Source organism: Aromatoleum toluolicum (genome assembly GCF_012911005.2).
Lineage (GTDB): Bacteria > Pseudomonadota > Gammaproteobacteria > Burkholderiales > Rhodocyclaceae > Aromatoleum > Aromatoleum toluolicum.
In genome coordinates this window covers 1-55,996 of sequence record NZ_WTVS01000025.1, presented here as the reverse complement: position 1 = coordinate 55,996, position 55,996 = coordinate 1, and the positions used below count along the sequence as shown (strand labels likewise).

Here is a 55,996-nt window from a genome sequence, read left to right as displayed (position 1 = left end):
AGCGCGGCGAGGCGTTCGCGCTGCGCGGGCGGCGCGGCGAACAGGAGTTCGTAGTCGTCGCCGCCCGACAGCAGGCAGCGCCGTGCGAGGGCCGCGTCGGCTCCGCAGGCGTGCAGGGCGGCGAGGGGCAGTGCGCCGACGTCGATGCGCGCGCCGCAGCCGGAACATTCGAGGATGTGGCCGAGGTCGCCGAGCAGCCCGTCGGAGACGTCGAGCATCGCGCTGGCGATGCCGCGCAGGGCCTGCCCGAACGCGACGCGCGGCTGCGGGCGGTGCAGGGCGGCAAGGCATGCGCGCGCAGCCTCCGCGCCGAGCGCGACCTCGCCGCGCAGGTGCGCGAGACCGAGGGCCGCGTGACCGGGCGTGCCGGTGATCCACAGGTCGTCGCCGGTGCGCGCGCCGCCGCGCGTGATGGCGGCCCCGGCCGGGACTTCGCCGAAGACCGTCACGCACAGGTTCAAGGGGCCGCGCGTGGTGTCGCCGCCCGCAAGATCGACGCCAAACGCGTCGGCACAGGCGAAGAAGCCGCGCGCGAAGGCCGCGATCCACGCGTCGTCGGCTGCCGGCAGCGACAGCGCGAGCACGGCCCAGCGCGGTTCGGCGCCCATCGCCGCGAGATCGGAGACGTTTACCGCGAGGGTCTTCCAGCCGAGCGCCTCGGGGTCGGCGTCGGCGAAGAAATGGGTGCCGGCGACGAGCATGTCGGTCGATACGGCGAGCTGCATGCCCGCCCGCGGCGTGAGCAATGCCGCATCGTCGCCGACCGACAGCGTCGTGTGGTGCGCGGGGCGGGTGAAATGGCGGCGGATGAGGTCGAACTCGGAGGGCATGGGCGGGGTGGCGCGGTTGGTCGCGCGCAAGCTTACCGCAGTCGTGGCGGCTGCGACCAATGCGCCTGAACGCGGAACGCCCATGCCGTGCGCGGACGGGTAAGATGAAAACAAATGTTTCATACAGGGAGGCGGGATGGTCGCCGTAGTGGCCGAATCTCGGCGGGAAGGGGACGAGCCGTTGCCGGACTTCATCGTCCGTGACGACGAGGGGCTGTGGGTGGACCTGTCGCGGCTGGACGGGTCGGCGGAATTCCGCGCGTGGGTGGAGCAGGCGTTCATTCGCGGCATCTGTTTCCGCGAGCTCGACTACTCCGCCTTCGTGCGCCTGGCATTCGATTGCGAGGCGGGGCGAGCAGCCGACGAAGCCCGTGCATGTACGGCCGCCGGGCGGCAGCCGCGCGTGCGCTTCGCTGCCGGCATGACCCACATCCTGCCGGTGCGCATCCCCCTTTATCGCGGCCTGAAGATCTCGGGCGCCCGCGCCGAGTACCTGTTCGAGCTGGTGAGCATCGACTGCACGGTCCCGCGCACGGCCGCGGGTGGATCGGCGGATGGCCCGGAGTTCGAGACGGTCACGCAGAAGACCCGTCTCGATTTCGACGAATTCATTGCCCAGATGTGGCTGAAGGGCCTGCGTTGCGGCATCGACGAATCCGCCGTGCGTGAGGCCATCGATAGCGAACGCACGGGCAGGGTCGTGATCGCCCGCGCCGTGCCGCCGGGTGCCGGCCGCGATGCGGGCGTCGAGGAGCTCTCGGCGGGCTTGCACCGCGACGACGCGCCCGGGATGCTCCCGGACGGACGCGTCAATCTCGCCCGCTTCCGCAACCGCTTTCCGCAGATCCGCGCGGGCGAGAAGCTGCTGCGTAAACTGCCGCTGGCGCTCGGCGAACCGGGCCGCGAACTCGACGGCCGGGCGGTGGCCCCAGCGCTGCCGAAGGATATCGACTTTGCCGCCCTCGCCGGGGCCGGTACCCGTGTCGAGAGCGGTCCCGACGGCGAGTTCATGGTCGCGACCATCGACGGTTTCCTCGATATCGACGAGGCGTCGAGCAAGGTCTCGGTCACGGACAAGATCGTCAACCGTGCCGGCGTGAGCCTGCGGACGACCGGCGACCTCGTCCTGATGGGCGACGATTACGAGGAGCACGGCGAGATCCAGGAAGGCCGCGTGGTCGAAGGGCTCAACGTGACAACCTTCGCGGACGTGTTCGGCAAGATCGTGTCGCGCGGTGGCGCGGTCGTGCTGAAGAGGAACCTGAGCGGCGGTGTAATAGTGAATCCCGGCGGGCAGGTCGCGGTGGAGGGGCGCGTCAGCGGGGCGACGATCCTTGCGCCGGATGGGGAAGTGACGCTTCAGTACGCCGAGAACAGCCTGATCGTCGGTCGCCGTGTCGTGGTGCGGGAACGGGCCGTCGGCTGCGACATCCTCGCCGACGAACTGGAGATCGCGCTCGCAGAGGCGTCGGTGCTGGCCGGGCGCAGGATCGCCGTCGCGCAGGTGCGTCCGCACGGACCGACCGAGACCGTCGTGTCCGTCCTGCTGCCGCCCGAAGACGCGCAGGGCGGGCTGATCAAGGCTGCGCGCGCGCAGCTCGACGAGCTGCAGGCGGCCGACGAGCAGGCCAGACAGATCATGGACACCCTGCGCATGCGCCCCGGGGTGGCCAACTACCTGACCGTTGCCGCCAGGGTGCAACGCCAGGAGATCGCATTGAACGCGGAGCAGCAGGCCGCCTTCCACAAGCTGCGCGAAAATGTCACGCCGGTGCTCAAGGCCATGGCCCAGTTGTCGGAGCAGGGCAAGGCGCGCGCAGCGCATCGCGAGAAGCTGCTTGCGGCGATCGCCGGAGTCGAAGCGGCACGGCAGGCGGCGGCCGAATCGATCAACTGTCGCATCGCCGACATCGCGGGCGAACTGATCGTGCGTGCGCGGCATCTGAACGCCGATGCGAAGCCGCCGCAAGGCCTCGCCCCAGGCGAGTTGAGGACGTTCCTGCGCGCAGCGCCGGGTGGGAGTCGTCCGCTGTTCGCCGGCAGCAGCGGCAGCTTCGAATGGAGTCCGGCCGGAAGCGCAGGCGAGACGGGCTGAGCGTCCGGCGCCTGTGTCAGGGCCGGATGCCCGAGCGTTTGATCAGCAGCGCGACTTCGCCGACGACGCCGCGGCGGAAGGCGAGCACGCAGACGACGAAGATCACGCCGGTCAGCACGGTGACCCACTGCCCCAGTTCCGCGCCGTAGTTCTGCAGGCTGACGACGATGGTCGCGCCGACGATGGGGCCGAACACTGTGCCCACGCCGCCCAGCAGTGTCATCAGCACGACCTCGCCGGACATGTGCCAATGCACGTCGGTCAGCGACGCGAGCTGGAACACGAGCGTCTTGGTCGCGCCGGCGAGGCCCGCGAGCGCGGCCGAGAGCACGAAGGCGAGCAGCTTGTAGCGATCGACATCGTAGCCGAGCGAGATCGCGCGCGGCTCGTTCTCGCGGATTGCCTTCAGCACCTGGCCGAAGGGCGAGTCGATTGCGCGTTCGATGATCCAGAAGCCGAACAGGAACACCGCGAGCACGAAGAAATACATGTTCATCGTGTCGGAGAGGTCGATGAGGCCGAACAGGTGGCCGCGCGGGATGCCCTGCATGCCGTCCTCGCCGCCGGTGAAGGGGAACTGCAGCGCGAGGAAATACACGAGCTGGGCGAGCGCGAGCGTGATCATCGCGAAATAGATGCCGGCGCGGCGGATCGCGAGGCTGCCGAACATGAAACCCAACGCCGCGGCGCCGACCGTGCCGGCGAGAAGGCCCAGTTCGGGCGACAGGCCGAGCCCCTGCACCGTGTAGCCGCAGAGATAGCCGGCGGAGCCGAGGAAGGCGGCGTGGCCGAAGGACAACAGGCCGGTGTAGCCCAGCAGCAGGTTGAACGCGCAGGCGAACAGCGCGAAGCACAGGATCTTCATCACCAGCACGGGATAGACAAGGAAGGGTGCGACCAGCCCGAGCAGGAGCAGGACGATCCAGCCGATGTGTTTGCCATTCATGGTGCGATTCCCGGTGCGGAGGCGCCGTTCGGCGGCAGGGTCGGGGCGCCTTTCGGCGCCGGGGGCAGGGCGATGGGGGGACGTGGCATGGCGCTCAGCGCTCCCGCCCGAAGAGTCCGGCCGGCCGCAGCAACAGCACGATGCCCATGATGACGAAGATCACGACCGCCGACGCCTCCGGGTAGAACACGCGCGTGAGGCCCTCGATCAGGCCGAGGCCGAGGCCGGTGACGATGGAGCCCATGATCGAGCCCATGCCGCCGATCACCACAACCGCGAACACGACGATGATGAGGTTGGAGCCCATCACCGGGTTCACCTGGAACACCGGCGCGGCGAGCACGCCGGCCAAGGCCGCGAGCGCGACGCCGAAGCCGTAGGTGAGCGTGATCATCAGCGGCACGTTGATGCCGAACGCCTGCAGCAGTTGCGGGTTCTCGGTGCCCGCGCGCAGGTAGGAGCCGAGCTTGGTGCGCTCGATGATGAACCAGCTGCCGAAGCACACGACCAGTGACACCGCGACGACCCAGGCGCGGTATTTCGGCAGGAACATGAAGCCGAGGTTGAAGCCGCCCGACAGCAGTTCGGGGACCGGGTAGCTTTCGCCGGAGATGCCGAAGCGGTAGCGGAACAGCCCTTCGATGATCAGCGCGAGGCCGAAGGTGAGCAGCAGTCCGTACAGGTGGTCGAGCTGGTACAGGTGCTTGAGCATCGTGCGCTCGATCAGCATGCCGAACGCGCCAACGACGACGGGGACAGCGATCAGCGCAACCCAATAGTTGAGCCCGAGCCAGGTCAGGCCGATCCACGCGCAGAAGGCGCCCATCATGTACAGCGCGCCGTGCGCGAAGTTGATGATGTTGAGCAGGCCGAAGATGATCGCCAGCCCGAGGCTGAGGATCGCGTAGAACGAGCCGTTGATGAGCCCGATCAGCAGCTGTCCCATCAGGGCCTGGATCGGAATGCCGAAGATGTCCATGGTCTCGCGCTCGGATGTCGGTGCCGGCCGCGGGGCGGTGCGCGTTCGCGCTGCTCACCACCCCGCGGTCATGGCCGGTCTGGCGTGCCTGCTGCTACTTCTTGACCAGCGGGCACTTGCTCTCGGCCAGCGGGATATAGGCCTCGTCGCCGGGGATCACCTGGCGGATGTGGTAGTAGTCCCACGGATACTTCGACTCGGACGGTTTCTTCACCTGCGCGAGGTACATGTCATGCACCATTCGCCCGTCAATGCGCACCTTGCCGTTCTTTGCGAAGAAGTCGTTCACCGGCGTGTCGCGCATTTTCGCCATTACCGCCTTCGCTTCGTCCGTGCCGGCGGCCTTGATCGCCTTCAGGTAGTGGTAGGTCGCCGAGTAGTCGCCGGCCTGCACCATTGTCGGCATGCGCTTCATGCGTTCGAAGAAGCGCTTTGACCAGGCGCGCGTCTCGTCGTTGTAGTCCCAGTAGAAGCCCGTCGTCAGGTACATGCCGGCCGTCGCCTCGAGGCCCAGGCTATGCACGTCCGAGATGAACATCAGCAGTCCGGCGAGCGACTGTTTCGGCGTAATGCCGAACTCCTTCGCCTGCTTGATCGAGTTCATCGTGTCGTTGCCGGCGTTCGCGAGGCCGATCACCTGCGCGCCGGAGGCCTGCGCGCTCAGCAGGAAGGACGAGAAGTCGCTGCCCGGGAAGGGGTGGCGCACATTGCCGAGCACCTTGCCGCCGCTCTTCGTGACCACGTCCGCGGTGTTCTTCTCGAGCGAGTGCCCGAAGGCATAGTCCGCGGTGATGAAGTACCAGTTCTTGCCGCCCTGCTTGACAACCGCCTTCGCGGTGCCGACCGGCAGCGCGTAGGTGTCGTAGGTCCAGTGCACGGTGGTGTCGTTGCACTGCTCGTTGGTGATCGGGGTCGAGGCCGCGCCGGAAATCAGCGAAATGCGGCTCTTCTCATTGGCGACCTTCATCACCGCGAGCGCGGTCGAGGTCGTCACGAGGTCCACGATCGCGTCGACCTTCTGCGTGTCGAACCACTCGCGCGCCTTGTTAGCGGAGATATCGGCCTTGTTCTGGTGGTCGGCGGAGATCACCTCGATCTTGAAGTCGGGCTTCTCCTTCGCGACGAAGTCCTCGACCGCCATCTTCGTTGCTTCGAGCGCGCCCGGACCCGAGAGGTCGGAATACGTGCCCGACATGTCGGTGAGCACGCCCAGCTTCACGATGCCGTCGCTGACGGTCGTCGCCGCGGGCGACAACGCGGGTGCCATCGCGACGGCCGCCGCGATCGCCGAACCCAGAATCTTGCGCTTCATCCTCTCTCTCCTCCTTGTTTGCCGGGGCTCAAACGCCCAGCAGTTTTTGCAGCACGGGCATCTTCGACTCGAGCTCGTCCTTGCTCACCATCTCGACGATGCGACCATGTTCGATGACGTAGTGGCGGTCCGCGAGCGGCGCCGCAAAGCGGAAGTTCTGTTCGACCAGGATGATGGTCAGGCCCTTCTCCTTGAGCTGCGCGATGACGCGGCCCAGGGCCTGCACGATCACGGGCGCGAGGCCCTCGGTGATCTCGTCGAGCAGCAGCAGGCGCGCGCCGGTGCGCAGGATGCGCGCCATCGCCAGCATCTGCTGTTCGCCGCCCGACAGCCGGCTGCCCGGGCTGTTGCGCCGCTCCTTGAGGTTCGGGAACATTTCATAGATCTCGTCGAGCGACATCCCGGTACTGTTCACCGCGGGCGGCAGCAGCAGGTTCTCCTCGGTCGTCAGGCTCGCGTAGATGCCGCGCTCCTCGGGGCAGTAGCCGATGCCCAGGTGCGCGATGCGATGCGTCGGCAGGTCGATGACCTGGCGACCGTTGATCATGATCGAGCCGCTGCGCTTGCCGACCAGCCCCAGAATGGCCTTCAGCGTGGTCGTGCGGCCAGCGCCGTTGCGCCCCAAGAGCGTCACCAGCTCGCCGCGGTTCACCTGGAAGTCGATGCCGTGCAGGATGTGCGATTCGCCATAGAATGCGTGCAGGTCGTGCACGCGCAGCATCTCCGAGTCGGGCGTGAATGCGCTCGCCTTAGCCATGTGCGGTACCCATGTAGGCCTCCAGCACGCGCGGATCGGCCGAGACGACTTCATAAGGCCCTTCGGCGAGCACGGCGCCGCGCTGCAGGACGGTGATCGTGTCGCAGATGTGCGAGACCACGCCGAGGTTGTGTTCGACCATCAGCACCGTGCGGTTCGCCGCGACACGCTTGATGAGGTCGGCCACGCGCCCGACGTCCTCGTGGCCCATGCCCTGCGTCGGCTCGTCGAGCAGCATCAGTTCGGGTTCGAGCGCGAGCGTCGTCGCGATCTCCAGTGCGCGCTTGCGCCCGTAGGGCAGCTCCACCGTCACCGAGTCGGCGAAGGACTGCAGGTCGACGGCTTCGAGCAGTTCCATCGCGCGCCCGTTGAGCAGGTCGAGGCTCCTTGCGGAACGCCAGAAGTGGAAGCTCGTGCCGAGCTTGCGCTGCAGCGCGACGCGCACGTTCTCGAGCACCGACAGATGCGGAAACACCGCCGAGATCTGGAACGAGCGCACGATGCCGCGGCGCGCGATCTGCGCGGACTTCTCGGGCGTGATGTCGATGCCGTTGAAGCGGATCGTGCCGCGCGTGGGCGTGAGGAACTTCGTCAGCAGGTTGAAGACGGTCGTCTTGCCCGCGCCGTTGGGGCCGATCAGGGCATGGATGGTGCCCCGCTGGACCTGCAGGTTGACCTTGTCGACCGCGACGAACCCCTTGAACTCCTTCGTGAGCTCGGTGGTTTGAAGGATGTAATCCGTGCTCATCGCGTCTGCCAATCCTGCCTCTCTCTGTGGGTCGAAGCTGAACTGCGCCGGCAGCGGGGTGCCGGTTGAAACACGTGCCCGGGGTTCACCTGCCGCGGGCGACCAGCTGATTATAAGAATCAGTGTTTCATCGATATGTATCTTTGATCACGGTCGGGACAAGTTAACACCCGAGCATTCGGTGCGTCAATGCATTCGGCCTAGGGGTGAACCCGCATGGTTGCTCGATCTGCCGGCGTCGCAGGAACAAAAAAGCCGCCGTCGCTTGCGCAACGGCGGCCTTCCCGGACGCGGTCCGGCAGTCGCGCGTTACTCGATCGCGGAGGCGGACTTCGCCTGCTCGCGCAGCACGAACTTCTGGATCTTGCCGGTCGAAGTCTTGGGCAGCACGCAGAACTCGACGAACTTCGGCACCTTGTAGCGCGCGAGATGTTCGCGGCAGTGCGCGATGATGTCCTCGGCCGTCACCGCGACGCCTTCCTTGACCTCGATGTAGGCCGCCGGCACCTCGCCCCACTTCGGATCGGGCTTCGCCACCACCGCCGCCGTCATCACCGCCGGGTGGCGATACAGCACGTCCTCGACCTCCAGCGACGAGATGTTCTCGCCGCCCGAGATGATCACGTCCTTGGAGCGGTCCTTGATCTTGACGTAGCCGTCCGGCTGCATCACGCCCAGGTCGCCGGTGTGGAACCAGCCGCCTGCGAAGGCTTCGTCGCTTGCCTTCTCGTTCTTCAGGTAGCCCTTCATGACGAGGTTGCCGCGGAACATGAGTTCGCCCATCGTCTCGCCGTCGGCCGGCACCGGTTCCATTGTCTCCGGATTGAGTACCGTGATCGCTTCCTGCATGTGGTAGCACACACCCTGGCGGCCGTTGCGCTCGGCGCGGCTGGCGATCGGCAGGTCGTCCCACTCGGGGTGCTTCGCGCACACCGACGCCGGGCCGTAGGTCTCGGTCAGGCCGTAAACGTGCGTGATGTCGAAACCGATGCGCTCCATGCCTTCGATGATCGCGGCCGGGGGCGCGGCGCCGGCGATCAGCGCCGACACCTTGTGCTCGATGCCCGCGCGCATGCCCTCGGGCGCGTTGATCAGCATGCCATGCACGATCGGCGCGCCGCAGAAGTGGCTGACCTTGTGCTTGCGGATCAGCTCGCAGATCAGCGCGACGTCGACCTTGCGCAGGCACACGTTGACGCCGGCATTGGCCGCCATCGTCCACGGGAAGCACCAGCCGTTGCAGTGGAACATCGGCAGGGTCCACAGATAGACCGCATGCTGCGGCATGCCCCAGCTGATGATGTTCGAGGCCGCGTTCAGGTAGGCGCCGCGGTGGTGGTAGACGACGCCCTTGGGGTTGCCGGTCGTGCCCGACGTGTAGTTCAGCGCGATCGCGTCCCACTCGTCCTGCGGCAACTTCCATGCGTATTCCGGGTCGCCGCCGGCAATGAAGTCCTCATACTCGATCTCGCCGCAGCGGTCGGTGCTGGGGTACTCCGCATCCAGCGAGTCGATGACCAGCGGCTTGGGTCCCTCGAGCAACTCCAGCGCGCGGCGGATCGTGGCCGCGAACTCGGGGTCGGTGATCAGCACCTTGGCTTCGCCGTGCGCGAGCATGAACGCGATCGCTTCCGGATCGAGGCGCGTGTTCAGCGTGTTCAGGACCGCGCCGGTCATCGGTACGCCGAAATGCGCTTCGTACATGGACGGCACGTTGGGCAGCATCACGGCGACCGTATCGCCCCGTCCGACGCCCTTCTGCACCAGCGCGCTGGCGAGGCGGCGGCAGCGTTCGTAGGTCTGTGCCCAGGTGAAGCTGCGGTCGCCGTGCACCACGGACGTCCGCTGCGGGTACACATAGGCTGAGCGCGCGAGGTAACTCAGGGGCGAGAGCGGCACGTAGTTCGCGGCGTTCTTGCCCAAACCTTGATCATATGGACTGTTCGACACGATTTTCCTCTTTATTGGAGTAGTTGATCGATGACGCCGTCGCCGGCGCCTGTCGGGATAGGCGGCCGTTGCCGGCCGTGGGAGTCCTGAAGCGGATGGGCGCAAATGTACCCAAATCCGCTAACCGCACCAAACGCTTCCGGCCCGGAATGGGCGATTCCGGCACGGACGCGGCGCCAAAGTCCTCAGGTTCGCGGTCGCGCGAAACGGCGTACGAAGTCTTCCCCGCACACCGCCTGCCCGTAGAGGTGCCCCTGGAACTCGTCGCATCCCTCATTGCGCAGGAATACGGCCTGGTCCTCTGTCTCCACCCCTTCGGCGATCACGCGCAGCCCCAGCGTGCGCGCGACGCCCAGCACGGTGCGCACGATGGTGTCGTTGCCCTGGTTGCTGCCGATGCCGCTCACGAAGCTGCGGTCGATGTTGAGCTTCGAGATCGGCAGTGTCTTGAGGTTGCCGAGCGGCGAGAACCCCGTGCCGAAACCGTCGATCGACAAGCGGATTCCCATCCGGTCGAGGGCCTCGAGGGCGGGGACGACATAGGCGACGTCCGACAGCACCGACTCGCGGAACTCGAACTCCAGCGAGCGCGGCGAAATGCCCGTCTCGGCGACGAGTGCTGCGACGCTGTCGACGAAGTCGATGCGTTCGAGCTGGCGTGCCGAAATGTTCAGCGACAGCGCCGGCGGGGCGATTCCTGCCGCCTGCCACGAGACGAACTGCGTGAAGGCCTTGCGCATCACCCATTCGCCGAGCGGATGGATGAGGCCGTTATCCTCGGCGATCGGCACGAAGCGGTCCGGGTCGACCACGCCGATTTGCGGATCGGTCCACCGTACCAGCGCCTCGACGCCCACCACCGCGTTGCCCGAGACGTCGAACTGCGGCTGGAAGTGAAGTTCCAGCGCGCCGTCGGCGATGGCGCTGCGCAACTGGCGTTCGATCGCCGCGCGTTCGGTGGCGAAGGCCGTCATTTCTGCGGAGTAGAAGCGGAAGCCGTGACGGTCGCGGCTGCGCGCCTGCAGCATCGCCGCATCGGCCGCGGTTGCGAGGTCGTCCAAGGTGTAGCCGTCCATCGGATACAGGCTGATGCCGATGTTCGCGGTGGCGTAAACGTCGAGGCCGTCCACTGACAGCGGTTTCTCGAGCGCCTTGAGCAACTGGTCGGCGGTCACGCTCGCATCGCGCGGGCCGTTGATGCCTTCGATCAACACCAGGAATTCGTTCTCGCCGTAGCGCGCGAACGTGTCTGTTTCACGCAGGTGCGTCGCCAGCCGCTCCGACGCGGCGACGAGGAACGGGTCGTGCGGCACCTTGCCCTGCGGTGCCACCTCGACCATCAGTACCGCCAGCTGATGCGCGTCACGCAGGCTGCGCCGCGCGGCCTGCTCGAAGCGGTCGCGCAGCAGCATGCGGTTCGGCAGGCGGGTAAGCGGGTCGTGGTAAGCAAGGTCGCGCAGCTTTACCTGCTCCGCCATGATGTGGGAGATGTCGGTGAATACGCCGACGTAGTGGAGGACCTCGCCCGCCTCATTCCGCACGGTACTGATCGACAGCCACTCCGGGTAGATCTCGCCGCCTTTGCGGCGGTTCCAGATCTCGCCCTGCCAGCGTCCTTCGTCGCGCAGGGCGAGCCACATGCGCGCGTAGAACTCCCGCCCGTGGCGCCCGGAGCGCAGGAGCGCCGGGGTCTTGCCGACGACGTCGCCGGCGGGGTACCCGGTCAGCGCGGTGAATGCGGCATTGACCGCCAGGATGCGCCCCTGGGGATCGGTGATCGCGATGCCTTCCGCCGCGTTCTGGAAGACGATGTGGGCAAGTTGCCCGGAGTCCTGAATGGCCGTCATGATCCGCCTCTCGTGCACATCCGGACATTATGCCGAAGGCGACGGAGAGTGGAGTTGCTTAACGTCATATGCCTGCATCGCAGGGGGCGTCGACGTTGCAGAAAGCAAAAAGGCCAGCTGCGGGAGCTGGCCTTTTCAGTATCTGGTGGGGGCACTAGGACTCGAACCTAGGACCAATTGATTAAGAGTCTTTGGGTCGAGATTCGTGCAGTGATTACGCAATCTTATCTATCCTATACACAGCAACGTTGTTGGGCCATACTGACCTTAACGGGCTAGCACCGAATTTCCCCAAATTTGCTAGTCCGTGCTAGCCCGGTGATAGCCCGAGCGATGAAAGGTGCGTATATGGACAGCCTGAAATTCACGAAGACGGTTCTGCAAGGGTTGGAGTTGCCCGAAGCAGGTAAGCGCAAGACGCTGTACGACACCGAAGTGAAGAAGCTGGCAGTGCGGGTTACCGCTACCGGCGCTCGCACTTTCTACGTCGTGAAGCGGGCAGGCGGCTCAATGGCCTGGGTGAAGCTGGGCGCTTTCCCTGACATGACGGTGGAGCAGGCGCGGAATGCGGCGCTCGACGTGCTGGCGGAGTTTGCGAGCGGCGCGAACCCTGCCGAGGCGCGACGCGCCTACCGGGGCGAGCCGACGCTACTGGAAGTCTTCGACGACTACCTGAAGCACAAGCGGAAGAAGGACGGCACCCCGCTGGCGGAGAGCACGAAGAAGGGCTATCGCCTGATCGCACAAGGTCCGCTGTCGAAGATCATGCCCCTGAAGCTATCTGCGGTTGGACATGAGCGCATTGCGAACCTACATCGCAAGGTCGGCGCGGAAACTCCCTTCATGGCGAATAGGGCGCGGGCGCTGGTCTCTTCCCTGTACGCCTATGCGCTCGATCGGCGGATGTACTCGGGCGAGAACCCGGCGGCAGGTGTGCGAGGTTATGCCGAACCGTCCCGCGACCGCTTTGCCGGTGCTGACGAGCTCCCAAGGCTGTTCGAGGCGATTGCCGAGAGTTCGCAACGTGACTTTTTCCTGCTGGCGCTGCTGACAGGTGCACGCCGTGCGAACCTCTGCGCGATGCGCTGGGCCGATGTGGATGTGGAGCGCGCTATCTGGCGCATTGCCATGACAAAGAACGGCACGCCGCAGAATGTCGCGCTCAGTCCCGAGGCAGTTGCGGTTCTGCAAGCACGCAAGGAAGCCGCCAGCGGCTCGCCTTTCGTGTTCCCGGGAGATGGAAGGACCGGGCACTTGGTGGAGCCGAAAAAGGCATGGCAAGGCATCTTGAAGCGTGCAGGGCTGGCAAATCTCCGCATCCATGACTTGCGGCGGACTCTGGGGAGCTGGCAGGCGATGACCGGGGCGAGCATGGCAATCATCGGCAAGAGCCTGAACCACAAGAGCCAGCAAGCGACCGCGATCTATGCCCGGCTGGAACTGGACCCGGTGCGCCAGAGCATCAACACGGCAACATCGGCCATGCTGGAGGCCGCAGGGCTGAAACACGGTGCGGACGTACTGCCGCTGCCGACGAAGAAGAACACCGCTGCTTGACCTGAAAGAACCTGAGTTTTGCCGCGCCTACTCCGACGGGAGGAAAACCGGGTTCCCTTGCCCGGCTGGCGCGGCACCCTTTCAAGGGCTAGCGCAAAGGGGCGCGGGATGGACACCTTCACCATATTCTTCGGCAGATTGCTCGAAACGTTCAAGATCAACGCCCATCAAGCGCAAGGAGTGCTTACGTGCGACGAATATGATGCACGTGCACTAGTGAAAGAGCTCTACGATTATCGTAATGCGACAGTAAAGGGCTATGATCATCCGATTCGCCGCGCGTGGGACCCTATCAATCGGGTACTCGATTTTTCCGAACTGCGACCACTTGAAGTTGGCGAATATTATGCAATTATTATTTTCCTAGGAGGCATCTACGCCGAAGCTGCCCTCCGATCGCATCGGCGCAAACAGTTTGAAAAGGCTGCGGATTACGCTGAGTGGTTTTATTCCCTGATGGACGACCTGCGCAGCGGGCTTGTAGTTTACGAGTCCGACAACTACACAAGAGGTCTTGTCATCAAGGTCGAGGCAACGAGACGGGGACAAACTGGTGGCGAGAAGCGGCACGCAGCCATGCGCGAACTTGAACAGTGGGCTGTAGCGAAGTTTCGTGCCCGCACTTGGTCGTCACCAAATGCAGCGGCGCATGAACTCAGAGATGAAGTGGTCGCGCACGGAAAGACTATCGGGGCGAACCTTTCCCCATTCAACGCACAACGAACTATTTACGACTGGCTGCGCAACGCCTCGAAAGATAATGCGGGCTAGCGGCTAGACCGATACGTCAAGCCGCTATGCCGCTACGGCTCGCGGCCTGATGGCATATTCAGCGCCGCACCCGTTCCCTAGATTTGCCCACAGCGCCGCACCCAAGCGGCATTCGACGAGGGCAAATCATGACAATCCACAATCTGCAAGACCTGATCGCGGCAGGCGCTGAACTGCTCGACGACCACGCAGCGGCGGCGCTGCTCGACGTTGCTCCGGGCACCCTGTCCGTGTGGCGCTCAACCGGGCGTTACAACCTGCCGTTCCTGAAGATCGGGCGCAAAGTCCGATACCGCCGTGCGGATCTGCTCGCATGGCTGGACAAGCGCACCCGCGACACTGGCGCAACGGCTTAAGGGTGCGCGCCACGACGGACAACAAGAAAACGGCCCGCGACCGTGGCGACGGTGCGAGCCGCAAGGCTTTGCTGCAACAGATTTCCGATGATTATCCTGGCAACGGAACCGAGTCGCAACGCCAGCGCATTCTAGCGGCTTTGCTGTCGGGGCCGCTTTCGACCCTGGAGGCACGGCGCTTTCTCGACGTGATGCATCCCGCGCAACGTGTGCTGGAGCTGCGCGACTCGGGCGCAGACATCGCAACGCACTGGACGCGCGAACCGACAGAGGCAGGCACGCTTCATCGGGTGGCGCGCTACATCCTCAGGGCGTTCGCACCGCGGCGCATGAACGGGTGCATCCGGCCCGAACTGCTCGCGCTGCTGGTGCTGCTCGCAGTCGCGGGCCTGCTGCTGGCCGGGGTGCTGCGATGATGACGAGCGACACCATCGAAGCCTTCCGCGACGCCATGCGCGGGGCGGGCATCATTCCGCCAGCGGTGATCCATGCCGACGGGCAACTGCATCGCTTCCACATGGAGGGCGACAAGCGCGGGCGCAAGAACGGATATTACATCCTGCACCAGGACGGGCGCGCGGCGGGCGCATTCGGGCACTGGAAGATGAGCCTACGTTCGACATGGGCCGCGACGAGCTCACGCCTGAGTTATGCGGAGCGCGAAGCCTTTGCCGAACTGGTGAGAGCGGCGCGCGCCAAGGCTGACGCGGAACGGCGGGCCGAACACGAGGCGCGGGCGAACGATGCGCGGGCGGAATGGGTGCGCGCACATCCTGCCAATCCAGCGCACCCGTATCTAGTCGCCAAGGCGGTGAAACCGCACAACCTGCGACAGATCAGACACGCGCTGATCGTGCCCTTATATGACGCATACGGGCTCTTGTGGAACGTGCAGCGCATCCAGGCGAATGGCAGCAAGCGGTTCCGCACCGGAAGGGCTGGCGGCCTGTTTTCGCCCATTGGCGAGCTGGCGAACGTGGCGCGGCTCCTGATCTGCGAGGGCTGGGCGACGGGCGCAACCCTGCACGAGGAGTCCGGGCATCCGGTCCTATGCGCGATGAACGCGGGCAACCTGCCGCCGGTGGCGATGGCTGCGCGCACCGCATGGCCGGGAGCAGAACTGGTGATCTGCGCAGACAACGACCGCCACACACCGGGCAATCCAGGGGTGACGAAGGCAACCGAGGCAGCGAAGGCGACGGGCGCACGGCTGATTGTGCCCGAGTTCCCCGAAGGTGCAGACGGTTCCGACTACAACGACCTGGCGGCGCTTCGCAGGAAGGGGGCGGCGCAATGATGGGAAATGTGCTGGACCTGAACCAGTTGATCGACCGGGCAACCGTTCCGGCTGACGAATGGCCGGAACCGCAACCATTGGCCGCGACGATCGAGCGCGAGCCCTACCCGTTCGACGTGCTGCCGAAAACGATCCGCGCGGCAGTCGAAGAGGTCGCGGGATTCGTGCAGGCCCCCTTGCCTTTGGTGGCATCGTCCGCACTGGCGGCGCTGTCGCTGGCGCTGCAGGCGCATATCGACGTGAAGCGCAGTGAAAAGCTGCAAGGGCCTGTCGGGCTCTTCCTGCTGACCATTGCCGACAGCGGCGAGCGTAAATCGACCTGTGACGGCTTTTTTGGCGCAGCGATACGCGAGTATGAGGCGCAGCAGGCCGAAGCCGCCAAAGGGCCGCTGAAGGACTACGCGGCGGCGCTGGCGGCATGGGAAACGAAGCGGGCGGGTATCAAGGACAACATGCGGCAGTTGGCGAAGGCGAAGAAATCGACCGCCGACGACGAAATGCGCTTGCGTGACCTTGAGCACGAGAAACCCGAGCCGCCACGTGTCCCGAGGCTGATCTATGGCGACGTGACACCCGAGGCGCTGGGCTATCAGGTGGCGAGGATCTGGCCGTCGGCGGGCATCGTATCGAGCGAGGCGGGGGCGGTACTCGGGGCGCACGGCATGGGCAAGGATTCGGCCATGCGGAACATGGCGCTGCTGAATCAGCTATGGGACGGCGCAACCGTATCGAGCGAGCGTCGCACCGTCGAATCATGGACCGCACGCGGCGCACGGCTGACGATCGCGTTACAGGTGCAGGAGGCGACCCTGCGCGAGTTCTTCGCCAAGTCGGGCACCCTCGCGCGCGGGACGGGCTTTCTGGCGCGGTTCCTGATCGCGTGGCCGGAATCGACCCAAGGCTTTCGACTGTTCAGAGAAGCGCCTGCGACATGGCCTCACCTTGCGGCATTCAATCGGCGCATCGCTTCGATTCTGGCGCAACCCTCACCGCTACAGGAATGGGGCGGGCTGGAACCGCCTGTATTGGCACTGGCACCGGACGCCAAGGCGGCATGGGTCGAGTTTCACAACGCGATCGAGCGCGAACTCGCACGCGGCGGCGAACTCCACGAGGTGCGCGACGTGGCCTCGAAAATTGCCGACAACGCTGCACGGCTGGCGGCGCTCTTCCATGTCTTCGAGCAGGGCGCGGGTGGCGCGATCGGGCTGGATTCGCTGGATTCGGCAACGTGCATCGTAGCGTGGCACCTGTCGGAGTCGCGGCGCTTTTTTGGCGAACTCGCGCTGCCCGCCGAAATGGCGAGCGCGGCACGGCTCGATGCGTGGCTGATCGAACATTGCAGGCGCAACCATACGGCCATGATCCCGACCAGGGAGGCGCAGCGCTTGGGGCCCGTGCGTGAGAAGGCGGCGATGAGCGAGGCGCTAGCGGCGCTCGAAGAGCTCGATCGTGCGCGGCTGGTACTGGAAGGCAAGCGCAAGCTGATTGCGATCAATCCGGCGCTGGCGATCCCGCGATGACGCTATCCGGCCTGATCCACAAGAGCCGGCGCAGCGCTGTTGCGACAGCGACACTTGCGACAGTTGCGACACATCACGAGCAAGAGGCGCGGACTGTCGCAGGAGTCGCAACTGTCGCTGTCGCAGAGGCTTCCAAGGAAACGACCGCGAGGGCATGGCTGCTGCACTTTGCCGACCGCGACCCGCTTACGGTCCTATTCGCACCACCAGCGACACACGGCGAGGCATTGGCGGCGCATCCCGAGGCTATCGCGGCGCAACCTCACGCGCCGATCGAGAGTATCAAGCCGATTGCGACGCGGTGCTGCCGATTCTGTCGGCACCTGAAAAAACCTGGGATGGCGGAAGGGTACTGCGGAGAGCCCGCCCACCTTCCGCCAGCCTACGGCGAACACCATCCCCTGCACCGCCTACCTCATGACGACGGCGCGGGGTGCAAACACTTCGAGGCAAGGACATGACGAAAAAGCGATCGACAGCACTCGATGCGGAGGCGGAGAAGCGAAAGCTGGCGGACGTGGCAACGCGGGCCGATGCGATGGGGGCGCTTGCCGGGTTTAGGTTCACCGACGTTCTGGGAGACGTCGACCCGTCGAGCCTTATCGCCGTGATGGGCGAGAAAATCGACGCGACTGCGGACGGAGATATGCGCGAGCCCGAACGAATGCTGATGGGACAGGCCGTTGCGCTGCAGGCCATGTTCACCGGCTTGGCGAACCGGGCCGCACTTAACATGGGCAAGCACTTGTCAGCGACCGAAGCGTATTTGAAGCTGGCACTGAGGGCGCAAAGCCAGTGCCGGGCAACGCTCGAAACCCTGGCGACGATGAAGAACCCGCCGCTGGTAATCGCCAAGCAGGCGAACGTGACGACCGGACCGCAGCAGATCAACAACGGCATGACTGCACCGCCCCGCGCGGGAGAAATCGAAAGTGAGCCGAACAAACTATTGAACGACTCACCTGTTCTCGCGGAAGCGGTCCTCCCGAAGTGAGGCAACTGACAAGGTTAGAAGGTCGCTGATCCGGCCTTCTTCGGCGCGCCTAAGGTCTTTTCCCCATATTCCAAAGCCCTTGTGCTGCCTGTCAGACTGAAGCGAATCGCGCTGAATGCGCCGGACTCCATCGGTACAGCTATTCCTATGACTCCAGTACCGTTAATGGCGGTGCGTACCTTGTCGAAAGGGGTCAGCAATAACTCATGCCTGCCACCGTTTAGGCTACAGACGCCTTCGATTGATGCCGCGCCTGTTGAGCCGTTGAGTAGGAGCGGGTACGAATTTTCGTTCACGCACCGCGAACCCGTCACCAGAACGTGCAGGCATTGACTTGTTGCGGCAAAACAGCGGACACCGAGGTATTTGCTGTTTCCGTCGGCGAACGTTCCTGCGATGGTGTCCCCGCTCCCGTCAGTCGCAGGAACTACTACCCAGTCGCCGAACCGCCCTGTGTCTGCACTAACTGCTCCAGCGCAAAACCCCAAGGCTGCAACTGAGACAAGCATTGAAAAGAGCTGCTTATGCATGTTTCGCTCCCTATCTTGGCAAAGCCATATGGACCGCGTGCGACCTACTGCGGGTTATGATGAACTCAAGCGGCATATATAGGTCTGATCTGCGTCAATGCCGGAAGAGGCGACGAGGATGGCGAGTAGTTGGACTTCGGAACGGCGGGCGCGACAAGCGGTAATGATCCGTCAATGGAGACCGTGGGAACACTCGACGGGGCCGCGAACAGCGGACGGCAAGGCGACTGTATCGCTCAACGCCTATAAGGGCGGTCAGCGTGAGATGCTACGGGAGGTGGCACGGGCGCTGCGCGAGCAAGACCTACAGCGGCGCGAGATCGAGTAGCAGCCGGGGGCGGGCCAAAAGTCTCGAAGGCGCGGACGTGGAAACCGCGCGGTATCGCACGCGCAGAAAATTTTCCCGTCTACGACGGAATCAAACGAGGAAGGTTGGAAGCCGATCACCGCTAGTTTCCAAAGTGGTTACCACGGAAAGCGGGGGAGTCTTCTGAGGGAGCAGGTACGCACTCGGGTACGCGCCAAACCGAGGGGCTTGTTTTCCTCTTCGTGCTAGCCCGGTGATAGCCCGAGCCAAAAGACAAAGGGCTTGCATCGCTGCAAGCCCTTGTTTTATTTGGTGGGGGCACTAGGACTCGAACCTAGGACCAATTGATTAAGAGTCAACTGCTCTACCAACTGAGCTATACCCCCGGGTGCTGCTGATCTTCTGCCGGAAACGCCACCGGTGAGGTGGTAGGCCGTGCGGGATTCGAACCTGCGACCAACGGATTAAAAGTCCGCTGCTCTACCAGCTGAGCTAACGACCCCCGTGCAGAAGGACCCGAATATTATGCAACGGTTCGAGGTCCGTCAAGCAATTGTGACAGAAACTGCGTCATCCGGCACCGAAGAGGCGGCGGAAACCGGCGCCGAGGGAGGCCATGAAGCCGCCGCTCTTGGCTGCTGCGGCCGTTTCGGCATGCGGTGCGGCCTGCTGGACGTCTGCAATCAGGGCCTCCATGGCGCCCGCCGACGTGGCCTCGACGGTGTGGCGGAAGGTCAGGGCCGGGTCGCTCGTCAGCGCATTGTGCTTGCGCAGCGCGGACTGCAGCACGAGCTTCAGGTAGCCGGTGCGGATGGGCTTGGGGACGAAGCGGTAGATCTGGCCCTGGTTGATCAGCGTCGTGATGGTGTCGGCGTCGCTCTCGGCGGTGAGCATGACGGTGACGATCTCGGGGTGCCGGCTCTTCATGAGTCGCACGAGCCGTGTCGCGTCGATGGTGCCGACGCGGGTTTCAGAGACGATCACCGATACCTGCTCGCTGTTGAGGATGCCCACTGCGTCGGCGAGGTTGCGCGTGTAGGACACTTTCGCGTTGTTGCCGACGAGGTCGGAGACGGCGCGTCCCATCTCGGGGTCGTCGTCGATGACGAGGATGCGTTCGCCGTTCGCGATGATCGGTGCGTCCTCGGAAATCTCCGGCGCGGCAGCTTCGACGGGCTGGGTCTTGGCGATCGTGATGGCCTGCGCGACGACCTTGGGAAGTTCGGCGATGTTCCACGGCTTGTTGATGAAGCGGAACACCTCGCTTTCATTCACCGAACGCACGATCGCCTGCATGTCCGAGTAGCCGGTGAGCAGGATGCGCATCGTGCGCGGGGAGAGCTTCCTCACTTCGCGCAGGACCTCGACGCCGGTCATCGTCGGCATGCGCTGGTCGCTGATGACGACGTCGAAGTCGTGCTGCTTGACGAGTTCGAGCGCTTCGGCGCCGCTGGTTGCGGTGAACACCTCGAACTGCTTCTGCAACAGCCATTGCAGGGAGCGGACGATGCCCGGTTCGTCGTCGACGCAGAGGACCTTGCCGGCCAATCGTGTCATGTGTCTTTCTCCTGCCTGTGTCAGGCGGCCTTGGCCAGCGGGGGCTGCTGGCGTACCGGCAGTGTGACCGTGAAGGTCGTTCCGACGCCGATGCGCGTGCTGACGGTGATGTCGCCACCGTGTTCGGTGACGATGTTACGCGCTATCGCGAGGCCGAGGCCGGTGCCTTCGCCGGCGGGTTTGGTCGTGTAATAGAGGTCGAAGATGTGCGGCAGCACGTCGTCGGGGATGCCGCGGCCGTTGTCCTGCACTTCGACGCGGACCTGGTCGCCCTCGGCCACGCTGCGGATGCGGATGCGGCCGGGGCCGTCGATCGCCTGCGCGGCGTTGTTGATGAGGTTGAGGAACACCTGGTTGAGTTGCGACGGGTTGCACTCGACGTCGGGCAGGTCGCCGTAGTCCTCGACGAGCTCGATGTTCTTGGGAATCACCGTCTGCGCGATGTAGGCGACCGTATGCAGTGACTTGTTGAGATCCGCGTTGGTGGTCGCGGCACGGTCGAGGCGGGTGAAGTCGCGCAGGTTTACGACGAGCTCCGACATCTGGTCGATGCCGCCGAGGACGTCCTTGAGCATCTCCTGCAGCATGGTGACGTCGACATTGCCTTCCTGCAGCTTGTCGAGGTTCGCCTTGAGCTGCGACACCTTGATCGTGACCTTGTCGCCCTCGACGTCCTCGAGGATGGTCGAGAGCTTGCCGGCGACCTTCATCGGCAGTTCCATGCTCTGCAGCGCGTCCTTGACCATCAGGATGTTGTTCTGCGAGAAGGCGAGCGGGGTGTTGAGCTGGTGCGCGACCCCGGCGACCATCTGGCCGAGCGAGGCCATCTTCTCGGACTGCGCGAGCTGCTGGTGTGCGTGGGCGCGGTCGGCTTCCTGCTGCTGGATGATCTTGTCGGCGCGGCGCACGATCGCCAGCAGGGCGGCGAAGAGCAGCACGAGCAGCAGGCCGATCGTCGCGAACTGGCGGTAGGAGGTCGCGTCGACGGCGGCCTGGTTCTCAATTGCGGCAGCTTCGAGCTTCTGCTGGTTGCTGGCCGCGGTCGCACGGATCTGTTCCGAGGTCTGCTGGATTTGCTTCAGGAAGGGCGTCACGTCCGAATACACCTCGAACACGCCGACGATGCGCGAGGTGCCGGGGTCGAGGACGGGGAGGTAGCTGCTGATCAGGTCGCGGTTCTCGACGACGCCCTCGAAGGCGCTGAACTTGCCACGGTGGGTGAGTTCGCTCTTGGGCACGCCGTCGAAGGCCGCGCTGCGCCAGCCCTCGTTGGTGCTCTTGTCTTCGCCCATCTGTGCGTGTTCGGACGAGTAGACGGTGATCCCGCGCAGGTCGAACACCTTGATCTTGAACACGGTGCTCTTCTTCATCGATGCGAACACCTTCGCGTCGATCGACTTGAAGTCGGGCAGGGCCGCGATGCGCTTGCCGATCTCGGCGAAGCAGGCCTTCTTCTCGGGCGGCGCCGCTTTCTTGCCCTTGTCGTCGGTGACGTCGGCCATGGCCTGGCAGGCCTTGGCGTCGATGGTTTGCGCCTGGGCGACGAAGGGAGCAAAGTCCTTTTCCCACAGGGCGTTCGCGAACAGGCGGGTGAGGTTGACGTTGCCCGCCTCGTGAATCGTCAGCAGGTCACGGCGCGCGGATCCTTCCTGCTGCTTGGCGAAGGATTGCTGCACTTCGCCGAAGAAGGTCCTCTGATCGTCACCGGTCTGGCGGAAGAAATCGCCCTGCTGGCGTTCGAAGTAGATGAGGCTTAGCGCGACCAAGGCGAACATGCCAAGGCTGGCGAGCGTGAAATACCGGACTAGACGGAACTGCATCGGAAAGGCCTCCCGCGAGGACGCAAGGTCACATCTGAAGATGTTACGAAATCTTTCAGCAAACAGGCCTGACCTATGTCAAAGGGCTTCGACTGAGAGTCTATTACGAATTGCGTGTCCCGACGGGCCTGGCGGATCGGCCGCCCGTCATCGCGGAGTGGTGCGGGCGGCGCGTGCTCTGCCCTTAAGCGTACGGCGTGGGGTCCGGGATCGCGGCCGCCTCGAAGCCGGCACGGCGCAGGCGGCAGGCGTCGCACACGCCGCACGCATGTCCCGCGTCGTCGGCCTGGTAGCAGGAAACGGTCTGGCCGTAATCGACGCCGAGGGCGCTGCCGCGGCGGATGATGTCGGCCTTCGACAGGGCGATCAGCGGTGCGTGGATGCTGAGGCGCGTTCCCTCGACACCGGCCTTGGTGGCGAGGTTCGCCATCGTCTCGAAGGCTGCGATGAATTCGGGGCGGCAGTCCGGGTAGCCGGAATAGTCGACCGCATTCACGCCGACGAAGATGTGGTTCGCGCCGAGGACCTCGGCCCAGGCCAGCGCAATCGACAGCATCACGGTGTTGCGCGCCGGGACGTAGGTCACGGGGATGCCGGCGGTGCTGCCTTCGACGGGAACGGGGATCTTGTCGTCGGTCAGGGCGGAGCCGCCGAACTGGCCCAGCTGCACGCTCGCGACGCGGTGCTCGCGCGCGCCGAGCGCGGCGGCGATGCGCCGCGCGGCGTCGAGCTCCGCTGCATGGCGCTGGCCATAGGCGACCGACAGTGCGTAGGTCTCGAAGTCCATGTCGCGCGCGATCGCGAGGCAGGTGGCGGAATCCAGTCCGCCGGACAGAAGGATGACGGCGCGCTCGGGATGGTTGGTCATGGCAGGGGGCTCCGGGGGGAGGCGAAAACAGCAGGGCGCGGCACGCGGGCGCTCAGCGTCCCCGGGCGTCGTTCCACAGGATCTTGTGCAGTTGCAGCTGGAAGCGTACCGGCAGGCGGTCGCGCACGATCCACTCGGCGAGCGGCGTGGGGTCAAGGCTGCCCTGCACCGGCGACAGCAGGACGGTGCAGCGCCCGGCGAGGCCGTGCAGTGCGATCTGGGCCTTCGCCCAAGCGTAATCGGCCTCGTCGGCGAGGACGATCTTGATCTCGTCGTGTGCGGTGAGGTGGGCGAGGTTTTCCCAGCGGTTGCGCGAGACCTCGCCCGAGCCGGGAGCCTTGAGGTCCATGATGCGCGACACGCGCGGATCGACCGCAGCGATGTCGAGCGCGCCGCTGGTCTCCAGCGATACCGAGAAGCCGGCGTCGCACAGGGCCGCGAGCAGCGCGAGGCAGGATTTCTGCGCCAGCGGCTCGCCGCCGGTGACGCACACGTTCCGGATGCCGTGGCTGGCGACCGCGTCGCACACCTCGGCGATGCTGCGGCTTTCGCCGCCCTGGAAGGCGTATTCGGTGTCGCACCAGCTGCAGCGCAGGGGGCAGCCGGTCAGGCGCACGAATACCGTAGGCAGGCCGACACGCGTCGACTCGCCCTGGATCGACGCGAATATCTCGGTGATCCGCAGCCTGGGGCCGGCGGTTGCGGAAACGCTCATGCGGACTTCAGGACTTGCGTGCGAGGCGCTGCTTGGCCGCCTTGCCTGCGGAACTGTCGGGGAAGCGCTCGACGAGCTTCTTCAGCGTTTCCTGCGACGACTTGGTGTCGCCCAGCGCTTGCTGGCAGTTGGCGATGCCGAGCATGGCGTCGGGCGCGACGGGGTCGTTCGGCCAGTTCTGCAGCACGCTCTTGAAGTAGTTGTTGGCGACAGCGACTTCCTTTGCCTGCAGGGCGGCATTGCCGGCCCAGAAATGCGCACCGGGCTGCACGCCGCTGCGCGGGTAGCGCCTGATGAACTGGTCGAAGGCGGCCTGGGCTTCCTTGTACTTGCCTTCCTTGAGCAGGTTCAGCGCGGCTTCGTAGTCGCGCGACTCGGCTGCCGGATCGGGTGCAGGGGCTTCGGGTGCGGCCGCAACGGGAGCGGTTTCGAGCTTGCGCACGCGGTTGTCGAGATCGACGTAGAAATCGCGCTGGCGTTGCTTGAGCGATTCGATTTCGTGCAGGAGGACTTCGAGTTGTCCCTGGAGCTTCGATACTTCGGTGCGAAGCAGCTCGTTCTGGTTCGCCAGTTCGAGCTGCCCGCGGCTGCTGGCCTCCAGCCGTTCGATGCGGGGGGTGATGTCCGTGCGCAAGTTGGTGATTGCGCGCCGTGCCTCGTCGTCGTCGAACAGCGCCGCCTGGGACGGCGCGACGTGCGACAAAGCGGCAACGACCGCGAGCGGCAGGAGGCGCTTCATCAGAATTCGCCCGAGTAGAGCATGTCACCGCGGCGGTTCTGCGCGAAGCAGGCTTCCGTCGCTTCGGTGCAGCGCGGCTTTTCCTCGCCGAGGCTGACGGATTCGATCTGCGATTCCTTGGCGCCGAGCAGGGTCAGTGCCTTGCGCACGGCGTCGGCACGCTTCTGGCCGAGGGCGAGGTTGTATTCGCGGCTGCCGCGCTCGTCGGCGTTGCCCTGGATCAGCATCTTCATCGTCGGGTTCTGCACGAGGAACTTGGCGTGCGCTTCGACCAGCGGACGGAACTCGTCGTTGATGACATAGCTGTCGAAGTCGAACATCACGCTGCGCTTGGACAGGATGTTCTTCGGGTCGGTCAGCGCGGCGATGCCGGAGCCCGCTGCGCTCGGGGCGGTCACGGTGGCGACGCCGGCGCCGGCGCCGGCGCCCTGGCTGCGTTCATCGACAGCGGCGCCGCCGGCGGGCTGGTCGAAGGTGCCGGTGCTGCTGCAAGCGGCGAGAAGGGTGGAAAGGAGGACGGGGACGAGCACTTTTTTCATGGGGGTTTCCTGATCTAGTCGAACAGTGTTGTTGCGTGCGGGAGGGAGTTACCGGCTCTGCGGGCCCCAGGAGGGCTCGCGAACATCGGCGGCCTGCACCGACAGGCGCTGCTTCACCCGGCCGTCGGACGAAACTGCTGCAAGCACTCCGCGGCCGCCGCTGTCGGTGGCGTAGAGGATCATGCGGCCGTTGGGCGCGAAGCTGGGCGACTCGTCACGCGCCGAGTCGGTGAGGATCGTGGTCTGGCGGGTGGCGAGGTCCATGATGGCCACCTGGAAGCGCCCGTTGTTGCGCGTGATGAAGGCGAGGCTCGTGCCGTCGGCCGAAGGGCGCGGGGTCACGTTGTAGCTGCCTTCGAAGCTGACGCGCTGGGCGCTGCCGCCGCTCGAGGATGTGCGGTAAATCTGCGGACTGCCGCCGCGGTCGGAAGTGAAGTAGATCCACTCGCCGTCGGGCGACCATGCGGGTTCGGTGTCGATGCCGGGGGAAGTGGCGAGGCGGCGCACGCCGGAGCCGTCGGCATTGAGGACGTAGAGCTGCGACTGGCCGTCCTTCGTGAGCACGACGGCGAGGCGCTGGCCGTCGGGCGCCCAGGCCGGGGCGGAGTTGGAGCCCTTGAAGTTGGCGACCACCTGGCGCTGGCCGGTGGCAAGGGTGTGCACGTAGACGACGGGCTTCTTCGCCTCGAAGGATACATAGGCGAGACGCTGGCCGTCCGGCGCCCACGCGGGCGAGATGATCGGTTCGCGCGAGGCCAGCGCGGCCGCGGCGTTCATGCCGTCAGCGTCGGCGATCTGCAGTTCGTAGCGTGGCGTAGCGGTCGGGCCGCTCTTGACCACGTAGGCGATGCGGGTCGAGAAGTAGCCGGGCTGGCCGGTGAGCTTCTCGTAAACGAAATCGGCGATTTTGTGGCCGATCGCGCGGTTCTGCGCCGGGGCCATGCGCATCGACAGTCCGCCCAGTTCGGTCTGCTTCTGCGTGTCGAAGAGGCGGAAGCGCACTTCGTAGCGGCCGTCGCCCTGCTGGAAGACGCTGCCGGTGAGCACGGCATCCGCGCCGCGGCCGCGGATCGAGGCCATGTCGGGAACGGCCGTGACCGGGAAGGCGGCGAGACCCATGTCGACGAGGCTGAAGAGTCCGCTGCGCTCGAGGTCGGCGCGCACGACGTCGGTGACGCCGCGCGGCAGGCTGCCTTCGTTTTCGAATACGGGGATCGCTACGGGGAAGCGGCTCGCGCCGGCGCCCGTGATCTCGATCGAGAGCTGCGCGTGCGCGACGGCGCTGACGACGGTCAGCGCGACAGCGATGAGCAGGCGGTATGCGGAGAGGAGTTTTCTCATGGCTGGGGCTTGCCTAAAGGCGAATTATAACGAATGGAGTCGAACGCGATGCTTAAAGATCGAAACTGATTCGAATTGGTTCCCTTATTCATCGAGCGGCCGGAAGCGCAGTTCGAGGGTACGCTCGAACAGCTCCGGCTCCTTGGGGAGCGGCAACGGGCTCGAACGCCGGATCGCGCGCTCGATCGCATCGTCGAGCGCCGCGACGCCCGAGGAGCGCTTGAGGCGGATCGCGAGCACTTCGCCGCTGGGGAGCTGATCGACCTCGAACACCGCCTCGGGGTTGCCGCTCAGGCCGGGCGGGCGCAGCAGGTTGCCGCGCACCTTGGTGCTGATCGCATTCCGGTAGGCGTCGACGGCGCCCTTTGTGCGCGCGGCCGACGAACGCGCCGCGTCCTCGCGCATCGTGCGTTCGAGGTCGGCGCGGGCGCGGGTTTGTGCCGTTTCCTGGGCGAGCTTCTGCGCCAGGTAATCGTCCTTGGGCGGCGTCACCTGCTTGGGCTCGGGTTTCTTCGGTTCCGGCTTCGGCTCGGGCTTTTTCGGCTCGGGTTTGGGTTCCGGTTTGGGTTCCGGTTTGGGTTCCGGCTTCGGTTCCGGCTTGGGCGGCTTCTTGACCTCGGGCGCCTTGGTCGCGATGTCCGGCTTCGGTGCCGGTTTTGGCTCGGGCTTCGGTTCCGGCTTGGGCTGGGGTTTGGGCGGCTCCGGTTTCGGTTCCGGTTTCGGTTCGGGCTTCGGCTCCGGCTTGGGGTCGGGCGCCGGCGGCGGCAGCACCGCTTGGGCCGCGGGCGGGGCGACGAGTTCGACCTCGAGCGCCGCGGGCGGACTGCTCTGCCAGCGGATGCCGAAGATCAGGAAGGCGACGAGGCCGAGGTGAACGACGACCGTCAGCGCCAGCGAGGCCCACTTGCCGGGCTCGTCGCGCCGCAGGTCAAGGTGCGTGTCTTTCATCGGGTGCTGCTGGTGCTCGTCTGGAGGCCGACCTTCTGGAAGCCGGCCTTGCGGATGCTGTCCAGCGTGTCCATCACTCGTTCATACGACACCTGCTTGTCCGCGGCGACCAGGATCGGTTGCTGCGGGTTGCGCTGCAGCGCGTTGTGCAGTTCGCGCAGCAGTTCGGTGTTGCTCATCTTCTGCTCGGTCGAGTTGCTCGTGACCTTGAAGGTCAGCGAGCCGTCCTTCTTCACGGACACCACCATCGCTTCGGCCGGCGGTTGCGGCACTCCGCCCACGGTGGGGAGATCGACGCTGCCGGTCTGGATCATCGGCGCGGTGACCATGAAGATCACGAGCAGCACCAGCATCACGTCGATGTAGGGCACGACGTTGATCTGGTTCATCAGGCGGCGCTGGCGCATCGGTGTTTCCTCCCGCTCAGCGCAACTGGCGCTGCAGGATGTTCGAGAATTCTTCCATGAAGCTCTCGAAGCGGATGCTGATGCGGTCGATGTCGTGCGCGAAGCGGTTGTAGGCGACCACCGCGGGGATCGCGGCGAAGAGGCCGATCGCCGTGGCGACCAGCGCCTCGGCGATGCCCGGGGCGACGTTCGCGAGGGTCGCGGAACTGACGTTGGACAGGCCGCGGAAGGCGTTCATGATGCCCCACACGGTGCCGAACAGGCCGATGTACGGGGATACCGAGCCGACCGAGGCGAGGAAGGCGAGATGTGCCTCGAGGTCGTCCACCTCGCGCTGGTAGGTCGCGCGCATCGCGCGCCGCGCACCGTCGATGACCGCCGCGTGATCATGGCTCTTGCTGCGCAGCTTGGTGAATTCGCGGTAGCCGGACTCGAAGATGCGCTCCATGCCGCCGGTTTCGTGGCGCGCGGCGGCGGCCGACTGGAACAGCGAGTTGAGGTCGCCGCCGCTCCAGAAGTCGCGTTCGAAGCCGTTGGTCTTGCTGCGGGCGGAGCGGATCTGGAAGGACTTGCGGAAGATCCAGTACCAGGAGAGGAGCGACAGGCCTGCGAGCAGGGCCATGACGAGCTGGACCAGGACGCTGGCCTGGCCGATGAGGCTGATGATCGAGAGATCGTGGGAGACGGTCATGCTTTTACGAGTTCTTCCAGTTTTTGGCGCATGTCTGCGGGGAGCGGGGTCGGGCGTTTCCTGTCGAGGTCGACGCAGGCGATGACGAAGCGGCCGCGGAACAGGACTTCGTCGCCGCGCATCACCTTCTGCACGAACACCATGCTCGCGCCGCGGAGCGTCTCGACGCCCGTCGTGACATGTAACGCATCATCGAGCATTCCGGCTGACAGATAATCGCCGGCGACGGAGCGGACGACGAAACCGAGGCGCTGTTCGGTCAGCAGGGCCTGCTGTTCGAAGCCCGCGGCGCGCAGCCATTCGGTGCGCGCGCGCTCGCAGTAGCGCAGGTAGTTGGCGTAGTAGATGACTCCGGCGGCGTCGGTGTCCTCGTAGTAGACGCGGACCGGCAGCGAAGATACGCAATTTTCGCCGGAGATCGACGACGGGCGAGGTGTGTGCATCGCAGCATTCTAGCTGACGGCGCGCCTTCTTTTACACCCGCGGCGTCCGGACTGTTTTGCAAAAGGTAAGGTGCGCTCGGCCTTGCGTCCGATTGCGCCGCAGCAGGAGGCGCAAGAGGCGGGTCCGAGATGCTATCCTTCCACATCCCCGACTAGTTCATCTTCCGTTTGCACAGGTCGTAACGTGGTTCTTCCATTCTTCGGCAAGAAGCCCGCTCCCGGTACGCAGCCCTCAGGTACCGCGCCTTCGTCGGCGACGCCGGCGGAGCCGCCCGAGCTGTCCAAGCTGGATTTTTCGGTCGGCGACCCGACGCACGCCCTGGCGCATTGCGCAGGCCAGGTCGAGGTGCAGGAGATGGGTGCGGGCATCGGTGCCGCCTACGAGGAAGCCGCCGTGCTGTACGCCAACGGCAACACGGTGGAGGCGGAAGCGGCGCTCAATGCGGTGCTCGACGGGCAGGGGAGCCATACAGGCGAGGGCCTGTGGATGATGCTGCTCGACCTGTACCGGCTGACCGGGCAGCGCCAGCGTTTCGAGGCGCGGGTGCTCGACTACGCGACGCGCTTTGAGCGGTCGCCTCCGCCGTGGACGGATTTGTCGAGTGCGCCGGAGCATGCGCGCTCGAAGGTGGCGCCGATGGTGAGCATGTCGGGCAGCCTTTCCGGCCAGGCCGCGGCGCAGTTCCAGCAGATCGCCATCATCGGCAAGAAGAGCGGCGCGATCCGCATCGATCTCGGGCGCCTGCGCTCGGTTGATGAGAACGGCTGCACGCTGTTCCGCGACGTGTTGCGCGAACTCGCGGCGGAGCGCGTGAAGGTGTCGCTGCTGAACTGCGGCCAGCTCGCGGAGATGCTGGCCGGACAGGTGCGTGCGGGCGAGCCTAACGGGCGGGACATCTGGCTGCTGCTGCTGGAAATGCTGCAGCACACCGGCGAGCAGGAGCGTTTCGAGAACCTCGCGGTGGATTACGCGATCACCTTCGAGGAGTCGCCGCCGTCCTGGGAGGCGCGGGTCGCCCAGGCAGCCTCGACGACGGCAGTCCATGAGGTTGCGCTCGATCTGGACGCACCCGCGAGCGACGATTTCGTGCTCGACGGCGAGCTGACCAGCGCGGCGGTCGAGAAGATCCGCAAGCTCGCCGCGCACGCGACCGGCCTGCAGAGCGTCGAGGTCGACTGCGGCCAGTTGCGCCGCATCGATTTTGTCAGCGCGGGCACGCTTTTCAATATTCTTGCAACCCTGCAGGCGCAGGGTAAGACGGTCGTGCTGCGCGATGTGAACGCGATGGTCGCGGCATTGCTGCGGGTGATGGGGGTCGATCAGGTCGCGGTGGTGCTGCTGCGCAGCTGACCGGATTCGCCGTCCTTTCGGACTCGAGGAAAATCGAATGGAACAGTATCACGGCACCACGATCCTATCGGTGCGCCGCGGCAATCGTGTCGCGCTGGGGGGTGACGGTCAGGTCACCCTGGGCAATATCGTCATCAAGGCGACGGCGCGCAAGGTGCGGCCGATCTATCAGGGCAAGATCCTCGCGGGCTTCGCGGGCGGGACGGCGGACGCCTTCACGCTGATCGAGCGCTTCGAGGCGAAGCTGGAGAAGCATCAGGGCAACCTGCTGCGCAGCGCGGTGGAGCTCGCCAAGGATTGGCGCTCGGACCGCGTGCTGCGGCGGCTGGAGGCGATGCTGGCGGTCGCGGATCGCGACAATTCGCTGGTGATCACCGGCAATGGTGACGTGCTGGAGCCGGAGCTGGGTATCGTCGCGATCGGCAGCGGTGGCGCCTATGCGCAGTCGGCGGCGCGCGCGTTGCTGGAAAACACCGAGCTTCCACCCGAGGAAATCGTCCGCAAGTCACTGCAGATCGCGGGCGATCTGTGCATTTATACCAATCAGAGCCACGTGATCGAGGTGATCGAGGGATGGCGCAGATGACCCCGCCGGAGATCGTCTCCGAACTCGACAAGCACATCGTCGGACAGGGCAAGGCGAAGAAGGCCGTTGCGATTGCGCTGCGCAACCGCTGGCGGCGCGCGCAGGTCGAGGAGCCGCTGCGCAGCGAGATCACGCCCAAGAATATCCTCATGATCGGACCGACCGGCGTCGGCAAGACAGAGATCGCGCGCCGCCTGGCGCGCCTGGCGAACGCGCCCTTCATCAAGATCGAGGCGACGAAGTTCACCGAAGTGGGCTATGTCGGCAGGGATGTCGAGACGATCATCCGCGATCTGGTCGAGATCGCGATCAAGGACGGGCGCGAGCGGGAGATGAAGACGGTGCGCGACCGTGCGATGGATGCGGCCGAGGACCGCGTGCTGGACGCGCTGCTGCCGCCGGCGCGCCCGGTCGGCTTCGCCGCCGACCCGGAGCCGCAGGACACGGCGACGCGGCAGAAATTCCGCAAGAAGCTGCGCGAGGGCGAACTCGACGACAAGGAGATCGAGATCGAGGTCGCCGCGCAGGCGATGACGGCGGAGATCTTCGCGCCGCCGGGCATGGAGGAGCTCACGCAGCAGATCCAGGGCATGTTCCAGAACCTCGGCGGCGGCAAGAAGAAGCTGCGCAAGATGAAGATCGGTGAGGCGCTGAAGGCGCTTGCCGACGAGGAAGCCGTGCGCCTGATCAACGACGAGGAGGTGAAGGCGGACGCGATCCGTGCCGTGGAGCAGAACGGCATCGTGTTCCTCGACGAGATCGACAAGATCGCCGCGCGTTCGGACGTGCATGGTGCCGATGTGTCGCGCCAGGGCGTGCAGCGCGACCTGCTGCCGCTGGTCGAGGGCACGACGGTGTCGACCAAGTACGGCATGATCAAGACCGATCATGTGCTGTTCATCGCCAGCGGCGCGTTCCATCTGTCGAAACCGAGCGATCTGATCCCCGAGCTGCAGGGGCGCTTCCCGATCCGGGTCGAGCTCGAGAGCCTGTCGGTGGAGGATTTCGTGTGCATCCTCACACAGACGGATGCCTGCCTCGTGCGGCAGTATCAGGCCTTGCTCGCGACCGAGGGGGTGACGCTGGAGTTCGCCGACGCGGGCATCCGCCGCCTCGCCGAGATTGCCTTTCAGGTAAATGAGAAGACCGAGAACATCGGTGCGCGGCGCCTCTATACGGTGATGGAGAAGTTGCTCGAGGAGATTTCCTTCGAGGCCGGCAAGAGCGGCGTGGACAAGCTGGTGATCGACGCGGCATACGTCGATGGGCGGCTCGAGGTGTTCGCCCAGCGCGAGGATCTCGCGCGCTACGTTCTATGAGGTGCTGAATGAAGTTCCTGATGTGCGTCGCGGCTTCGATGCTGGCGGCGGGTGCCGTGTCGGCGGCGGAGCCGGCGGTCAGCGTGTTTCACGGCGAGCATGACAATTACGACCGCGCGGGCCTGTCCGTGCGCCTCGGTCCGCTGTGGGAGCGCGACTGGGGCGCGTGGCATGCCGGTCTGCACCCGGAACTGGAATTGAGCCGGTTTCATTACAGTGGTTCGAGCGCCGGCCCGAACACGCTGAACCAGGCCGGTGCGATCGGGATGCTGCGCATGGTGCGCGGAAAAGGGAATTTCCAGCCTTACGCCGAGTTGGGTCTTGGTGCCGCGCTCCTGAGTCGCACGGACCTGGGGCCCAAGGTGTTCTCGACGGCCTTCCAGTTCTCGCAGCACGCGGGCCTGGGCCTCGAGCTGGGCGGCCGTTTTTCGGTGGGTTGGCGTTATTCGCATTATTCGAACGGCGACATCGAGATGCCCAACGACGGCATCGACCTGCATCAATTGCTGATCGGCGCACGCTTCTGAGGCTGCGCTTGCGCATGCGCATCGCGAGGGGCCCGGTCGGGCCCTTTTTCTTGTCGCCGCCGTCCCGGGGCGCGTTCCGTGAAACTCTTCGCCCTCCATGCTGATCCGCATCGTTTCGATCCTCTTCCCGCTGTTCGCGCTGACTGCCCTGGGCTACTTCGTCGGCAGGCGGATGCGGCCGGACCTGTCGCATGCGAACAAGCTCAACATGGATGTGTTCATCCCGGCGCTGATCTTCGCGGCGCTGGCGAACAAGGAATTCCATGTCGCCGAGTTTGGCTCGCTGACCGTCGCGACGCTGTTGCTGGTGATCGGGTCGGGTGCGGCCGGCTACGTGCTCGCACGCCTGTCGGGCATCGCGCCGAAAACTTTCGTGCCGCCGCTGATGTTCAACAATTGCGGCAACCTGGGGTTGCCGCTGGCGGTGCTGGCGTTCGGCGACGCCGCGCTGGCGCCGGCGGTGGTGATGTTCATGGTGTCGAACCTGCTGCACTTTTCGTTCGGTGCGTGGCTGCTCGACCATCGCATCGAGGTGTGGACGGTGTGGCGGGTGCCGTCGGTGCTGGCGACCTTCGCCGGGCTCGCGGTCGGCATCGCCGGCGTCGAGGTGTGGCCGCCGCTGATGCTCGCGATCAAGATGCTGGGCGACATCTCGATCCCGCTGATGCTGTTCGCGCTGGGGGTGCGGCTGACCGATTCGCGCATCGCCTCGCTCGGCCTGGGCCTGTATGCCGCCGTCGCGCGGCCCGTCGTCGGCATGTTGCTGGCGTTCGCGGTGCTGCAGGTGTTCGACCTGTCGGCGCAGGAGCGCGCACTGGTGGTCGTGTTCGGCGCCCTGCCGCCGGCGGTGCTGAACTATATCTTCGCCGAGCGTTACCATCAGGAGCCGGAGGTGGTCGCGTCGATGGTGCTGATCGGCAACGTCGCGGCGGTCGTGTTCCTGCCGGTCGCGCTGGCAATGGTTCTGCCCTGATCAGGTCGGCGGCGTCTTGCGCGACGCCTCGGCGAAGAGTCCTTTCAACAGGTCGACCGGGACCGGGAAGACGATCGTCGAGGCCTTGTCGCCGGCGATCTGGGTGAGGGTCTGCAGGTAGCGCAACTGCATCGCGGCGGGCTCGCGCGAGAGCATTTCGGCCGCGTTCATGAGGCTCTCCGCGGCCTGTTTTTCACCTTCCGCATGGATCACCTTGGCGCGCCGCTCGCGTTCCGCCTCGGCCTGGCGGGCGATCGCGCGGATCATGTTCTCGTTGAGGTCGATGTGCTTGATCTCGACGTTCGCGACCTTGATGCCCCAGCCGTCGGTCTGTGCGTCGAGGATCTGCTGTACGTCGAGGTTGAGGCGCTCGCGTTCGGCCAGCATCTCGTCGAGTTCGTGCTTGCCGAGCACGGCGCGCAGCGTCGTCTGCGCGAGCTGGCTGGTGGCGACGAGGTAGTTCTCGACCTGGATGATCGCCTTCTGCGGGTCGATGACGCGGAAGAAGATGATCGCATTGACCTTCACGGAGACGTTGTCGCGCGAGATGACGTCCTGGCTCGGCACGTCGAGCGTGACGACGCGCAGGTCGACCTTGACCAACTGCTGTATGCCCGGGATCACGATGACGAGGCCGGGGCCCTTGACCTTCCAGAAGCGGCCGAGCATGAACACGACGCCGCGTTCGTATTCGCGCAGGATGCGCAGCGAACTCGCGGCGAGCGCGACGAGCAGGAGGAGGATCGTGCCGAGGCCCAGGTTGAGGTCGAAGATCATGGCGGGATTCCTTCGTGGCGATTGGCTGGATCGGGGGTGAGCGGCTCGACGTGCAGGGTGAGGCCGTCGAGGGCGGTGATGCGCACGCGGTCCCCCGGCGCGAGGCGCGAATCGCTGTGCACGCGCCAGGATTCGCCCTGGACGAGGGCCCAGGCGCCGTCCGGAGTGACGGTGGTGACGGTCGCGATCATGCCGGCCATCTGCTCGCGGCCGCTGACGACGGGCCGTCGGCGGGTGCGGGCGGCGAAGCTGCCGACGGCCGCGATCGTCAGCGCGCTCGCGATCGCGAGCCCGAGCAGGAAGGGCAGGGGAATGCCGAAGCCGGGGGCCTCGGTGTCCATGAGAAACAGTCCGCCGACGACGAAGGCGATGATGCCGCCCACGCCGAGCGCGCCGAAGCTCGGCAGGAAGGTTTCCGCGAGCATCAGGATGGCGCCGAGGGCGACCAGCGCGACGCCGGCCCAGTTCACCGGCAGGAGCTGGAAGGCGTACAGCGCGATCAGCAGGCAGATCGCGCCGGCGACGCCCGGCACGCCGAAGCCGGGGCTGGTGAATTCGAAGAACAGCGCATAGACGCCGATCATCATCAGCACCAGTGCGAGCTGGGGGTTGGACAGCAGGGCGAGCACGCGCATGCGCCAGTCGGGCGCGATTTCGGTGATCGGCGCGGCGGCGGTCGACAGGCGCTGCGTGCGCCCGCCCTCGAGTTTCACCTCGCGGCCGTCGAGTTTCGTCATCAGTTCGCGCAGGTCCGCGGCGATCAGGTCGATGACGCCCCCGGCGAGCGCCTCGTCCGCGGACAGGCTGGCAGCCTCGCGCACGGCGCGCTCGGCGAAGTCGCCGCTGCGCCCGCGCAGTTGCGCGAGGCTGCGCAGGTAGGCGGCGGCGTCGTTGCGCACCTTTTCCATCATGGCGTCGCCGATGCCCGCACCGCTCTTGCCGTCCTTGTCCTTGGCACTGTCGTCCGCCCTGTCCTTGCGCGCGACGTCGTCTTCCCGCTTGGCGCCGGGCATCCCGATCGCCACCGGCGTGGCGGCGCCGAGGTTGGTGGCGGGCGCCATCGCCGCGATGTGGCTGGCGTACAGGATGTAGGTGCCGGCGCTCGCGGCGCGCGCGCCTTCCGGGCCGACCCAGGTGGCGATGGGGATCGGCGAGGCGAGGATGTCCTTGATGATGGCGCGCATCGAGGTGTCAAGCCCGCCCGGGGTGTCCATCGCGAGCACGACCAAGCCGGCCTCGCGTACCCGCGCACGGGCGAGCTCGCGCGCGAAGAAGTCCGACGTCGCCGGCCCGATCACGCCGTCGATGCGCAACACGACAACCTCGCCTGCCGGCGGGGCTGCAGCCGGGCGGGTGAGCAGCAGGAAGCCGAGGATCAGCAGTGCGAGCGCGAGCAGCGCCCAAATCGTTCTGCGCATACGCATTCCTGGCGCCGGAACGCATCCGGTGTGCGGCATGCACGAAGCATCCGATCGTATGAGTGCAGTGCGGTCGTGAGCGTTCCCGTAGCGGCGGCCGTCGGGGAGCGAAGCGACGGGAGGAGGGATGCAAGAAGGGCGTGGCCGCCGCTGTGGCGGGCACGCCCTTCGCACGCACGACCGGCTTGCGCCGGCCGGTTGTCAGGCCGACTTGGCCGGTTCGCAGGCTTCGACCGGCGGCAGCGCGATCTTGTTGTCCTTGCTGTACTGGTAGTCGTGGAAGATGTGCTCGGCGGACAGGATCTGGTAGGTGCCGTCGGCGCGCCGGTGCGTGGTGTCCTTGAGCCGGTAGGTGTAGTGGCCGCAGGTCCAGCAGTCGAAGTTGCGCATGTGCGTGCACAGGCAGGTCTTGTCCATCACCTTGAGCCGCTTGGCGTCCGGATGCAGCGCGAGCTCGCGGTTGTACGCGTTGATGTAGGCGCAGTTACCGTTGCCGTCGAGCAGGTAGCCGTAGGCTTCGCAGTTCGGGCGGATGCCGGAGCCGATGGACGGGCTGCTCTTGAGCATGCGCATCGGATAGCCGGTGGGCGAGGTGTTGTTGACCTCGATGTCGTCTTCGTTGGCGTCGAAGTAATGCTGCTGCACGTCAGGCGGCAGTCCGCATTCGTGCGACACGGTGAAGCGGGTGGCGACCTGTATCGCGGCGGCGCCGGTTTCGAGGAAGGACACGCCGTCGCTGCCGGTGAAGATGCCGCCGGCCGGGATCAGCGGGATGTCGAGCTTTTCGGCGATCAGGTAGTCGCGGATCTCGGCGACGATGGTGTGCAGGTCGTACGCGGACCAGTCCATGCCGAAGCCGAGGTGGCCGCCGGCAAGGGGGCCTTCGACGACGACGTAGTCGGGCAGGCGGTTGGTGCGTGCTGACTTGCGCAGGAAGAGCACGAGTGCGCGCAGCGAGGAGACGATGATGCCAAGCTTGACGTCACGGAAGCGCGGGTGGTCCTCGATCAGGCCGAAGGAGCCCAGGTGCAGGCCGGCGGCGAGCGTGATGCCGTCGATGCCGGCATCCATCGCCGTACGAAGGCGCACGCGCAGCGTCTCCTTCGGCCCGTTCATCGTGAGCTTTTCCATGCAGTTGATGAAGATCAGCCCGTCCCCGCGCTTGCGCTCCATCGTGCGCCGTACGTGGGTCTGGGTCGCCTCGGCGATCAGCCCGAGGTCGAACTGCACGTCCGACTTGTCGGTGTTAGCGACGTTGTACTTGTACTGCTTGAGCTTGTTGCGCACGTACTTGGTGTCATAGCGACGGTCGCTGACGGTCGGCAGCATGGCGTCGGAGATATGCCCTATGCCGCCGAGGCGCGCGGCCTCGAGCGAAAGGTCCGACGTCGAGATGTCTACGCCCATCCCGCCAATCATGATCGGTACGTATTCCCTGCTCCCGAACCGCAGGCGGAAATCATCGAGACATTTCATATGTGTCTTCTACATTGCGTTGCTGTGCCGGCCAGCAGACAAATCGGCAAGGCGGGATTTTCCCACAGGCGGGCCCGGAAAGGGAAAAGCGCTTGCACCCCCGGCCGCCGAATCGACGGTCGGGGGTGCGCATGCTTGGACCCGCGGGCGCGCCGTTCAGCCGATCATGCCGGCGCCGACGGTGTTGTTGGTACTCTCGTCGATGATGATGAAGGCGCCGGTGGCGCGGTTTTCGGCGTACGCATCGGCGAAGATCGGCTGTGCAAGTTTGAGCGTCAGGCGCGCGATATCGTTCATCGCCAGGGCGGTCGCGGGTTCGTGCTCGAGCGTGTTAACGTCCAGGCGGTAGTCGATCTTGGCGACCTTAGCCTTCACCTCGCGCGTGGTGTGGCGCAGGACGTAGGTGCGGGCGGGCGACAGCGGCGTCTCGGACAGCCAGCACAGGGTCGCGTCGACCTGCTTCAGTTGCTCCGGTTGTTCCGCAGTCTTGACAATCATGTCGCCGCGCGAGATGTCGATCTCGTCGGCGAGGAGCAGTGTGACCGATTGTTCGTGGATTGCGCGCTCGATGCTGACGCCGCCGATCTGGATGTCCTTGACGGTGTTGCTGCGGCCGGAGGGCAGGACAGTCACGGCGTCGCCGACGGCGATCTCGCCGGATTCGACGCGGCCCATGAAACCGCGGAAGTCGTGCAGCTCGGGGTTCGCGGAATCCTGCGGGCGGCACACGAACTGGACGGGGAAGCGGAAGTCTTCGGCCTGTTCGGTGTGGGCGGCGGGGACGTTTTCGAGGATTTCGAGCAGCGTGGGGCCGTCGTACCAGCCGAGGCGGTCGCCGCGGTCGACGATCATGTCGCCGTTGAGGGCCGACAGCGGGATGAAGCGCACGTCCTTGATGCCGAGTTTTTCGGCGAAGGCGAGGTAGTCGGCCTTGATGCGTTCGTAGGTGGCCTGGTCGTAGTCGACGAGGTCCATCTTGTTCACGGCGACGAGGAGGTGCGGGATGCCGACGAGGCTGGCGAGGTAGGAGTGGCGGCGGGTCTGCGTGAGCACGCCCTTGCGCGCATCGACGAGGATGATCGCGAGGTTGGCGGTGGAGGCGGCCGTGACCATGTTGCGGGTGTACTGTTCGTGCCCCGGGGCGTCGGCGATGATGTACTTGCGCGTGCCGGTGGAGAAGTAGCGATAGGCGACGTCGATGGTGATGCCTTGCTCGCGCTCGGCCTGCAGGCCGTCGGTGAGGAGCGACAGGTCGACGGCGCTCATGCCGCGCTTGGCGGAGGTCTTCTCGATGGCGTTGAGGGTGTCGGCGAGGATGGTCTTGGTGTCGAACAGCAGGCGGCCGATCAGCGTGCTCTTGCCGTCGTCGACGCTGCCGCAGGTGAGGAAGCGCAGGAGGCCGTGGTCGGTTTCGGGCAGGTTTTCGAGGGCGGACATGGTTTTGTTTCCTTCAAGCTTTCTAGAATTCGGTGCTGCGTGTTGGGTTGCCGTTGGGGCGTGGGTGCTGCTAATCCGCCGGGGCCGCGCGGGGTATTCGCTCTGCGGCTGCGGAACTCGCGCAGCGGCGCGCTTCCGCGCCTGCGCTCAGACAGTCCTCGCCGCGCCGCGAACACCCCGCACGTCCCCGGCTACGTTCGGGGCTTAATTGGAGGGCAGTTCAATGCTGTTTCGCATCGCCGTCTTTCCCATTGCACCTGTACTGTTAAGAACCGTTCAGAACGCCTTTGCTTTTTCGTTCAGTGCTGCAATCTGTAAGAGCAGGGTGGGGTGTTTGCGGAGCGGCGAGGACTGTCTGAGCAGACAGCGCGGACGCGCGCTGTACTGCGAGTTCCGCAGCCGACGGAGCAAATTCCCCGCCCTGCTCGCTCAGCACCCCGCACTCCCGGCAACCGTGATCCAACGCTGCGTCAGAAGTACCCTTCCTTCTTCCGCTGCTCCATCGACGCCTCAGAGGTCTGGTCGTCCAGACGGGTGGCGCCGCGCTCGGTGATGGTGGTGGTGGCAGTTTCAAGCACGATTTTCTCGACGGTGTCGGCGTCCGACTCTACCGGAGCCGTGCAGGAAATGTCGCCAACGGTGCGGAAGCGCACTTGCAGTTCGACGATTTCCTCGCCGGCCTTCGGCAGGTTGGTCAGTTCGCCAGTCATCAGCGGCACGTTGACCGGCACGATGGCGCCTTGGCGGATAACCACCGGGCGCTGGTGGGCGAAGTAGATCGACGGCAGTTCGAGCTTCTCGCGCTCGATGTACTGCCAGACGTCCATTTCCGTCCAGTTGCTGATCGGGAAGGCGCGGATGTTCTCGCCCTTATGGCTGCGGGCGTTGTACAGGTTCCACAGCTCCGGGCGCTGGTTCTTCGGATCCCACTGACCGAACTCGTCGCGGAAGCTCATGATCCGCTCCTTCGCGCGCGCCTTCTCCTCGTCGCGGCGGGCGCCGCCGATGCAGGCGTCGAAGCCGAATTCCTCGATCGCCTCAAGGAGGGTCACCGACTGGTGCTTGTTGCGTGACTCGTTCTCGTGCTTCAGCACGACGGTGCCGCGCTTCATGGAGTCTTCCACCGAGCGGACGATCAGCCGCTCGCCCAATTCGGCTGCGCGCTTGTCGCGGAACTCGACCACTTCCTTGTAGTTGTGGCCGGTATCGATGTGCATCAGCGGGAAGGGGAACTTGCCCGGGCGGAACGCCTTCTCGGCGATGCGCAGCATGCAGATCGAGTCCTTGCCGCCGGAGAACAGCAGCACGGGGTTCGAGCACTGGCCGGCGACCTCGCGCATGATGTGGATCGCCTCGGCTTCGAGCCAGTCGAGGTGGGACAGGGTTTGACGGGTCAGCGTGGACATCTTCGTTCTCAGTTACTGGTGTTCTTGGCTCGCAGCGCACGCACTGCCGCTTTCATTCCGGCACGCAGCGCCGCCAGGCGTCGGCGCAGGCCGGGGTGCGAATAGGGGCCCGCCGGCGAGTGACGGTATGCGGTAGTGCCTGCCTGCTCGGTTTCCGGTCGGTGTTTCATGGTGTCAGCCCTTCTTGACGTGAAGGCCGCATTCCTTGGATGTCGGATCTTCCCACCACCAGCGGCCGGCGCGGATGTCCTCGCCGACCGCGATGGCGCGGGTGCAGGGAGCGCAGCCGATGCTGGGGTAGAACTGTTCGTGCAGGGCGTTGTGCGGCACTTCGTGCATGCGGATGTAGGCCCACACCTCGGTCTCGGACCAGTCCGACAGCGGGTTGAACTTCACGAGCCCGTTGCCCTCGTCGAATTCGCGCGTCGGCAGACCGGTGCGGGTCGTCGATTGCGCGGCGCGCAGGCCGGTGATCCAGGCCTTCTTGCCGGCCAGCGCGCGCTGCAGCGGCTCGACCTTGCGCATGTGGCAGCAGGCCTTGCGCATCTCGACCGATTCGTAGAAGGCGTTGATGCCGTGCGTGCGGACGTAGGTCTCGACGGCGTCGGACTTCGGGAAGAAGACCTTCAGACGCGTACCGTAGTGCTGTTCGACCTCGCCCATCAGCGTGTAGGTCTCGGCGGGGAGGCGGCCGGTGTCGAGCGAAAAGACCTCGATCGCTAGCTTTTCGCGCAGGATCAGGTCGGTGAGCACCATGTCCTCGGCGCCGAAGCTGTTCGCGAAGGTGATCTCGCCGGCCGCGCCGAATTCGGCGACCGCCGCGCGCAGCAGCGCGAGGGCGGCGTCGGTCTTGTTGCTGACGGCCTCGACCAGCGGCTCGGCGAGCACCGGATGGATGGCCGGATTCTTCGCCGCCGGGCGCAGCAGGCTGACTGCCCCGCTCATGCCTTCACTCCGGCGCGCGCGACGCGGCGGAACAGCGGCTGCGGGTGGAGGACCGAGGCCTGATAGGGTTCGGTGAAGTCGGCGAGGCTCGCGACGGCTGCGTCGAGCTGGGTGTCGGTGTAGCGGCCTTCGCGCGGCTGCAGCGTGTCGAAGCCGCAGCGCGTGAGGTACTTGAACTGGTCGCGCAGGACTTCGCCGAAGGCGATGAGCTGGCCGGTGTAGCCGTAACGCGTGCGCAGCAGCGCGGCGGTCGAGTAGCCGCGGCCGTCGACGAACTTCGGGAAATTCACGGCGATCACGGCGATGCGGCCGATGTCGTCGGCGAGCGCTTCCGGGCCTTCATGGCTGGCGAACCACACGCCGACGTCGCCGCGTGCGGCGAGCTCCTCGCGGCGGGCAAGCCAGGTCGCGAGCGGGACGATCACGCGGCCGGCGGGCACGTCGAGGGTTTCGGCCTCTTCGCCTTCGGCGACGGTGAGGATCTGCCAGTCGTCGTTGACGATGCGGCCGTTCTTGATGACTTTAGACATTGGCGACCTTCCTGTGGGGCTGACGATCGGCATACACGCGCGTCTTGAACGGATCGAGGCCGATACGGCGCACGGTGTCGATGAAGAGTTCGTCTTCGTGGCGTTCTTCGATGTAGGTTTCGATGAGTTCCGAGATCACGTCGGGCATCTCGGCGCGCGCGAACGACGGTCCGATGACCTTGCCGATCGCGGCGTGGTTGCCCTGGCTGCCGCCGATCGTGACCTGGTACCACTCCTCGCCGTTCTTATCGACGCCGAGGATGCCGATGTGGCCGACGTGGTGGTGGCCGCAGGCGTTCATGCAGCCCGAGATGTTGATCTCGATGTCGCCGATGTCGTGCAGGTAGTCGAGGTCGTCGAAGCGCTCCTGGATCGCGGCGGCGATCGGGATCGACTTGGCGTTCGCGAGCGAGCAGAAGTCGCCGCCCGGACAGCAGATGATGTCGGTGAGCAGACCGATGTTGGGCGTCGCGAGGCCGGCCTTGCGGGCAAGCTGCCACAGCGTGTGGAGCTCGGACTTCTTCACGTCGGCGAACACGAGGTTCTGCTCGTGGGTGACGCGCGCTTCGCCGAAGCTGAAGCGGTCGGCCCAGTCGGCGACCAGCTCGAGCTGCTCGGAGGTGATGTCGCCCGGGGGCACGCCCGGCTTTTTCAGCGACAGCACGACCGACGCGTAGCCGGGCTTCTTGTGTGCGCGCACATTGCGCTTCACCCACGACGCGAACGCGAGGTCCTCGGCGATGTGGTGGTGGTAGCCGACGTCGTCGGCCGGCAGAGCCTCGTAGGCGGGATCCTCGAAGAAGTCGGCGACGCGGTGCACTTCCTCTACCGTGAGGGTGTTCGGGCCGTCCTTGACGTGGGCCCACTCCTCGCGCACCTGCCAGCGGAACTCGTCGATGCCGAGCGCGCTGACGAGGATCTTGATGCGCGCCTTGAAGCTGTTGTCGCGGCGGCCGTAGCGGTTATACACGCGCAGGATGGCTTCGCAGTAGGTGATGATGTGCTGCCACGGGATGAAGGATTCGATTTCGCGGCCGATGATCGGGGTGCGGCCGAGGCCGCCGCCGACGAGGATGCGGAAACCGATCTCGCCCGCTTCGTTCTTCTTCAGGTCGAGGCCGATGTCGTGCACCTGGATCACCGCGCGGTCTTCCTGCGCGCCGTTCACGGCGATCTTGAACTTGCGCGGCAGGTAGGCGAACTCGGGGTGGAAAGTGGCCCACTGGCGCAGGATCTCGGCCCACGGACGCGGGTCGATGAGCTCGTCGCCGGCGACTCCGGCGAAGGGGTCGGAGGTGAAGTTGCGGATGCAGTTGCCCGAGGTCTGGATCGAGTGCATCTCGACCTTGGCCAGCTCCGCGCACATCTCGGGGATCACTTCGAGCGGCGACCAGTTGAACTGCACGTTCTGGCGCGTCGTGAAGTGCACGTAGCCCTTGTCGTAGGTGCGCGCGAGTTCCGCGAGCTTGCGCAGCTGGCGGCTGGCGAGGTGGCCGTAGGGGATCGAGACCCGGAACATCGGCGCATGGCGCTGGATGTACAGGCCGTTCTGCAGGCGGACGGGACGGAACTCGTCGTCGCTGAGCTCGCCCGCGAGGTGGCGGCGCATCTGGTCGCGGAATTGCGCGACGCGCTCATCCACGAGTTTCTGGTCATAGGCGTCGTATCGGTACATCGCGTCTCTCTCGTTGAATCCGTCTGTATTGTCGTGGCTTAGTGGCTGACCAGCTTGGCACCCACCAGGACCAGCATGGTTGCCAGGATCGGGCGCAGGATCCGGTCCGGCACCTTGGTCGAAATGTGGCTGCCAACCCAGATCCCGGGGAGCGAGCCGACGATCAGGCTGCCCAGCAGGAACCAGTCGACGCTGCCGAGCATCCAGTGGCCGATGCCGGCGACCAGCGTCAGCGGCACCGCGTGGGCGATGTCAGAGCCCACGATGCGCAGCGCGGGCATCGCCGGGTATAGGAAAAACAGCGCAGTCACGCCGAGCGCGCCGGCGCCCACCGAAGAGATCGAGACCAGCACTCCGAGCACCGCGCCGGTCAGCACGGTCAGCCGCGCCGTGCGCACCGGATCGGGTTCGGCGCCAACGTGCCTGAGGGCATAGGTCTGGATCTGCTTGCGGAAGACCAGCGCCACCGCCGTCAGCAGGAGCGCGACACCCAGCGCGACCTTGATCAGTGCGGCTGCGCCTTCGATGCCACCCGGTGCAAAAGTGCCGACCAGCACCAGCGTGAGTATTGCGGCCGGGATGCTACCGGCGGCGAGGCGCTTTGTCACCGCCCAGTCGACCGTGCCTTTCAGACCGTGGGCGAGCGTGCCGCCCGTCTTGGTGATCGCGGCGTAGAGCAGGTCGGTGCCGACCGCGACCGAGGGATGGATGCCGAACAGCAGCACGAGTAGCGGCGTCATCAGCGATCCGCCGCCGACGCCGGTCAATCCGACGATGGCGCCGACCGCGAACCCGGCGACTGTGTAGGCAAAATCCATGAATACGTTCCCCTTGTATGGTGCGGTGCATCGTATGTGTCTGGTACAGGATCAAAAAGATGGTTTGCGTTAAACTTTAAGAAGTTTTGGTTATAAAGAGATCGCGATGAACCTCCAGCAGCTGCGTTACATCCACGAAGTCGCGCGTCGCGGGCTGAACGTCTCCGAGGCCGCGGAGGCGTTGTTCACGTCCCAGCCGGGGGTGTCGAAGCAGATCCGGCAGTTCGAGGCGGAGCTGGGGGTCGATATCTTCGTGCGCCACGGCAAGCGCCTGGTGGACGTGACGGCGCCGGGGCGGCAGGTGCTGGCGATCGCCGAGCGCATGCTGCGCGACGCCGACAACCTGCGCCAGGTCGGGGACGAGTTCACGAATGAGGTCGCGGGAGACCTCTCGATTGCGACCACCCATACGCAGGCGCGCTATGTGCTGCCGCGGGTGATCCGCGACTTCATGCAGCGTTTTCCGCAGGTGAAGTTGTCGCTGCATCAGGGCAGCCCGCGCCAGGTGTGCGACATGGTGATGTCGGGCGAGGCGCACATCGCGATCGCGACCGAGGCGATCGCCGAATACGACGAGCTGGTGATGTTGCCGTGCTACCAATGGAACCGCTGCATCGTTGCGGCGCCGCGCCACCCGATCCTGAAGGAGCATCCGCTGACGCTGGAGGCGATCGCGCGCTATCCGGTGATCACCTACGACGACGCCTTCACCGGGCGCAGCCTGATCAACAAGGCCTTCCTCGGGCGCGGCCTGCGGCCGAACGTCGTGCTGACGGCGCTGGATTCGGACGTGATCAAGACCTATGTGGCGATGGACCTCGGCATCGGCATCGTCGCGCGCATGGCCTACGACGCGGCGACCGACAAGGCGCTGGGGATGGCCGACGCGTCACACCTCTTCGAGTCGAGCACCACACGCGTGGGGCTGCGGCGCAACGCCTACCTGCGGGGCTACGTGTACGCCTTCATCGAACTGTTCGCGCCGCACCTGACGCGGCGCATGGTGGACGTGGCGCTGGCGGGCGGGGGCGAGGACTACGGGATGTAGTCGTCCGCCAGCAGGCGGTCGAGCGCAGACACGTCGCCGCAGGCGAGCGCCAGCATCAGCGCGACGCGCGCCTGCGACGCGGGCAGCTCGCCGGCGGGATGCGTGCCGAGGCGCTCGTCCAGGGCCTTGCGCCCGACCGGTCCGATGCCGACGCGGGAGGCGCGGATCACCGGAATGCCGCGGGCGACGGCATCGGCGACCGGTGCGTCCCATGCGGCGGGCAGGCTGCCATTGCCGGGGAGGGCGAGGATGATGCCGCGTGCGCCGTCATCGATCATCAGATCGAGGAGTCCGGGCGGCGTGCCGGCGCCGATGTAGAGGACATCGACGCGGGGCAGTTCGGTCCTGTCCGAGGCGAGCGTAAAGACTGGGCGTCCGGTGTGTCGTGCCGGCGCGAAGTAGCGCAGCGGGTCGGTGCGGCCGATGGCACCGCCGCTGGCGCCGCCGAAGGCGTCCAGACGGTGGGTTTCGCGCTTGCGCACGCCGAGGGCGGGATAGATCGCGTCGCCGAAACTGAGGAGCACGCCGCGACCGGCGCTGACCGGGTGGGCGGCGACGCAGGCGGCGTTGTAGAGGTTCATCGGGCCGTCGGCGGAGAGCGCGGTCGCCGGGCGCATCGCGGCGGTGAGGACCACGGGTTTGGCGCTGGCGAGGGTCAGGGCGAGGAAGGCGGCGGTCTCTTCCAGCGTGTCGGTGCCGTGCGTGACGACGATGCCGTCGATGGTGTCGTCGTCGAGCAGGGTCTGCACGCGCCGACCGAGGGGCAGCCAGTGTGCGGGCGCCATGTCCTTGCTGTCGAGGCTGAAGGGCTGCTCGGCGCGGATCCGGGCGACCCCCGCGAGTTGCGGCACGGCCGCGAGCAGGGCGTCGGCGCCGAGCGCGCCGGCGGTGTAGCCGGTGGTGTCGGTCGCCGATGCGGCGGCGCCGGCGATGGTGCCGCCGGTGGCGATGAGGGCGAGGGTGGGCATGGCGGCTTCCTCCGGCCGGCGATCAGATGGGGCGGAACACGGCAATGCGGCGCGCGCGTTCCTGTTCGAGCAGGCGGGTCGCGACGTCGCCGGGGACGCCGAGCGTCTCGAACACCGAGCCGGCGAGCTGCAGGCCCGATTCCAGCGTCTCGGGGATCACGACCGTCGCGCCGGCGTCGCGCAGGGCGTGCGCATGGGCCTCGTCGCGCGCGCGGGCGGCGATGCGGATGCTGGGCGAGGTGGCGCGGATGCCCTTGACGGCATGCAGCGCGGCGGCGGTGCGGTCCATCGTCAGCACGACCGCGACGGCGCGTTCGAGGTGCAGGCGGCGCAGCAATTCCGGGCGGCTCGCGTCGCCGAAATACACCGGGGCGTTCTCCGCCCGCATCTGCTTGACGAGCTTCGCATCGTTTTCCAGTGCGAGGTAGGGGATGCCCTGTTCGGACAGCAGTTCGCCGATGAGCCGGCCGACGCGCCCGTAGCCGGCGATGATCACGTGGCCGCTGAGCTGTTCGAGCTGCCGGTCTTCCTCGAAGACGGGCTTCCCGACGCGCGCGTCGATGCTGTTGCCGAGCTTGCGGCCGAGCAGGGTGAGCGAGGGCGTGATGAGCATCGACAGGCCGACGACCAGCAGCATGAAGTGGCCGACCTGCGGATCGATCAGCTCGAGGCCGAGCGCCATGCCGATGACGATGAAGGCGAACTCGCCGCCCTGGCCGAGCATGATGCCGCCCTCGGTCGCGCGCCCCCAGGACAGGCCGAAGAGGCGGAACAGCACGATCAGGATCAGCGCCTTGATCGCGAGCACGCCGATCACCGACAGCGGCAGCAGCAGCGGCTTGGCGAGGATTGCGCTGATGTCGATGCCCATGCCGACGGACATGAAGAACACGCCCATCAGCAGGCCCTTGAAGGGCTCGATGGTGACCTCGACCTCGTGGCGGAACTCCGTCTCGGCGATCAGCAGGCCCGCGAGCAGGGCCCCCATCTCCATCGACAGGCCGGCAAGCCGCGTGAGCACGGCGACGCCGAGGGTCGTCAGCAGCGTCACCGCCATGAAGGACTCGGACTGGCGGCTCGCGGCGATCTGGTGGAAGAGCGGGCGCACGACGCGGCTGCCGATGAAGTAGATCAGGCCGACGGTGATGACGCCCTTGAGCGCGGCGATGGCCATCAGCGCCGCGACGCTGTCCCCCGACTTCTGGCCCAGCACCGTGACCAGGACCAGCAGCGGCACGACGGCGAGATCCTGGAACAGCAGCACCGAGAAGGTCGCCTGGCCGAGCGGGGTGCCGAGCTCGCGGCGCTGCGTGAGCAACTGCATGACGACGGCGGTCGAGGAGAAGGACAGCACCACGCCGAGCACGACGGACGATTCGATGCTGTTGCCGAAGGCGTAGGCGATGCCGCCGATCGTGAGCGCCGACAGGCCGACCTGCAGGTGGCCCAGCCCGAACACGAGGCGGCGCATCGCCCACAGGCGGTCGACGGACATCTCCAGCCCGATCATGAACATCAGGAAGATCACGCCGAATTCGGCGAAGACGGCGACGTCCTCCTGGCGCGAGAAGGTCAGGTAGCGCAGCCACGGCGAGCTGTCGGTGTACTGGCCGAGGCCGAAGGGGCCGACGATCATCCCGACCGTGAGGAAACCGAGCACCGGATTGATGCTGCGGCGCTGCAGCAGCGGGATCAGCACCCCGGCGAGCGCGAGGAAAAGGATGACTTCGTGCAGGAAGGCGGGAGCGTCGTGCGCGTCCATTAACGGATCTTGTCTTGGCGTATGCCGTAAGTGTATCGGATCGGTGTGTCCCCAGAACCTGCGGACAACACTGCCTGCGGGGCGCGTGCGGCGCCGGGCTTACGGACTGGAGTCTTCCAGCTGCGCTTCCTCGCGTTCCTGCTGCTGCAGCGCCCACATGCGGGCATAGTCGGCGCCGCGCGCGAGCAGTTCGGCATGCGTGCCGCGCTCGACGATGCGGCCCTGGTCGAGCACGATGATCTCGTCGGCGTTCATGATGGTGGAGAGCCGGTGCGCGATCACGAGCGCGGTACGCCCTTCGGCGGCGAGGTCGAGCTGGGCCTGGATCGCCTTCTCGGTCTTGGAGTCGAGCGCCGAGGTGGCCTCGTCGAAGATCAGGATGGCAGGGTTCTTCAGCAGCGCGCGGGCGATCGCGACGCGCTGCTTCTCGCCGCCGGAGAGCTTCAGTCCGCGCTCGCCGACGCGCGTCTCCCAGCCGTCGGGCAGGCGCGCGATGAAGTCGATGAGCTGGGCGGCGCGCGCGGCGGCCTCGACCTCGGCGCGGCTCGCGTCGGGGCGGCCGTACTGGATGTTGTAGAACAGCGTGTCGTTGAACAGCACCGTGTCCTGCGGGACGATGCCGATCGCCTGGCGCAGGCTCGTCTGCGTGAGCGCGCGCAGGTCGTGGCCGTTCACGCGGATCGCGCCCTGCTGGACGTCGTAGAAGCGGTACAGCAGGCGGGCGAGCGTCGATTTGCCCGAGCCCGAATGGCCGACGACGGCGACGGTGCGCCCGGCCGGAATCGCAAAGTCGACGTCGTGCAGGATGACGCGCTTCGGGTCGTAGGCGAAGCCGACGTGCTCGAAGTACACGCTCGCGGGGCCGGGCAGCAGCGCGAGCGCGTCGGGCGCATCGGCGACCTCGCGGTGCTGGTGCATCAGGCCGAACATGCGCTCGATGTCGGTGAGCGACTGGCGCAGCTCGCGGTACAGCACGCCGAGGAAGTTGAGCGGGATGTAGAGCTGGATCAGGAAGGCATTGACCAGCACGATGTCGCCGATCGTCATCGCGCCGGTTGCCACGCGGCTGGCCGCCTGCCACATCATCGCCGTGACGCCGACGGCGATGATCGCGGCCTGGCCGATGTTGAGCGCCGACAGCGACATCTGGTTGGTGACCTGCGCGTTGGTCCATTTCTGCATCTGCTCGTCGTAGCGGCGCGCCTCGAAGTCCTCGTTGTTGAAGTACTTGACGGTCTCGAAGTTGATCAGGCTGTCGATCGCGCGCGCGTTGGCGGCCGAGTCGAGCTCGTTGGCGTGGCGGCGCAGCGCGGTGCGCCAATTGGTGACGCGGACCGTGAAGAAGATGTAGAGCACGAGCGTGCCGAGCGTGATCAGCGCGAACACGGCGTCGTACTGCACGAGCAGGATGCCGACGACCAGCCCGATCTCGATCAGGGTCGGCAGGATCGAGTACAGCGTGTAGCTGATCAGCGAGCCGATCGAGCGCGTGCCGCGTTCGATGTCGCGCGTGAGCCCGCCGGTCTGGCGTTCGAGGTGAAAGCGCAGCGACAGCGCGTGCAGGTGGCGGAACACGCGCAGCGCGATCTCGCGCACGGCCTGCTGCGTGACGCGCGCGAACACGATCTCGCGCAGCTCGGTGAAGAGGGACGTCGAGAAGCGCAGCACGCCGTAGGCGAGCAGCAGCGCCGCGGGCACGACGATGAAGGCCTGCTCGGTGGTCAGCGCGAGGCGGTCGATGAGCTGCTTGAAGATCAGCGGCACCGTGACGTTCGCGCCCTTGGCGGCGACGAGGCAGGATAGCGCGAACAGGACGCGGACCTTGTAGGCCCAGATGTAGGGAAACAGGCTCTTGATCGTCTGCCAGTCGTGGCGGTCGGTCGGCTCGGGGCCGGGCAGGGCGGTGGCGGGTGCGCGTCTCATCGGGCAATTCTAACGTGCGGGCGCTACCATTTCGCCTTTCGCCCGCCCCGTCCGGGGCGCGGCAGACGAATCGGGATGGCGGAACGATGGAGAGCGGTTCGGCAGGAGTGGTGGTCTGGTTGGTCGCGGTGCTGGGCGGCGTGCTTGCGGGCGCCCTGCTGGTGTGGCTGCTGCTGCGCGGGCGGGCGGCCGAGGCGGCGGCGCTGGCGGTCGAGCAGGGGCGCGCGGAGGTGCGCGTGGAGCTGGCGACGGCGAACGAACGGGCCTCGCGCGTCGCCGGGCTGGAACAGCAGCTCGCGGCGACGGCCGCGCAGCTGAGCGCGGCGCGCAGTCGGCTTGCCGAACTCGATGCCCGTCTCGACGCCGAACGCCGCGCGGCCGACGACAAGCTCGCGATGCTGATCGCGGCGCGCGAGAGCCTCGCCGACCAGTTCAAGAGCCTCGCCAACGACATCCTCGAGGAGAAGGCGAAGCGCTTCACCGAGCAGAACCGGACCAACCTCGGCCAGCTCCTCGACCCGCTGCGCCAGAAGCTGCAGGAATTCCAGGGCAAGGTCGAGCAGGTGTATGTGCAGGAAGGCAAGGACCGCAGCGCGCTCGCCGAGCAGGTGCGTCAGCTGATGGAGCTCAATCAGTCGCTGAGCCAGGACGCGAAGAATCTCACGCGCGCGTTGAAGGGTTCGAGCAAGACACAGGGCAACTGGGGCGAGCTGATCCTCGAGCGCGTGCTGGAGGCCTCGGGCCTGAGGAAGGGCGAGGAGTATGACGTGCAGGAGAGCCACACGCGCGACGACGGCTCGCGCGCGCAGCCCGACGTCGTGATCCATCTGCCGGAAGATCGCCATCTCGTCGTCGACGCGAAAGTGTCGCTGACCGCCTACGAGGAGTACGTGACCGCCGAGGACGAGGGCGAGCGCCAAACGTGGACCAAGCGCCACCTCGATTCGGTGCGCGGCCACATCAAGGGCCTGTCGGAGCGCAACTACCAAGACCTGTACGGCTTGAAGTCGCTCGACTTCGTACTGATGTTCGTGCCGGTCGAGCCTGCCTTCATGCTCGCGGTGACGCACGACCGCGAGCTCTTCATGGACGCGTGGCAGAAGAATGTGCTGCTGGTGAGCCCGTCGACGCTGCTCTTCGTCGTGCGCACGGTCGCCCACCTGTGGCGCCAGGAGGCGCAGAACCGCAACGCGCAGGACATCGCGAAGCGGGGGGCGGACCTCTACGACAAGCTGGTCGGCTTCGTCGAGGATCTGGAAGCGGTTGGCACCCGCATCGAGCAGGCGCAGAAGGCCTATCACGCCGCGCACAACAAGCTCGCGAGCGGGCGCGGCAACGTGATCCGGCAGGCGGAGATGCTGAAGCAGCTGGGGGTGAAGCCGGCGAAGGCGTTGCCGGGGGGGATGGTCGAGGCGGCGATGGATGGCGACGAGGCCGTCGCACCGGTCGCCGGGGCTCAGGAAGCAGTCGCGGCGCGGTAGACGCGCGCCTCCCACGGCGCGAGGCTCAGCACGTGGCGCGGACCGTGTGCCGCGACCGGGCGGTTCGCGAGCAGCAGGCCGGCGGAGGCGAGCGCGAAGCCGGCGTGGCGGAACGTCGCAGGACGGGCGCTCAGGTTGCAGATCACGGCGATGTGATCGCTGCCCTCGCCGCGGGTGTAGGCATAGATCCGCGAGCTGCGCGTTGCGAGTTCGGTGTAGCGGCCGTGGATCAGCACGGGCTCGCGCCGGCGCAGCGCGATCAGCGCGCGGTAGTGGTTGAGCACCGAAGTCTCGTCCGCCTGCTGGCGCGCGACGTTGAGGCGGCGGGCGTCCTGGTGCGCCGCGAGCCACGGCATCCCGGACGTGAAGCCGCCGTGCGGGGCGTCGTCCCAGGGCATGGGCGTGCGAGAAGTGTCGCGGCCGGTGCGGCGCATTTCGTCGAGGATCGCATCCTCGCTCATCCCCGACGCGCGCATCTCGGCGATGCGGTTGTGCGCGAAGCTGTCCTGGAACTCGGCGAGGTTCGCGAATTCGGCGTTGGCGAGGCCGAGTTCCTGCCCTTGGTAGATGAAGGGCGTGCCTTCCATCAGGAAGTACATCGTCGCGAGCGCGGTCGCGCTCTCGCGTGGGTGGCGCTGCGGGTCGCCCCAGCGCGAGACGACGCGCGGCAGGTCGTGGTTCTCCAGATACAGCGCGTTCCAGCCGCGCCCGTGCAGCGCGCGTTGCCAGCGGCCGAGGATGCGTCTGAGCGCGACGACGTCGAGCGCCGCCTGCGGGGCGTTCGACCACAGGTGCCAGTGCTCGAACTGCAGGATCATCGACAGGCGACCACGCGCTGTCCCGACCCATTCCTCCGCGGCGTCGGGGCCGATGCCATTGGCCTCGCCGACGGTCATCGCGTCGCGGCCGGCGAGCGTCTCGCGGGCGAGCTCGTCGATGTAGTCGAGGATGCCGGCGACGTTCATGTGGTACGGGTAGGCGGCGACCTGCGCGAGGCCCTGCGGATTGGGCATGTCGGGCAGGTCGTTTGCCTTCTTGATGTGGGTGATGGCGTCGATGCGGAAGCCGTCCACGCCCTTGTCCAGCCACCAGCGCATCATCGCGTGGATCGCTGCGCGTGCGGCCGGGTTCTCCCAGTTGAGGTCGGGCTGGCGGCGCGTGAAGAGATGCAGGTACCACTGGTCTGTCGCCGCGTCGTGTTCCCACGCCGGGCCGCGGAAGATGCTCTCCCAGTTGTTCGGCGGGCCGCCGTTGCGGCCGTCGCGCCAGATGTACCAGTCGCGCTTCGGGTTGTCGCGCGAGCTGCGCGACTCGACGAACCACGGGTGCTCGTCGCTGGTGTGGTTGATGACGAGGTCGAGGATCACGCGCATGCCGCGGCGATGCGCTGCGGCGAGCAGGCGGTCGAAGTCGGCCATGCTGCCGAACTCGTCCATGATCGCGCAGTAGTCCGAGATGTCGTAGCCGTTGTCGTCGTTGGGCGAGCGGTAGACCGGGCACAGCCACAGCACGTCCACGCCGAGCCACTGCAGGTAGTCGAGCCGCGACAGGATGCCCGGGAGGTCGCCGATGCCGTCGCCGTCCGTGTCCATGAAGCTGCGCGGATAGATCTGATAGACCACTGCCTGCTGCCACCATCTGCTTTCCATCGCCGGACTCCCGTGCGCGACTCGCGCGGCATCGCATTTCAGGAGTGTGCCGCACCTGGACGATGGTCGCGAGACACCAGGGGATGGGATGCGGTGCCGGATCCGTCTGGCACGCCGCTGTCCGTGCAATATCGCAAAGACTGCATGCGCATCGGAGATTACAGTGGAGCCAGGATTGCCGGCGGGCGCTGACCAAGGGAGGTCAAATCATGCATGCGAACAGTCCGAAACTGCGGGGGGTGAACCTCGGGAGCTGGCTGCTGCTGGAAAGGTGGATGGTCCCCAGCCTGTTCGAGGGACTTGCCGCGACCGACGAGACCTCCTTCTGCACCGAACTCGGCTCCGCGGCCGCGAAGCGCCTGCGCGGTCACTGGCAGCGCTGGATCACCCGCGAGGATTTCGCGTGGATCGCCGAGCGCGGTCTCAACGCGGTGCGTATTCCCTACGGCCACTGGATCTTCGGCCCGGACTACCCTTATCACCGCACATACGGCGACAAACCCCATCCCTTCGTCGAAGGCGGCATCGAGGTTCTCGATCGCGCAATGGACTGGGCGCAGGAATTCGGCCTGCGCGTCATGCTCGATCTGCACGCCGCGCCGGGTTGCCAGAACGGCTTCGACAACGGCGGGATCATGGGGGTGTGCGAGTGGCACACGCAGCCGGAGTATCTGGACCATGCGCTGTCGGTGCTCGAGCGCATTGCCGAGCGCTATCGCGCGCATCCGGCGCTGCACGCGATCGAATGCCTCAACGAGCCGCGCTGGGATGTGCCGACTGAATACCTGAAGGATTTCTACGTCGCGGCCTACGAGCGTATCCGCAAGCATTGCCCCGCCGAGCGTGTCGCGGTGGTCTTCCATGATGGTTTTCGCTCCTATCGCGAATACGTCGGCTTCATGCAGGCGCCCGAGTACCGCAACGTGATCTTCGACCTGCACCGCTACCAGTGCTTCGATCGCCGGGACATCGACCTCGACATCTTCGGCCACAAGGCAAAGGCGGGCGGGGAATGGCGCGACGAGGCTGACGCGATCAACGCCGAGCTGCGTCTGCCGGCGGTGTGCGGCGAATGGAGCCTGGGCCTGGACCTGCGCGTCGTGTCGCTGTGGGCCGAGGGGCCGTTCAACCACGCGCTCGAGCACATGGACGAGTTCCAGCAACACGTCGCGAATCGCGGCTACGGCGCTTCGCAACTGCTGGCCTTCGAGAAATACCTGGGCTGGTTCTTCTGGAGCTACAAGACCGAGACGACGCCCGCCTGGTGCTTCCGCGACTGCGTCACGCGCGGCTGGTTACCGTCCCACTTCCGCTGATCCGGTGAGGGGGGCCGGGCTGGCGGCCGGCTCCTCGACAGGAGGCTTCGCACCGGGCGTGTCGATGCGGTGCAGTTCCAGTCGGCGTTCGAAAAAGTGCTCGAGGCTGCTGTGCCGGCTGACGCACAGCAAGGCGGTGTTAGGCAGTTCGTGACGCAGCATTTCCATGATCTCCGCCTCGGCCTTCGCATCGAAGGCTTCGGTCGTGTCCTCGAGAAACACCCACGCCGGCTGCTGCAGGAACAGCCGCGCGGTGCTCAGCCGTTGCTGGGCGCGCAGGGGCAGCACGTGGTTCCAGTCGTCGGTCTCGTCGAGCCGCGGCACCAGCCACGCGACACCGGCGCATTCCAGCGCACGGCGCAACTCGGCAGTGTCGTAGTGCTCCGCCTGCTGCGGATAACACAGCACCGCGCGCAGGCTGCCGGTGGGCAGGAACGGATGCTGCGGCAGGAACACCATCTGCGGGCCTTCGGGCAGGCAGATCTCGCCGCTGCCCCACGGCCACAGCCCGGCCACGGCCTTGAACAGCGCCAGCTTCACCTGCGAGTCGCCGACGATCAGGATCCGTTCGCCGCGCCGGACGCGCAGGTTCAGGCCGCGGATCAGCGGCTCTCCGGCTGGGGTGTCCAGCGACAGGCCGCGCAGGTGCAGTTCGGCGTTCGTCGAATGCCCGATTCTGATGCGGGCCGGCGCGCCCTCGCCGTCGATGGCGTCGAGCCGCAGCATGTCGTCGTGCAGGTTCACGACGCGCCCGGCGGACGTCCGCCACATTGCGATTTCGCCCAGCTTGTCGATCGGCCAGGACAGTGCCGACGCCAGCCGCTCGAACGCCTGCGCGGCCTGCATCAGGCCGCCGAGTGTCAGCGCGCCGGCGATGAATTGCGGCGCAGCCACGAGGATGGGGAAGACCGGCATCAGGTTGCCGTAGGCGGTCGAGAACGAGACGATGCCCAGGTAGGCCAGCGTCTGGCGGTTCCAGACGCGCGCGATATCGGCGAAGAGTCGCGCCGCGCTGTGCCGCTCCATGCGCTCGCCGTGCGTCAGCGCGATCGCTTCGGCGTTCTCGCGCGCGCGCGCGAGGCTGAAACGCAGGTTGGCCTCGACGCTCTGCAGCCGGTTCGTTGCACGCACCAGCGGTCGGCCGAGCAGGTAGCCGATTGTCGCCCCCCCGCCCGCGTATGCGAAGGCGAGCAGCACCATGTAGCCGGGTACTTCGAATTCGCTGCCCGGAAACGTTGCGCTGCCCGAGATTTCCGAAAGGATCGCGATGAAGCCCGAGCCGATCAGCATCGAATAGGTCAGCGAATGCGCCAGGCTGATGGCTGCCTCGGTGGAGATGCGGATGTCCTCGGCAATGCGCTGGTCGGGGTTGTCGTGCTCGCCCTTCATGAATTGCAGACGGTAGTGGCGCGAGCGCGTCATCCACTTCTCGACCAGGTTCGCGGTGAGCCAGCGCCGCCAGTCGAGCTGCAGCCAGCGCTTGACGTGCATGTGCAGCGCCGTGACGGCCATCGTCAGCACGAGGATCAGCGCAAAGACCAGGATCTGCTGCAGCAGCGCGTCGAGCGAGCGCGCCTCGAGCGCATCGAAGAAGGCGCGATTCCAGTAGCTCGTCCACATCACGAGCACGACCTGGCCGATCGTCAGCAGCAGGAACAACAGGGTCGCGCCGGCGATGCGCCAGCGTCGCTCCGATTTCCAGTAGGGCAGCGCCAGACGGGCGAAGCGCCGCACCGCGTGGCCG

Annotated in this window: 50 protein-coding genes and 2 tRNA genes (1 of these 52 cut by a window edge); 16 read left to right on the top strand and 36 right to left on the bottom strand. The window is 66.1% G+C overall.

Annotated elements, in window-relative coordinates:
- Positions 1 to 830 carry the 5' portion of a thiamine-phosphate kinase gene (gene thiL / locus GPA27_RS13235; protein ID WP_169141114.1) on the bottom strand. 130 nt of this gene lie to the left of the window's left edge, so 830 of the gene's 960 nt are visible here — the first part of the coding sequence; the start codon lies at positions 828 to 830; its stop codon lies off the left edge, out of view.
- Between the two features lie 136 nt (positions 831 to 966).
- Between thiL and GPA27_RS13230 the strand changes: the two genes are divergently transcribed.
- A complete protein-coding gene (locus GPA27_RS13230; protein WP_169141093.1) occupies positions 967 to 2,925 on the top strand; it encodes a flagellar assembly protein A in 1,959 nt (652 codons plus the stop codon).
- A 16-nt stretch (positions 2,926 to 2,941) separates the two neighbouring features.
- On the opposite strand, the gene GPA27_RS13225 is transcribed toward GPA27_RS13230, so the two are convergent.
- From GPA27_RS13225 to GPA27_RS13195, 7 genes are all read right to left on the bottom strand, one after another.
- Complete coding sequence (locus GPA27_RS13225) at positions 2,942 to 3,871, bottom strand: branched-chain amino acid ABC transporter permease (RefSeq protein WP_169141092.1); 930 nt, start codon at positions 3,869 to 3,871, stop codon at positions 2,942 to 2,944.
- A gap of 94 nt (positions 3,872 to 3,965) precedes the next feature.
- Positions 3,966 to 4,850 carry a branched-chain amino acid ABC transporter permease gene (locus GPA27_RS13220; RefSeq protein ID WP_169141091.1) on the bottom strand — a complete coding sequence of 295 codons (885 nt, stop codon included), beginning with the start codon at positions 4,848 to 4,850 and terminating at the stop codon, positions 3,966 to 3,968.
- Positions 4,851 to 4,944: 94 nt separating this feature from the next.
- Positions 4,945 to 6,162, bottom strand: a complete 1,218-nt coding sequence (locus GPA27_RS13215; RefSeq protein ID WP_169141090.1) for an ABC transporter substrate-binding protein — start codon at positions 6,160 to 6,162, stop codon at positions 4,945 to 4,947.
- Between the two features lie 28 nt (positions 6,163 to 6,190).
- Positions 6,191 to 6,919 carry an ABC transporter ATP-binding protein gene (locus tag GPA27_RS13210; protein WP_169141089.1) on the bottom strand — a complete coding sequence of 243 codons (729 nt, stop codon included), beginning with the start codon at positions 6,917 to 6,919 and terminating at the stop codon, positions 6,191 to 6,193.
- On the bottom strand, positions 6,912 to 7,667 hold the full coding sequence (locus GPA27_RS13205) for an ABC transporter ATP-binding protein (protein WP_169141088.1): 756 nt from the start codon (positions 7,665 to 7,667) through the stop codon (positions 6,912 to 6,914). The genes GPA27_RS13210 and GPA27_RS13205 overlap by 8 nt, the downstream gene beginning before the upstream one ends.
- Before the next feature lie 309 nt (positions 7,668 to 7,976).
- On the bottom strand, positions 7,977 to 9,617 hold the full coding sequence (locus GPA27_RS13200) for an acyl-CoA synthetase (RefSeq protein WP_169141087.1): 1,641 nt from the start codon (positions 9,615 to 9,617) through the stop codon (positions 7,977 to 7,979).
- Positions 9,618 to 9,802: 185 nt separating this feature from the next.
- Entirely contained in the window at positions 9,803 to 11,464 is a 1,662-nt protein-coding gene (locus GPA27_RS13195; protein WP_169141086.1) for a putative bifunctional diguanylate cyclase/phosphodiesterase, read from the bottom strand.
- Between the two features lie 348 nt (positions 11,465 to 11,812).
- On the opposite strand from GPA27_RS13195, the gene GPA27_RS13190 reads away from it, so the two are divergent.
- The 7 genes from GPA27_RS13190 to GPA27_RS13160 all read left to right on the top strand — a co-directional run bounded on the left by GPA27_RS13190 (position 11,813) and on the right by GPA27_RS13160 (position 17,962).
- Complete coding sequence (locus GPA27_RS13190) at positions 11,813 to 13,021, top strand: tyrosine-type recombinase/integrase (protein ID WP_169141085.1); 1,209 nt, start codon at positions 11,813 to 11,815, stop codon at positions 13,019 to 13,021.
- A 108-nt stretch (positions 13,022 to 13,129) separates the two neighbouring features.
- Positions 13,130 to 13,792 carry a hypothetical protein gene (locus tag GPA27_RS13185; RefSeq protein ID WP_169141084.1) on the top strand — a complete coding sequence of 221 codons (663 nt, stop codon included), beginning with the start codon at positions 13,130 to 13,132 and terminating at the stop codon, positions 13,790 to 13,792.
- Positions 13,793 to 13,920: 128 nt separating this feature from the next.
- On the top strand, positions 13,921 to 14,148 hold the full coding sequence (locus tag GPA27_RS13180; RefSeq protein WP_169141083.1) for a helix-turn-helix domain-containing protein: 228 nt from the start codon (positions 13,921 to 13,923) through the stop codon (positions 14,146 to 14,148).
- A gap of 2 nt (positions 14,149 to 14,150) precedes the next feature.
- Positions 14,151 to 14,564 (top strand): helix-turn-helix domain-containing protein, encoded by a 414-nt coding sequence (locus GPA27_RS13175; protein WP_211164981.1) that lies wholly within the window; start codon positions 14,151 to 14,153, stop codon positions 14,562 to 14,564.
- Positions 14,561 to 15,445, top strand: coding sequence for a toprim domain-containing protein (locus GPA27_RS13170; RefSeq protein ID WP_169141081.1), 885 nt, complete (start codon positions 14,561 to 14,563; stop codon positions 15,443 to 15,445). The genes GPA27_RS13175 and GPA27_RS13170 overlap by 4 nt, the downstream gene beginning before the upstream one ends.
- Positions 15,446 to 15,453: 8 nt before the next feature.
- Positions 15,454 to 16,968, top strand: a complete 1,515-nt coding sequence (locus GPA27_RS13165; protein ID WP_169141080.1) for a YfjI family protein — start codon at positions 15,454 to 15,456, stop codon at positions 16,966 to 16,968.
- Positions 16,969 to 17,425: 457 nt separating this feature from the next.
- Entirely contained in the window at positions 17,426 to 17,962 is a 537-nt protein-coding gene (locus GPA27_RS13160) for a hypothetical protein (RefSeq protein ID WP_169141079.1), read from the top strand.
- 14 nt (positions 17,963 to 17,976) lie between these two features.
- Here GPA27_RS13160 and GPA27_RS13155 read toward each other — a convergent pair whose 3' ends face one another.
- The 14 genes from GPA27_RS13155 to ybgC form a co-directional block, all read right to left on the bottom strand.
- Positions 17,977 to 18,492 (bottom strand): hypothetical protein, encoded by a 516-nt coding sequence (locus GPA27_RS13155; protein ID WP_169141078.1) that lies wholly within the window; start codon positions 18,490 to 18,492, stop codon positions 17,977 to 17,979.
- A 617-nt stretch (positions 18,493 to 19,109) separates the two neighbouring features.
- Positions 19,110 to 19,185: transfer RNA gene (locus tag GPA27_RS13150), tRNA-Lys, on the bottom strand.
- Positions 19,186 to 19,225: 40 nt separating this feature from the next.
- A tRNA-Lys gene (locus GPA27_RS13145) sits at positions 19,226 to 19,301 on the bottom strand.
- A gap of 68 nt (positions 19,302 to 19,369) precedes the next feature.
- Positions 19,370 to 20,356: a response regulator gene (locus tag GPA27_RS13140; protein WP_169141077.1), complete on the bottom strand. Its 987-nt coding sequence runs from the start codon at positions 20,354 to 20,356 to the stop codon at positions 19,370 to 19,372.
- 20 nt (positions 20,357 to 20,376) lie between these two features.
- Positions 20,377 to 22,176 carry a sensor histidine kinase gene (locus tag GPA27_RS13135; RefSeq protein WP_169141076.1) on the bottom strand — a complete coding sequence of 600 codons (1,800 nt, stop codon included), beginning with the start codon at positions 22,174 to 22,176 and terminating at the stop codon, positions 20,377 to 20,379.
- A gap of 184 nt (positions 22,177 to 22,360) precedes the next feature.
- Complete coding sequence (gene queC, locus GPA27_RS13130; RefSeq protein ID WP_169141075.1) at positions 22,361 to 23,044, bottom strand: 7-cyano-7-deazaguanine synthase QueC; 684 nt, start codon at positions 23,042 to 23,044, stop codon at positions 22,361 to 22,363.
- Between the two features lie 52 nt (positions 23,045 to 23,096).
- Complete coding sequence (gene queE, locus GPA27_RS13125) at positions 23,097 to 23,759, bottom strand: 7-carboxy-7-deazaguanine synthase QueE (RefSeq protein WP_169141074.1); 663 nt, start codon at positions 23,757 to 23,759, stop codon at positions 23,097 to 23,099.
- 7 nt (positions 23,760 to 23,766) lie between these two features.
- Positions 23,767 to 24,498 (bottom strand): tol-pal system protein YbgF, encoded by a 732-nt coding sequence (gene ybgF / locus GPA27_RS13120; RefSeq protein ID WP_169141073.1) that lies wholly within the window; start codon positions 24,496 to 24,498, stop codon positions 23,767 to 23,769.
- Positions 24,498 to 25,037 (bottom strand): peptidoglycan-associated lipoprotein Pal, encoded by a 540-nt coding sequence (pal, locus tag GPA27_RS13115; protein WP_169141072.1) that lies wholly within the window; start codon positions 25,035 to 25,037, stop codon positions 24,498 to 24,500. The genes ybgF and pal overlap by 1 nt, the downstream gene beginning before the upstream one ends.
- 48 nt (positions 25,038 to 25,085) lie before the next feature.
- Positions 25,086 to 26,378: a Tol-Pal system beta propeller repeat protein TolB gene (tolB, locus tag GPA27_RS13110; protein WP_169141071.1), complete on the bottom strand. Its 1,293-nt coding sequence runs from the start codon at positions 26,376 to 26,378 to the stop codon at positions 25,086 to 25,088.
- An 84-nt stretch (positions 26,379 to 26,462) separates the two neighbouring features.
- Positions 26,463 to 27,326, bottom strand: coding sequence for an energy transducer TonB (locus tag GPA27_RS13105; RefSeq protein ID WP_169141070.1), 864 nt, complete (start codon positions 27,324 to 27,326; stop codon positions 26,463 to 26,465).
- Positions 27,323 to 27,733, bottom strand: a complete 411-nt coding sequence (gene tolR, locus GPA27_RS13100) for a protein TolR (protein WP_050417714.1) — start codon at positions 27,731 to 27,733, stop codon at positions 27,323 to 27,325. Before tolR ends, GPA27_RS13105 begins: the two co-directional genes overlap by 4 nt.
- Before the next feature lie 16 nt (positions 27,734 to 27,749).
- The gene (gene tolQ, locus GPA27_RS13095; RefSeq protein ID WP_169141069.1) at positions 27,750 to 28,424 is read right to left on the bottom strand and encodes a protein TolQ; all 675 of its coding nucleotides are present in this window, start codon (positions 28,422 to 28,424) and stop codon (positions 27,750 to 27,752) included.
- Entirely contained in the window at positions 28,421 to 28,867 is a 447-nt protein-coding gene (ybgC, locus tag GPA27_RS13090) for a tol-pal system-associated acyl-CoA thioesterase (protein ID WP_269469652.1), read from the bottom strand. Before ybgC ends, tolQ begins: the two co-directional genes overlap by 4 nt.
- Before the next feature lie 184 nt (positions 28,868 to 29,051).
- On the opposite strand from ybgC, the gene GPA27_RS13085 reads away from it, so the two are divergent.
- From GPA27_RS13085 to GPA27_RS13065, 5 genes are all read left to right on the top strand, one after another.
- Positions 29,052 to 30,218 (top strand): STAS domain-containing protein, encoded by a 1,167-nt coding sequence (locus GPA27_RS13085; protein ID WP_169141068.1) that lies wholly within the window; start codon positions 29,052 to 29,054, stop codon positions 30,216 to 30,218.
- 37 nt (positions 30,219 to 30,255) lie between these two features.
- Complete coding sequence (hslV, locus tag GPA27_RS13080; RefSeq protein ID WP_169141067.1) at positions 30,256 to 30,804, top strand: ATP-dependent protease subunit HslV; 549 nt, start codon at positions 30,256 to 30,258, stop codon at positions 30,802 to 30,804.
- On the top strand, positions 30,792 to 32,123 hold the full coding sequence (gene hslU, locus GPA27_RS13075) for an ATP-dependent protease ATPase subunit HslU (protein ID WP_169141066.1): 1,332 nt from the start codon (positions 30,792 to 30,794) through the stop codon (positions 32,121 to 32,123). The genes hslV and hslU overlap by 13 nt, the downstream gene beginning before the upstream one ends.
- Positions 32,124 to 32,131: 8 nt before the next feature.
- The gene (locus GPA27_RS13070; RefSeq protein ID WP_169141065.1) at positions 32,132 to 32,650 is read left to right on the top strand and encodes an acyloxyacyl hydrolase; all 519 of its coding nucleotides are present in this window, start codon (positions 32,132 to 32,134) and stop codon (positions 32,648 to 32,650) included.
- 97 nt (positions 32,651 to 32,747) lie between these two features.
- On the top strand, positions 32,748 to 33,623 hold the full coding sequence (locus GPA27_RS13065; protein ID WP_169141064.1) for an AEC family transporter: 876 nt from the start codon (positions 32,748 to 32,750) through the stop codon (positions 33,621 to 33,623).
- Here GPA27_RS13065 and GPA27_RS13060 read toward each other — a convergent pair whose 3' ends face one another.
- The 9 genes from GPA27_RS13060 to GPA27_RS13020 all read right to left on the bottom strand — a co-directional run bounded on the left by GPA27_RS13060 (position 33,624) and on the right by GPA27_RS13020 (position 44,105).
- On the bottom strand, positions 33,624 to 34,400 hold the full coding sequence (locus GPA27_RS13060) for a slipin family protein (RefSeq protein WP_169141063.1): 777 nt from the start codon (positions 34,398 to 34,400) through the stop codon (positions 33,624 to 33,626).
- Positions 34,397 to 35,818: an NfeD family protein gene (locus tag GPA27_RS13055; protein ID WP_169141062.1), complete on the bottom strand. Its 1,422-nt coding sequence runs from the start codon at positions 35,816 to 35,818 to the stop codon at positions 34,397 to 34,399. The genes GPA27_RS13060 and GPA27_RS13055 overlap by 4 nt, the downstream gene beginning before the upstream one ends.
- A gap of 201 nt (positions 35,819 to 36,019) precedes the next feature.
- Positions 36,020 to 37,294 (bottom strand): nitronate monooxygenase, encoded by a 1,275-nt coding sequence (locus GPA27_RS13050; RefSeq protein ID WP_169141061.1) that lies wholly within the window; start codon positions 37,292 to 37,294, stop codon positions 36,020 to 36,022.
- A gap of 156 nt (positions 37,295 to 37,450) precedes the next feature.
- Complete coding sequence (gene cysN, locus GPA27_RS13045) at positions 37,451 to 38,731, bottom strand: sulfate adenylyltransferase subunit CysN (RefSeq protein WP_169141060.1); 1,281 nt, start codon at positions 38,729 to 38,731, stop codon at positions 37,451 to 37,453.
- Positions 38,732 to 39,201: 470 nt separating this feature from the next.
- Positions 39,202 to 40,137: a sulfate adenylyltransferase subunit CysD gene (gene cysD, locus GPA27_RS13040; protein ID WP_076600196.1), complete on the bottom strand. Its 936-nt coding sequence runs from the start codon at positions 40,135 to 40,137 to the stop codon at positions 39,202 to 39,204.
- A 174-nt stretch (positions 40,138 to 40,311) separates the two neighbouring features.
- On the bottom strand, positions 40,312 to 41,082 hold the full coding sequence (locus GPA27_RS13035) for a phosphoadenylyl-sulfate reductase (protein ID WP_169141059.1): 771 nt from the start codon (positions 41,080 to 41,082) through the stop codon (positions 40,312 to 40,314).
- Positions 41,079 to 41,612, bottom strand: coding sequence for a DUF934 domain-containing protein (locus tag GPA27_RS13030; protein ID WP_169141058.1), 534 nt, complete (start codon positions 41,610 to 41,612; stop codon positions 41,079 to 41,081). The genes GPA27_RS13035 and GPA27_RS13030 overlap by 4 nt, the downstream gene beginning before the upstream one ends.
- Positions 41,605 to 43,287, bottom strand: a complete 1,683-nt coding sequence (locus GPA27_RS13025) for a nitrite/sulfite reductase (protein ID WP_169141057.1) — start codon at positions 43,285 to 43,287, stop codon at positions 41,605 to 41,607. The genes GPA27_RS13030 and GPA27_RS13025 overlap by 8 nt, the downstream gene beginning before the upstream one ends.
- Positions 43,288 to 43,325: 38 nt before the next feature.
- Positions 43,326 to 44,105 carry a sulfite exporter TauE/SafE family protein gene (locus GPA27_RS13020; RefSeq protein WP_169141056.1) on the bottom strand — a complete coding sequence of 260 codons (780 nt, stop codon included), beginning with the start codon at positions 44,103 to 44,105 and terminating at the stop codon, positions 43,326 to 43,328.
- A gap of 106 nt (positions 44,106 to 44,211) precedes the next feature.
- On the opposite strand from GPA27_RS13020, the gene cysB reads away from it, so the two are divergent.
- A complete protein-coding gene (gene cysB, locus GPA27_RS13015) occupies positions 44,212 to 45,153 on the top strand; it encodes an HTH-type transcriptional regulator CysB (protein ID WP_169141055.1) in 942 nt (313 codons plus the stop codon).
- On the opposite strand, the gene GPA27_RS13010 is transcribed toward cysB, so the two are convergent.
- The 3 genes from GPA27_RS13010 to GPA27_RS13000 all read right to left on the bottom strand — a co-directional run bounded on the left by GPA27_RS13010 (position 45,141) and on the right by GPA27_RS13000 (position 49,806).
- Positions 45,141 to 46,121: an asparaginase gene (locus tag GPA27_RS13010; RefSeq protein WP_169141054.1), complete on the bottom strand. Its 981-nt coding sequence runs from the start codon at positions 46,119 to 46,121 to the stop codon at positions 45,141 to 45,143. The two genes, cysB and GPA27_RS13010, sit on opposite strands and share 13 nt — an antisense overlap.
- Positions 46,122 to 46,143: 22 nt before the next feature.
- The gene (locus GPA27_RS13005) at positions 46,144 to 47,883 is read right to left on the bottom strand and encodes a cation:proton antiporter domain-containing protein (RefSeq protein WP_169141053.1); all 1,740 of its coding nucleotides are present in this window, start codon (positions 47,881 to 47,883) and stop codon (positions 46,144 to 46,146) included.
- A 99-nt stretch (positions 47,884 to 47,982) separates the two neighbouring features.
- Complete coding sequence (locus GPA27_RS13000) at positions 47,983 to 49,806, bottom strand: ABCB family ABC transporter ATP-binding protein/permease (RefSeq protein WP_169141052.1); 1,824 nt, start codon at positions 49,804 to 49,806, stop codon at positions 47,983 to 47,985.
- A gap of 86 nt (positions 49,807 to 49,892) precedes the next feature.
- Between GPA27_RS13000 and GPA27_RS12995 the strand changes: the two genes are divergently transcribed.
- The gene (locus GPA27_RS12995; RefSeq protein ID WP_169141051.1) at positions 49,893 to 51,287 is read left to right on the top strand and encodes a DNA recombination protein RmuC; all 1,395 of its coding nucleotides are present in this window, start codon (positions 49,893 to 49,895) and stop codon (positions 51,285 to 51,287) included.
- On the opposite strand, the gene GPA27_RS12990 is transcribed toward GPA27_RS12995, so the two are convergent.
- Positions 51,263 to 52,936: a glycoside hydrolase family 13 protein gene (locus GPA27_RS12990; protein ID WP_211164980.1), complete on the bottom strand. Its 1,674-nt coding sequence runs from the start codon at positions 52,934 to 52,936 to the stop codon at positions 51,263 to 51,265. The genes GPA27_RS12995 and GPA27_RS12990 overlap by 25 nt on opposite strands.
- Positions 52,937 to 53,145: 209 nt before the next feature.
- Here GPA27_RS12990 and GPA27_RS12985 point away from each other — a divergent pair, with 209 nt between their 5' ends.
- Positions 53,146 to 54,252 (top strand): glycoside hydrolase family 5 protein, encoded by a 1,107-nt coding sequence (locus GPA27_RS12985; protein ID WP_169141050.1) that lies wholly within the window; start codon positions 53,146 to 53,148, stop codon positions 54,250 to 54,252.
- Here GPA27_RS12985 and GPA27_RS12980 read toward each other — a convergent pair.
- The coding region (locus GPA27_RS12980) for an ABC transporter ATP-binding protein/permease (protein ID WP_169141049.1) at positions 54,232 to 55,996 on the bottom strand (1,765 nt) is incomplete at its 5' end. The two genes, GPA27_RS12985 and GPA27_RS12980, sit on opposite strands and share 21 nt — an antisense overlap.

Excerpts from the sequence above, each read along its gene's own strand:
- GPA27_RS13205 (WP_169141088.1), bottom strand. The coding sequence starts at position 7,667 with ATGAGCACGGATTACATCCTTCAAACCACCGAGCTCACGAAGGAGTTC.
- GPA27_RS13020 (WP_169141056.1), bottom strand. The coding sequence starts at position 44,105 with ATGGATTTTGCCTACACAGTCGCCGGGTTCGCGGTCGGCGCCATCGTC.
- GPA27_RS13230 (WP_169141093.1), top strand. The coding sequence starts at position 967 with ATGGTCGCCGTAGTGGCCGAATCTCGGCGGGAAGGGGACGAGCCGTTG.
- tolB (WP_169141071.1), bottom strand. The coding sequence starts at position 26,378 with ATGAGAAAACTCCTCTCCGCATACCGCCTGCTCATCGCTGTCGCGCTG.
- GPA27_RS13035 (WP_169141059.1), bottom strand. The coding sequence starts at position 41,082 with ATGAGCGGGGCAGTCAGCCTGCTGCGCCCGGCGGCGAAGAATCCGGCC.
- GPA27_RS13060 (WP_169141063.1), bottom strand. The coding sequence starts at position 34,400 with ATGATCTTCGACCTCAACCTGGGCCTCGGCACGATCCTCCTCCTGCTC.
- cysD (WP_076600196.1), bottom strand. The coding sequence starts at position 40,137 with ATGTCCACGCTGACCCGTCAAACCCTGTCCCACCTCGACTGGCTCGAA.
- GPA27_RS13065 (WP_169141064.1), top strand. The coding sequence starts at position 32,748 with ATGCTGATCCGCATCGTTTCGATCCTCTTCCCGCTGTTCGCGCTGACT.
- hslV (WP_169141067.1), top strand. The coding sequence starts at position 30,256 with ATGGAACAGTATCACGGCACCACGATCCTATCGGTGCGCCGCGGCAAT.
- ybgC (WP_269469652.1), bottom strand. The coding sequence starts at position 28,867 with ATGCACACACCTCGCCCGTCGTCGATCTCCGGCGAAAATTGCGTATCT.
- tolR (WP_050417714.1), bottom strand. The coding sequence starts at position 27,733 with ATGCGCCAGCGCCGCCTGATGAACCAGATCAACGTCGTGCCCTACATC.
- pal (WP_169141072.1), bottom strand. The coding sequence starts at position 25,037 with ATGAAAAAAGTGCTCGTCCCCGTCCTCCTTTCCACCCTTCTCGCCGCT.
- GPA27_RS12990 (WP_211164980.1), bottom strand. The coding sequence starts at position 52,936 with ATGGAAAGCAGATGGTGGCAGCAGGCAGTGGTCTATCAGATCTATCCG.
- GPA27_RS13000 (WP_169141052.1), bottom strand. The coding sequence starts at position 49,806 with ATGAGACGCGCACCCGCCACCGCCCTGCCCGGCCCCGAGCCGACCGAC.
- GPA27_RS13225 (WP_169141092.1), bottom strand. The coding sequence starts at position 3,871 with ATGAATGGCAAACACATCGGCTGGATCGTCCTGCTCCTGCTCGGGCTG.
- GPA27_RS13170 (WP_169141081.1), top strand. The coding sequence starts at position 14,561 with ATGATGACGAGCGACACCATCGAAGCCTTCCGCGACGCCATGCGCGGG.
- GPA27_RS13025 (WP_169141057.1), bottom strand. The coding sequence starts at position 43,287 with ATGTACCGATACGACGCCTATGACCAGAAACTCGTGGATGAGCGCGTC.
- queE (WP_169141074.1), bottom strand. The coding sequence starts at position 23,759 with ATGAGCGTTTCCGCAACCGCCGGCCCCAGGCTGCGGATCACCGAGATA.
- GPA27_RS13050 (WP_169141061.1), bottom strand. The coding sequence starts at position 37,294 with ATGAAATGTCTCGATGATTTCCGCCTGCGGTTCGGGAGCAGGGAATAC.
- GPA27_RS13055 (WP_169141062.1), bottom strand. The coding sequence starts at position 35,818 with ATGCGCAGAACGATTTGGGCGCTGCTCGCGCTCGCACTGCTGATCCTC.
- GPA27_RS13210 (WP_169141089.1), bottom strand. The coding sequence starts at position 6,919 with ATGGCTAAGGCGAGCGCATTCACGCCCGACTCGGAGATGCTGCGCGTG.
- ybgF (WP_169141073.1), bottom strand. The coding sequence starts at position 24,498 with ATGAAGCGCCTCCTGCCGCTCGCGGTCGTTGCCGCTTTGTCGCACGTC.
- GPA27_RS13185 (WP_169141084.1), top strand. The coding sequence starts at position 13,130 with ATGGACACCTTCACCATATTCTTCGGCAGATTGCTCGAAACGTTCAAG.
- GPA27_RS13030 (WP_169141058.1), bottom strand. The coding sequence starts at position 41,612 with ATGTCTAAAGTCATCAAGAACGGCCGCATCGTCAACGACGACTGGCAG.
- GPA27_RS13155 (WP_169141078.1), bottom strand. The coding sequence starts at position 18,492 with ATGCATAAGCAGCTCTTTTCAATGCTTGTCTCAGTTGCAGCCTTGGGG.
- GPA27_RS13105 (WP_169141070.1), bottom strand. The coding sequence starts at position 27,326 with ATGAAAGACACGCACCTTGACCTGCGGCGCGACGAGCCCGGCAAGTGG.
- tolQ (WP_169141069.1), bottom strand. The coding sequence starts at position 28,424 with ATGACCGTCTCCCACGATCTCTCGATCATCAGCCTCATCGGCCAGGCC.
- GPA27_RS13010 (WP_169141054.1), bottom strand. The coding sequence starts at position 46,121 with ATGCCCACCCTCGCCCTCATCGCCACCGGCGGCACCATCGCCGGCGCC.
- GPA27_RS13180 (WP_169141083.1), top strand. The coding sequence starts at position 13,921 with ATGACAATCCACAATCTGCAAGACCTGATCGCGGCAGGCGCTGAACTG.
- cysB (WP_169141055.1), top strand. The coding sequence starts at position 44,212 with ATGAACCTCCAGCAGCTGCGTTACATCCACGAAGTCGCGCGTCGCGGG.
- GPA27_RS13195 (WP_169141086.1), bottom strand. The coding sequence starts at position 11,464 with ATGACGGCCATTCAGGACTCCGGGCAACTTGCCCACATCGTCTTCCAG.
- GPA27_RS13160 (WP_169141079.1), top strand. The coding sequence starts at position 17,426 with ATGACGAAAAAGCGATCGACAGCACTCGATGCGGAGGCGGAGAAGCGA.
- hslU (WP_169141066.1), top strand. The coding sequence starts at position 30,792 with ATGGCGCAGATGACCCCGCCGGAGATCGTCTCCGAACTCGACAAGCAC.
- GPA27_RS13005 (WP_169141053.1), bottom strand. The coding sequence starts at position 47,883 with ATGGACGCGCACGACGCTCCCGCCTTCCTGCACGAAGTCATCCTTTTC.
- GPA27_RS13135 (WP_169141076.1), bottom strand. The coding sequence starts at position 22,176 with ATGCAGTTCCGTCTAGTCCGGTATTTCACGCTCGCCAGCCTTGGCATG.
- GPA27_RS13215 (WP_169141090.1), bottom strand. The coding sequence starts at position 6,162 with ATGAAGCGCAAGATTCTGGGTTCGGCGATCGCGGCGGCCGTCGCGATG.
- queC (WP_169141075.1), bottom strand. The coding sequence starts at position 23,044 with ATGACCAACCATCCCGAGCGCGCCGTCATCCTTCTGTCCGGCGGACTG.
- GPA27_RS13070 (WP_169141065.1), top strand. The coding sequence starts at position 32,132 with ATGAAGTTCCTGATGTGCGTCGCGGCTTCGATGCTGGCGGCGGGTGCC.
- GPA27_RS12995 (WP_169141051.1), top strand. The coding sequence starts at position 49,893 with ATGGAGAGCGGTTCGGCAGGAGTGGTGGTCTGGTTGGTCGCGGTGCTG.
- GPA27_RS12985 (WP_169141050.1), top strand. The coding sequence starts at position 53,146 with ATGCATGCGAACAGTCCGAAACTGCGGGGGGTGAACCTCGGGAGCTGG.
- GPA27_RS13220 (WP_169141091.1), bottom strand. The coding sequence starts at position 4,850 with ATGGACATCTTCGGCATTCCGATCCAGGCCCTGATGGGACAGCTGCTG.
- GPA27_RS13190 (WP_169141085.1), top strand. The coding sequence starts at position 11,813 with ATGGACAGCCTGAAATTCACGAAGACGGTTCTGCAAGGGTTGGAGTTG.
- cysN (WP_169141060.1), bottom strand. The coding sequence starts at position 38,731 with ATGTCCGCCCTCGAAAACCTGCCCGAAACCGACCACGGCCTCCTGCGC.
- GPA27_RS13140 (WP_169141077.1), bottom strand. The coding sequence starts at position 20,356 with ATGACACGATTGGCCGGCAAGGTCCTCTGCGTCGACGACGAACCGGGC.